Origin of the sequence: Hafnia alvei, from assembly GCF_900095695.1 — a bacterium.
GTDB classification, from domain to species: Bacteria; Pseudomonadota; Gammaproteobacteria; order Enterobacterales; family Enterobacteriaceae; genus Hafnia; species Hafnia alvei_B.
Genome location: NZ_FMIQ01000059.1, coordinates 1 through 57671, shown reverse-complemented (window position 1 = coordinate 57671; position 57671 = coordinate 1). Strand labels below are relative to the sequence as shown.

Sequence of the window (57671 nt, the reverse complement as noted above, 5' to 3'; positions counted from 1 at the left end):
GCAAACGGCATCAGTAGCAAAATTGCAATAGACAGCGCGGTTAAGCGCGTCATGGACCAATCACGTCCAGAGCAAATTTTGGCACAGCAACGCGGGCAGTATGCAGTATGATTTTTATCCAGCTCTGGGAGTTGGAAAACATAGTCGCATTCGTGGCAACGTTTGATGTGCTGTTCTGGTAGCGAGGTAATTCGAGTGATATTCATTCAGAAACGCAGGATGGCTGGCGCAAAGGGTGAAAGTATCGCATTGATGGCCTTAAAACAGAATGGTTGTTATAAAAATGTAGGTCTAACTGATGTAAAGATACAATGTGTAACGAGTTAAAGTGTAGTGATGTTGGATAGGCCTTGTGTGATAACGCATTTAATGCTTATTTTATGTGACGTATTCGGGCCTTATGGCTGTCGTCCAGTAACAAGATAACGAGATTTACATGAGTAAAAAAGAGTTTTATGCCGACCTAGCGCGTGATTTAGCTGCTCTAAGCAGCGGCGAATATAACTTTATCGCAACATTATCCAATGCAAGTGCGCTAATTTACGAGCGATTAGAGGATGTTAACTGGGTCGGATTCTATTTGATTGATGGTAATACGCTGGTACTTGCGCCTTTCCAAGGGAAATTAGCCTGTGTGCGAATTCCTGTAGGTAAAGGTGTATGTGGTACTGCGTTTGCCAAAAATGAGATCCAACGCGTTGCCGATGTGCACGCTTTTGCCGGTCATATTGCCTGTGATGCAGCCAGCAATGCTGAAATTGTGCTGCCTATTGAGGTAAATGGACAAGTTATTGGGGTTTTAGATATCGATAGCACAGTTTATGACCGATTCGATAAAGAAGATGAAAATGGTTTAAAATCAGTGGCTTCTGCTCTTTCTGAACACTTAAAAGAGTGCGGCAGCACAAAATTTGTGACATTTGCATAAGGTTGTCGTGCGTATGGCGTGGCTTTTGGCGGTAGCGCCATTATAATGTCGCCTGTTCATGCCATCGCTGGTTGGCAAACCCGTTGTAATCAGGAAATTTCATGGAAAATCAACCCAAGTTGAATAGTAGTAAAGAAGTCATTGCATTTTTAGCCCAGCGTTTCCCGCAGTGCTTTAGCGCAGAGGGCGAAGCACGTCCGTTGAAAATCGGTATCTTTCAGGATCTGGTTGAGCGGATGCAGGGAGATGAAAACGGACTGAGCAAGACTCAGCTACGTTCAGCGCTCCGTCTGTACACCTCAAGCTGGCGTTATCTGCACGGCGTGAAAGTGGGTGCGGAACGAGTCGATCTTGACGGTAATTCGTGTGGTGTGCTGGAAGAGCAGCATGTGGAACACGCTCGTCAACAGTTAGAAGAAGCCAAAGCGCGAGTTCAAGCACAACGTGCAGAACAGCAGGCGAAAAAACGTGAGGCTGGGGAAACGACTGAGAATCGTCGCCCACGTCCAGCGGGTAAAAAACCTGCTGCACGTCGTACCGATGCTGCTAACGGTGATAAAGAAGCGCGTAAACCACGCACTCCTCGCCCGCAACAGGATCGCACGCCTCGCGCGAACACAGAATCAGCTAAACCGCGTGCTGTACCGGTGACTGACATTACTAAACTGACCGTAGGTCAGGGCGTAAAAGTCAGCGCAGGTAAAAGTGCGATGGACGCTTCCGTATTGGAAATCACCAAAGATGGTGTACGCGTTCAGCTTTCTAACGGTCTGGCGATGATTGTGCGCGCAGAACACTTGCAGTTCTGATACGGAGGCCAGCCAAGGCATGAACAAATTTTTCAGGGTATCAGCGATAGCCCTGGCGTTATTCGCTGGTGCCAGCTTTGCGGCTGATAATGTTGCTTACAACATTAATCAGTTACCGCAGTTGCGCCAAGAGCCGCAGCACGCGACCGTCAGTGAACGGGTGACGTCACGTTTTACGCGCTCTCATTATCGTCAGTTCGATTTGAACGATGATTTTTCTAAAAAGATCTTTGCGCGTTACCTCAATATGTTGGACTACAACCATAACGTGTTGTTGGCCTCTGACGTTGCGCAGTTCAAAGACCGTGAGACGGCGCTGGATGATGAGTTAAAATCCGGCCAATTAGATACCGCCTATGCGCTGTTTAATTTGGCACAAAAACGTCGCTTCGAACGCTACGAATATGCACTGTCCTTGCTGAAATCTCCGATGACTTTCGACGGTAACGACACCATTGATGTCGACCGTAGCAAATCACCGTGGCCAACCAGCACGGAAGAGTTGAATAAGCTTTGGGAAGCCAAAGTTAAATACGATGAATTGAACCTGAAACTGGCCGGTAAAGATTGGCCAGAGATTCAAAAAATCCTGACCAAACGCTACCAGTTTGCGATTAAACGTCTCACTCAAAGCAAAAGCGAAGACGTTTTCCAACTGTTCATGAACGCGTTTGCGCATGAGATTGATCCCCATACCAACTATCTGTCCCCGCGTAATACTGAGCAGTTTAATACCGAAATGAGCCTGTCTCTGGAAGGTATCGGTGCAGTGCTTCAGCAGACCGAAGACGACTATACCCAGATTAACTCGATGGTTGCCGGTGGACCTGCAGCGAAGAGTAAATCTCTCAAAGTTGGCGATCGCATCGTTGGCGTTGGCCAGCCGGGCAAACCGATGGTAGATGTGATTGGCTGGCGTCTTGATGACGTGGTTGAGTTGATCAAAGGGCCAAAAGGCAGCAAAGTTCGTTTGGAAATTCTGCCAGCAGGTAAGGGTACCAAAACACGCACTATCACGTTAACGCGTGAACGGATCCGCTTGGAAGATCGCGCGGTGAAAATGAGCGTGAAAACCGTTGATGGCAAGAAAGTCGGGGTTCTGGATATTCCTGGCTTCTACGTCGGCCTGACCGACGACGTCAAAGTACAGCTGCAGAAGCTGGAAAAACAGAACGTGAGCAGCGTGATTATCGATCTGCGCAGCAACGGCGGCGGTGCGTTAACCGAAGCGGTATCGCTTTCTGGCCTGTTTATTCCTAACGGTCCTGTTGTTCAGGTGCGCGATAATAACGGTAAAATTCGTGAAGATGCGGATACCGACGGCGTTGTTTACTATAAAGGCCCGCTGGTAGTTCTGGTTGATCGCTTCAGTGCGTCAGCGTCAGAAATCTTCGCTGCGGCTATGCAGGATTACGATCGTGCGCTGATTGTTGGTGAACCAACCTTCGGTAAAGGTACCGTGCAACAATATCGTTCGGTAAACCGTATTTACGATCAGATGCTGCGTCCAGAGTGGCCGGAGCTGGGTTCAGTTCAATACACAATCCAGAAGTTCTACCGTATTAACGGCGGTAGTACTCAGCGTAAAGGCGTGACACCAGATATTATTATGCCGACGGGGCTGGAATCGATTGATACTGGCGAAAGCTTTGAAGACAACGCCTTGCCTTGGGATAGCATTAAAGCGGCTACCTACGATAAAGCCGGGGATGTGCAGAAGTTTGATCCGGTTCTGTTAGCCGATCACAATCAGCGTATCGCGTCGAATCCTGAGTTCCAATATATTGAGCAGGACATCGCTCACTATAAAGCGCTCAAAGATCGCAAAAATATCGTCTCTCTTAACTATGCACAGCGTGAGAAAGAGAACAAAGATGATGATGCAACCCGCCTGAAACGCATTAATGAACGCCTGAAAGTTGCGGGCAAAAAGCCAATTAAATCACTTGATGATTTGCCAAAAGATTATCAAGAGCCCGATCCTTACTTGGATGAAACGGTAAAAATTGCGCTTGATCTTGCTCAGCAAATGCAGGGCAGCTCAAAATAAGCGAGCACGGTAACAGTAAAAAGAGCGAGAAATCGCTCTTTTTTTATGCCTGCCGTTCTGGCTGAATGGTTGGGAAATAGTCAATTATGTGATTTTTAGTACGTCAAATTGTAAAGTTATGTTTCTTTAGTGTGTTATTGCTTAACACCACTTGAATCCCGCGCAGATGGCCTTACGATCTATACACTAAATCATTCGAGTTGCATGAAAGTAGCAAACAAGAGTTGCTAATGTTTCTGCCACTTGAAGTAAAACGAGTATATGCATCGCATAATGCGTGCTCCATAAATGAGGATTAATAAATAACATGATGCGTATCGCTTTGTTCCTGCTAACCAACCTTGCTGTCATGCTGGTGTTTGGTGTGGTGTTAAGCCTGACAGGGATCCAGTCCAGCAGCGTGCAAGGGCTGATGGTGATGGCACTGCTGTTCGGTTTTGGTGGTTCTATTGTTTCGCTGTTGATGTCTAAGTGGATGGCTTTGCGTTCGGTTGGGGGAGAAGTTATCGAGCAACCACGCAATGAGACTGAGCGTTGGTTGGTTGAAACCGTCCGCCGTCAGTCTCAGCAGGCAGGTATTGATATGCCGCAGGTTGCGATTTACCACGCACCGGATATGAACGCATTCGCAACAGGTGCGCGTCGCAATGCATCACTGGTGGCGGTGAGCACCGGTTTATTGCAAAACATGAGTCGTGATGAGGCCGAAGCCGTGCTCGCGCACGAAATCAGCCACGTTGCCAATGGTGATATGGTGACGATGACGCTGGTTCAGGGCGTGGTGAACACCTTCGTTATCTTCATCTCGCGCCTGATCGCTCAGGTAGCTGCTGGATTCTTGTCGGGCAACCGCGATGAGGGTGAAAGCAGCAGCGGCAACCCAATGATTTATTTCGCGGTATCCATGGTATTGGAGATTGTATTCGGGATCTTAGCGAGCATTATTACTATGTGGTTCTCGCGTTATCGTGAATTCCGCGCTGATGCGGGGTCGGCTAATTTAGTAGGGCGTGAAAAAATGATCGCTGCACTACAACGCTTGAAAACAAGCTATGAGCCGCAGGAAGAAGGGAGCATGATGGCATTTTGCATCAATGGTCGTAATAAATCATTTAGCGAACTGTTCCTGTCACATCCGCCGTTGGATAAGCGTATTGAAGCCTTACGTACCGGCCAATATCTGAAGTAATTCAGGTTTGCCATCGGTGGCCAAATAGCTAGCGACAAACAAAAAGGAGCCTTTGGGCTCCTTTTTACTATCCGATAACCATCAGATATTATCGCGCTACGCGCAGGCCGCCTTCAGTTCCGCGAGGAGAAAACACCACTTGCCATAGCTGGATATCTCGAGCGCGGAAAGCCCCCGCGCAGGCATTGAGATAATAGCTAAACATGCGGAAGAAGCGTTGAGAATAGTTATGCTCGATCTTCGGCCAATTCTGGACGAAACGTTCATACCAAGCCATCAACGTGCGGTCGTAATCAGCCCCAATATTGTGCCAGTCTTCCATCACGAATTTACCTTCACTGGTGGTTGCGATGTGCTTAACCGAGGGGAGGCAGCCATTAGGGAAGATATATTTATTGATCCACGGATCCACATGCATATTGGTTTCGTTTGCGCCAATAGTATGCAGTAAGAAAAGCCCATCAGGCTTCAAATTACGCGCCACCACGTTGAAGTAGGTTTGGTAGTTTTTTGGCCCGACATGCTCGAACATCCCCACTGATACAATGCGATCGTACTGTGCGTTCAAGTCACGGTAGTCTTGTAGCAAAATCTGCACGTCTAAATCTTTACAGCGTTCCTGAGCCATTTTCTGTTGCTCTGCTGAAATGGTGACGCCGTGAACGGATACGCCGTAGTTCTTCGCGGCATAAGCTGCCAGACCGCCCCAGCCACAGCCGATATCCAGCAGGGTCATTCCTGGCCGCAGTTGAAGCTTTTCACAGATCAGTTTTAGCTTAGCTTCCTGAGCCTGCTTTAGCGTCGTCGCATCTTTCCAGTAGGCGCAGGAATATTGCATATAGGGATCGAGCATTAGGCTGAAGAGATCATTTCCTAAGTCGTAGTGTTCCTTGCCGACGATCCATGCACGTTTTTTCGATTGAAGATTGGTAAGACGCGCCGCTGCGACACGCAAGGTGTCTTTGATGTGGTGTGGCAGCTGATTCTCAAGCCCAGCGCGCAGCACCTTCTGAAAGAAAATATCTAAACGGTCGCACTCCCACCAGCCATCCATATAGCTCTCACCCAGACCGAGTGAGCCTTCTTGCAAGACGCGTTTGAAAAAGTGTGGATTTTTAACGCGAATATCAAAAGGGCGCGAGCCATTAACCTCGATGTCTGCCGACTGCAACATTTCACTGGCAATTCGATACCATTGACTGTTTTGCACGCTTAGATCTTCTATACACGATGAACTCATAGTTTCTCCATGAACCAAATTCTTCATAAAACTGACCTGCTAGAGAGCGTTGGCAATCTAAAGGCGCACGAGTACCAACGGATAATCCGCGGTGTTTAACCCGACTTAGAAAAATGGAAAACTGAGGAAACCCATGCGGTTAGCAGGGACTCATCCTTAAGAAAAAATGTGATGTGCTCCGCACATCGGAAAGCAAAAGTTACTTACTAGCAGAATAATTGTAAAAGCAACCTTCGCAGTATAGGACGCAGCGGTGAGAGACTCAAGTATGAATCCGCACCGCTGCTCAATGGTTTAGCGTAAAGGAGACAAAAATAAATTAATGCTGTGACTGATGTTTTTTACCTGATTCACTCGCCGCTAGCGATTCATCGGATAATTTTCTTGTGACGTTGTCACTTTTGAGCCAGTAACCGAAAGCAACCAATACTACGGTGCCCGCCATGATGGCGGTTGTGGCCAATAACGCTGACTCGACAAAAACGGATACCAGCAGGCTTGCCAAGAAACAGACGCCCAACTGTAGAGTGTTCTGCAATGCCGCTGCTTTGCCACTGCTTTCTGGGAATGGCGTTAATGCATTGGCAACCACGATAGGGTAAATCGCGCCGTTTGCCATGGCCATAATGCAGAAAGGGACTAACAGCGCAAAGAGTCCCGGTGAACTCAGCAACGCCATCGCAAACATTCCTACCATGCTCAGGCTGTATACCACTAACAGCCAAGGCAGCATTAAGTTTCCGCCGATACGGCTCAGCAGCGCGCGGCAGCCATAGCCGCCAATCAAAAATGCGATGGTCTGTGGAACATAGCTTAGACCAATGTCATTCGGGCCATAGCCCATATCGCCTAAAATGAACGGTGAACCGGTGAGCCACGCGAAGAAACCGGCGGAGCACGCCGCGAAAATCATCACGTTGCCGGAGAAAATATTCGAGCGCATCAGTTGGAAAAAGCTGATGTTCTCTTTAGGCTGGTTTTCTGCGGGTTTCCGACGCTCATCTTTAAGCATGAGGGTTGGGATTAACAGCAGCAAAGAGATGCCAAACAGCACGGCAAAGATAGCCTGCCATTCTAAATGGTTAAGCAACCACGCGCCCAATAGCGGCGCAAGAGCTGGGGACAATGCCACCAACGGCATGATGGTAGCGAACACGCGATTGGCAACGCCTTTGCTGTAGCGGTCGATAACCAGCGCCTGCCACGTCACGGCGGCAGAGCACACCCCAATCGCCTGCACAAAGCGCAGCACCAGAAGCTCTGTGGTGGTATCCACCCACAGCATGCCCAAGCAGCCAAGACTAAACAGGGTTAAGCCCATGGCTAAAACCGGCTTACGTCCGATGCGATCGGACAGAGGCCCCCATACCAGCTGCGCGAAGGCAAAACCGGCGAGGAAAATACTGAGACTCGCACTGATGGCACCAGCGGAAGCATTAAGATCCTGCTGCATCGCACCAAAAGCAGGAAGATACATATCAGTGGCCAGATATCCCAGCATGCTCAATCCGGCCAGATAGAACATGAAAAATGATGAAGTTCGCATTATTTTGACTCGTTATATATTTGTTGCAGAATGAATGTGTGACGCGGGGAGTGTAGCGATCTCTCAAATTACTTGTGAAACGCTAATATTTGCTATCATGGATGAAAATTTTTGAAAGCAAGAAAAGTGAGGTAGCGCACATGTGGTCGGAATACTCATTAGAGGTTGTTGATGCGGTTGCTAGGACGGGAAGTTTTAGTGCCGCAGCCCAAGAACTGCACCGTGTGCCGTCTGCCGTGAGTTATACGGTCCGCCAACTAGAAACTTGGCTAGCGGTATCACTGTTTGAGCGGCGTCATCGAGATGTTGAGCTCACCGAGGCAGGCGCATTTTTTGTTGATGAAGCTCGAACTATTATCAAAAAAATGAATTCCACCCGCCGTCAATGTCAACAGGTAGCAAATGGCTGGCGTGGACAGCTAAATGTTGCAGTAGATCGCATCGTTAATCCTCGCCGAAGTCGCCAACTGGTGGTCGATTTTTACCGCCATTTTCCTGATATGGAATTAATGATCCACCCAGAAGTGTTCAACGGCGTATGGGATGCACTGGTCGCCGGACGCGTAGAGGTGGCGATAGGAGCGACGCGCGCGGTTCCCGCCGGAGGGCGTTTTTCTTTTCGCGATATGGGGTTTCTACGCTGGCATTGTCTGGTTAGCCCCGATCATCCGCTGGCAACGCTGGAGGGTGAGTTAAGTGACGACAAAATTCGTCCCTTTCCTGCTTTATGCATTGAAGACACATCTCGAGATCTGCCTAAGCGCGATACGTGGCTATTAGATAACCAGCGCCGCTTGGTGGTGCCTGATTGGCAGTCGGCCTGCGATTGCCTGGAGAATGGGCTTTGCGTTGGCTTGATGCCTGCACACATGGCAGAACCGTTGGTTCATGCGGGTAAGCTGAAGATCTTAGAATTGGCTCAACCGTTTCCTGATAGCGCTTGCTGCGTAACTTGGGAAGATCATACCCGTTCGCCGGCGATTGACTGGTTGCTTGATTATTTAGGTGATACTGAAACGATGAATCAAGAGTGGCTGAGCCCTGAATAGGATTAGAGCATGATGATTTGGCCATTTGGCGGAACATCGTCTTCGTCGTGTGTCACTAGCAGGGTGGCAATATTCGCCTGACGTAATTCGCTAAAGACCCACTGGCGAAACTGTTGTCGCAGCGCTTTATCAAGCTTGGAAAAAGGCTCATCCAAAGCCACCACGCGAGGGCGAGAAAGCAGGGTGCGTAACAAACTGATTCTGGCGCGCTGGCCGCCAGATAATTCATCAGGATAGCGAGATGAAAATTCGTTCATGCCAATTTTCCCCAATGCCTGTGCGACCTGCTGATGCTGTTCTTCTCTGCTGGTGTTATCTGGTAATGCGAAGAGCAAGTTTTGCTCAACGTTAAGGTGGGGAAACAGCAAATCATCTTGGAATAACAGCCCTATCTTTCGCTGATAGGTAGGAAGCTCAGTCACCTCGCGATTATCAATCAGCACTTTTCCCTGCGCTGACAGCGGGGCGTGAGCATGTCCCGCCATAGCCAGCAATAAGCTCGATTTCCCGCAGCCGCTTGGCCCCATCAGCGTGAGTATTTGGCCGCCTTCTACGCGGGTATTCAACGCTGAAGTTAGCGGTGTGCCATGTAGGAAAAGCTGAAATTGCTCGAGCGCTAAAACCGTCACAGTTTTTTATTCCTTGTTAATATGAATGGCAGAAATAGCGCGATACCGTAAACCAAAAGCGGAATGAACGTTTGCCACAGGGCCGCAACGGCAGCCATTCGACGATCGATACCGGATGCATAGGCAACGGTTTCAGTTGCCAATGTGGGGAAGCGCCCAGCGCCTAAGCCCAGCGTGGGTAAATATAATCCCATGCTAACCGCGAAACCTAGCGCAACGGAAAGCGTTAGTGGTTTGCTCAATAAACGCATCTTGATGCGCCAGAAACAGGTCCAAGGCGCTTTGCCAAGAGATTGTGCGGTGTAGAGCAGTCGTGAATCGAAAGCCTGCCACGCGCCGCTGAGGCTAAGAAAATAGTACGGAACGATAAACACCATATGGGCAAAGACAACGCTGGGCAGCAGGCCAATAACATCCAGCCAAGCGGCCATGTGTTGTAAGCCGAAGATTAGGCTGATTTGTGGTATCAACAGTGGGGCGAGCAGAAGCCAAAAGTTCGTTTTGCTACGCGTATAAAATTGCCACTCCAAAAAACCAACGCACAGCACCAAGCTTAACAGGTTCGCCATCCCCGCAATGAGCAGGCTATTCATAATCGGCGCACTGAGCTGATGAATGCTGGTAAGCCAATAATCATCGGTCCACTGTAGCGGGAAAGAAGAAGAGAAAGGCCAACGCCACGCAATAGACCAAACGAAGAGTACCGCGTAAGCACCTAGCGTTAACAGCACGCCAATTGTCCAGAGCGGAGCAAGCGGCATACGCCATGTGTTGCGTCTTTGCCCATAAGCGTTGCGACAATATTTCAACCAGAGTTTTTCACCGCATCCCCATGCGCCAAAGCTGGCTAATGTCATCGCAATAAGCAACAGCGTGCCAGCGGCGGCCAAAGACTGGTGCCCCATCGAGGGTTCGCTTATCCATTGCCAAACTAACAACGCCAAGGTGGTTGGCTGCTGTGGCCCCAATAGAATCGCAATATCCACGGCGGATAGCCCAAAGGCGAGCACGCAAAACAGCGGCAGGCGCAGGGCCACCAGTATTTGCGGCACTAATAGCAACCACCAGACTTTTTCACTGTGGTAACCCAATGCGTTACCAGCCTGCATTTGACGGACCACATCAATTCGCCCCGCGATGTTAAACGCCAGCAAAAATAAAAAGGGTGTCTCTTTGATCACCAGTAAAAGAATTAAGGACAGGGCATAAGGGTCATTGACGATAGGCCAATCTGGCGGACGCACAAAACCCGTAAATGTTGGGGATATAAGCCTGAGTAGCCAACCTGAAGGAGATAACAGCAGTATGAGTCCGGTCGCCAGTGCAATATGCGGCATGGCTAAAATCGCGCTCGAAACAGCGCGAGCGGTCCCGCTGGCGCGCTGTATAACTTGCCCGCAAAGCGCTAATGCCAACCAAAGTGATATTAAGGTAGCGGCGATTGCGCTCCATAAACTCAGGCCAACCGAGCGCATCAAACCTGGCCATTGGAGTAAAAGCGTCCACGGCTGGATGAAGTTATTGAAAGAGGAAATGTCAGACAGCGGCTGAGTCAGTGCCAGCAGCGCTGCCAATATTGGCAACGCTCCGGCAAAGAACAGCACAACGGGGAACAGCGCTAAAAGAAAAGGGCTGCTTTTCATCACTTAGCGGCGATAGTCCAGGTATGGGCCATCGGCAACGGAGCGACGCTCCACGAGTTTTGGATGAACTTCGATCGTTTGAGAATCTTCACGTTTGCTCACGATACGGTCGAGCAGCATATCAAAGGCCATAGAGCCCAAACGCTCTTTCGGCTGGTGGATGGTAGTCAACGCTGGTGAGAAGTAGCGGGCGTTGCGCACGTTATCATAACCGATCACAGATATATCCTGCGGTACACGTAAGCCCATCTCATCGGCGGCGCAGATTGCGCCCATCGCCATGATATCTCCGCCCACGAAGACCGCCGTTGGGCGATTTTTTTGCGATAGGATCTGGTGCATGGCTTTGTAACCGGATTCTGGCTCGAAGTCGCCTTCTACCATCCACTCATCGCGTGCGGAAATATTGGCTTCCTGCAGGGCTTTCAAGAAGCCGCGCAGACGACCTCCGCCGGTGTTACGGGAAAGCTGACCAGTAATCGCCCCAATATCGCGGTGACCGCGTTCAATTAAATAGCGACCGGCTAAATAGCCACCTTCGAACGCATTATCTTGAATGGCGTCGGTAAAATCACTGCGCTGTGTGCCCCAGTCCATCACCACCATTGGAATATTGCGGTAGTCCTCGAGGGTTTGCAGCAGGTTTTCTGGATATTCAGAGCACATCACTAACAGCCCATCGACGCGCTTTTGCGCCAGCATTGCCAAATAAGCTTTTTGCTTTTCAGGGTTATTGTGAGAGTTACATAAAATAAGCGTATAGCCTTGGCTGTAACAGGCGTTTTCAACGGCCTCAATCACCTCAGCAAAATAGGGCGCTTCGCTGGAGGTTGCCAGCAAACCGATCGATTTAGTGTGGTTCACTTTCAGGCTACGGGCGACGGCGCTGGGGGAGTAGTGCAATTCTTTAATGGCTTCCCAAACCGCGGTCTTGGTCTCTTCTGCGACAAAACGCGTCTTATTAATAACGTGAGACACTGTCGTGGTTGAAACGCCCGCGCGTTTTGCCACATCTTTAATCGTTGCCATGAAACAGATGACTCCTAAGCTAATGTCACAATGACATAGCTATTGCGTTAATCGTTTGCTTACGTACATCAAAATACACTGATTACAATCGCATCAAAGAGAGGAATATGCGGATTTATCAAGCGCCAGCCTATTCTTTTACGTTATGAAAGCTGATACGTAGCAGTAAACCGTAAATTTTGGCCTATAAAATGCAAAAGGGGAAGTCAAAATTGTGGGTTAACAGAAAGAATAATCGAAAGTTTTACTGCGTGCGATCCCATTTAAGGTATGTGAAAATGATTTCACACACTTTCTGCAAGTGTTTATGTATAATCAAAATTGATCTGATAACGAAATGCGGGAGAAGAAGAAATGGAAACCGACCTGAAATATTCTCTAATGACAACGGTCGCGGCGCTGGCTGTGATTGTTATCTTTAGTTTTGTTGCCGCGCTACATTGATTTATCGCTAAGTTTTCTATCGATAGCTATTAACATGGCTAAAACAAAAGGCGGTCAATTGACCGCCTTTTTCATGTGCGTAACTTAGCAAACTTATGCCAGATTTTTCGCCACGAATTCCCAGTTTACCAGAGCCCAGAAGTTCTCCAGATATTTAGGACGCGCATTGCGATAGTCGATGTAGTAGGCGTGTTCCCAAACGTCCACGGTCAGCAGAGGCTTATCACCGCTGGTCAGTGGTGTTGCTGCGTTTGAGGTGTTCACAATTGCCAAAGAACCATCGGCTTTTTTAACCAGCCAAGTCCAACCAGAACCGAAGTTGCCGATCGCGGATTTAGTCAGTTCTTCTTTGAAAGCGTCGAATGAACCAAATGCTTTGTTAATGGCTTCGGCTACTGCGCCAGTTGGTGTGTTGCCACCTTTTGGTGACAGGCAATGCCAGTAGAAGGTGTGGTTCCAAACCTGAGCGGCGTTGTTGAAGATCCCGCCGGTAGAGGTCTTGATGATCTCTTCCAGTGATTTACCTTCAAATTCAGTGCCTTTAACCAGATTGTTCAGGTTAACCACGTAGGTGTTGTGATGCTTACCGTAATGGTATTCCAAGGTTTCTGCGGAGATGTGCGGTTCGAGTGCGTTTTTTTCGTATGGTAATGCAGGTAATTCAAAAGACATTGCTCTCTCCTATTATTGCTCTATTTTGCAATGAAACAGTTACACGGAAGTGTTTTATGTTTCATGCATCACACCAACGTTAATGTCAGTGAGCGGGTTTTTAAAATTGAAACGATCTTGTTGTGCTCTTGTTATGGGGATAGATTTTAGCAAGTTTTGAATCTAATAACAGGCAAAATTTTTGTTTTTGGTTATCAATTGATGATTTGTACACCATTCGTTCAAAACGGCGACGGTACGAAAATGAGGGGAAGGGGATAATACAAAGACAGGGTAAATCTAAATGATAGGGATTATCACAAAATACGATTAATCCCTACCATAAATCTGTTTAACAATGACCTTCTGCTATTAACGAATCGTTTTTGGCGTCATTACGCGGCGGGCGCCAACGTAGTGTCCTTGCCAATAATCATTATCTAAATAGCTGATCCGAATTTGTTCGCCGGTGCGAGGTGACTGTATAAATTTACCTTCGCCCATATAAACACCTACATGATCGGCGGCGCCACGATTATTAATACGGAAGAAGACCAAGTCGCCTTTTTGTAGCTCTGTTTTTTTCACCGGAGCCGCATCGCGCAGATGATACATTTCATTGGCGGTACGCGGGATCTTGATGCTCAGTAAATCCTGATAGGCGTAATAGACTAAACCGCTGCAGTCGAAGCCCGTGCTTGGTGAAGCTCCACCCCAGCGATACGGTTTGCCTACCTGATTCATCAGCTTATTCATAGCCGTCTGCTTGGCATGCTGGTAGCGTTTTTTATGCTGAGGGCTCAAACGGATTGGTTTACCATCAACGATTTCAATATTGTTTTGATTCAGCTTGGCTAATTCGCCTTTGCTGTTTCTGCCATGGCTATTCAATTCACCGCGCTGGCGACCATAGGTTTTTTTATTACTAACGCGAGCTAGCCTAGCCGTGGAATGAGTGTCGCTTTTCTTGACGCTGGATTTTGCCTTCGGTTTAGAAATAGAGGCTAATACTGCTTTATCTATTTTTTTGCTATTGGCTTTATTGCGCGCAACGGCTCTATTTTTGGCGAACTTGGTGGCGAGAGCGGTAGGCTGAACGTCTGCTGTTTTTTTACTCGCCTTGCTTTTTTGCTCTACCGATTTTTTATTTTTTGCCGTTGTTGTAGGTGCCGCAGTTTTTTCTTTTTTGCTGGTGGCCGGCTTTCGTTTTTTACGATCGGCAGTTTCGCTACTTGTCGCATGCGACTTTCGCTGATCGGCAACGACTTTATGCCCCGGAGAGGCATTCGCTGCATTAGCAAATAGCTGTGTAAACAGCAGAACAAAGAGCGCGATATATAGACGCATCGATAGGTTCCAGACTTTGTCCCAAGCAAAAAACATGGCAAACAGTATTAAATAAACCGCCGCAACAAAACAGCATTCATTTCTGCTATTTATATTCTCTTTGTGACCAAATGTTACGGTGATTGAATCAGATACTGTTTTGTTCAAAAAACGCGGTAATTCTGATCGTGTACAAAACGGATATAGCATAGCACGTTTTTAGATTAAACTGAGCTTACGCTGTGACGGGATGTTGAAATTCAGATAATAGCCACATAAAAGATGGCGTTTTTTTCTCAGAGCGACACTCGGTACAATCCAGTACAATAATTCGATATGCACTTGCATGCCATAGGCATAACACTGGCTAGAGGAAGTAAACTAAAATGACAATGACCACCATTGAAAAAATTCAGCGTCAACTGGCTGAAAACCCGATTATTTTGTACATGAAAGGCTCACCAAAATTGCCAAGCTGTGGCTTCTCTGCGCAAGCCGTTCAGGCATTGTCGGCCTGTGGCGAACGTTTTGCCTATGTTGATATTCTGCAAAATCCGGATATTCGTGCTGAACTGCCAAAATATGCGAACTGGCCAACCTTCCCGCAGCTGTGGGTTGAGGGTGAACTGGTTGGCGGCTGTGACATCATTATTGAGATGTACCGTGCTGGCGAACTGCAGCAGCTGATTAAAGAGACTGCGGCGAAGCATCCTGCGCAGGAAGAACAGTAATCGTTGATGATTATTGTGAGAAAAATAAAAGGCGCCTAAGGGCGCCTTTATAATTTATTGCGTTAACTCAGAAATAAAAATTCTTACACCGCTCGATGCTGCAACAAGAAAAAGAGGCAGACTATTCGGTGGTTTCTGGCGCAGGCGTTGGCAATGGCCATCCACCCATACGTTTCCAGCGGTTTACCAACTCACAAAACAGCGTTGCGGTTTGTTCAGTATCATATAGCGCAGAGTGGGCCTGAGTGCTATCAAAGGGGATCTCTGCGGCGATACAGGCTTTCGCCAGCACGGTTTGTCCTAATACCAAACCGCTCAGGGCGGCAGTATCAAAGGTGGCGAACGGATGGAATGGATTGCGTTTTAAACCAGCACGTTCTGCGGCGGCCATCACAAATGAATGATCGAAGTGCGCGTTATGCGCAACGATTACCGCACGATTACAGTCCTGATCTTTAATGCCTTTACGAACCGCTTTGAAAATAGCATGCAGCGCTTCGTATTCGCTCACCGCGCCACGCAATGGATTTTCAGGATCGATGCCGTTGAATGCCAGAGCCTCTGGAACAAGAACGGAGCCAACAAAAGGCTCAACGTGGAAATGAAGTGTTTCATGTGGCTCTAACCATCCATCGTCAGTCATGCGTAACGTGACTGCCGCAATTTCAAGTAGCGCGTTGGTGTTGGCATCAAAACCCGCAGTTTCAACATCAATGACAACAGGATAGAACCCGCGAAAGCGCGCGCTCAGCGTATTAAGATTGGTGGTTTCAGCCATGTTCAACTTCTGGTCTATGGAATGCAGCGCGCATTATGGCAAATTTTTTTGCAGTTTGCAGTCAGCAAACGTGGGGTGACTCTCATTCAGACAAAACATAAAAAAGCGAACGGCCATGCGTTCGCTGTATTTTTAAGCAAAGCAGTCAGGTTTTATCCTAGGGAGGCGAGGTTAGTTCCCTAAGCCTGCATCTGCCTGTTTGTTTTCGATCAGTTCGATTTTGTAGCCATCGGGATCTTCAACAAAAGCAATAATAGTACTCCCCCCTTTAACCGGGCCTGCTTCACGCGTGACTTTTCCACCAGCCTTGCGGATGTTTTCACAGGTCGCTGCAACATCATCAACGCCTAATGCCAAATGGCCAAACGCGGTGCCCATGTCGTAGCTTTCTACGCCCCAGTTGTAGGTCAGTTCGATAACGGAACCCACGCTCTCATCACTGTAGCCGACGAACGCAAGGGAGTATTTATACTCTTCGTTCTCGCTGGTACGCAGCAGACGCATGCCTAAAACGTTGGTGTAGAAGTCGATTGAGCGTTGCAGATGACCAACACGCAGCATGGTATGAAGTAACCGCATAATTTCCCTCTGAAATTAGAATGACCTTGATGACAAGGCTTCGCTATCAGCAATAGCGACAGGATGTAGACACATTGTAACAGCCTACTTTCAGCGATCAATAAAAGCCCCTGATTAATCGCCAGAGCCGTAAATAAAAAACCCTCTGACAGAGTGGAGGCGGTCAGAGGGTTGGCAGCTATGCCAAGGTATTAATATTGCAGCTATAGCGTTGGATAATCTGTGTAGCCTTTAGCATCACCACCATAGAAGGTTTCAGGATGTGGCGTATTCAGTGGGGCTTTTTTCTCTAAGCGCTCGACCAAATCAGGGTTAGCGATAAAGTTACGACCAAAAGCCACCGCGTCAATGAGACCTTGGTTCAACAACGTTTCGGCCTTTTCTGCGGTATATCCGCCTGAACCAATAATGACGCCGCTAAACTGTTTGCGAACTGCCTGACGGAATGCCTCTGAATAAGGCTTGCCGCCTGCCCAATCTGGCTCAGAAAGATGCAGGTAGGCAATTTTACGTTGGTTAAGCTGACCGATCAGGTAAAGCGCCGCTTCTTCTTGATCTTCACCATTGTCCAGACCATTGAACGGGCCTAATGGAGAAATACGGATCCCAACGCGGCCCGCGCCAGATTCGGCAATCGCAGCGTCAACGACTTCTAGAGTTAAACGTGCGCGATTTTCAATGTTGCCACCGTATTGATCGGTGCGGTGGTTTGAGGCCGGTGACATGAATTGATGCAATAAATAGCCATGGGCAGCGTGAAGCTCAACCAGATCAAAACCGGCTTGGCTAGCAAGGCTCACCGCATGACGGAAATCGTTAACGATGCCCGGAATTTCACTGGTTTCTAAAGCGCGAGGTTGTGAACAAGGCACGCGTACCCAGTGACCATTTTCATCACGTACGGTGGTGCGGGTATCGGCGGCAATCGCAGAAGGTGCAACGGGAGCCTGTTGGTTAGGTTGCAGGCTATTATGAGAAATACGGCCAACGTGCCACAGCTGTACGGCGATATGTCCGCCTTGCTTATGGACGCCTGACACAATTTTTTTCCATGCGGCTAGCTGCTCTGGCGTATGCAGGCCTGGAGCACCGGCATATCCTTTGGCTTGGAATGAAACCTGAGTGGCCTCAGTAATGATCAAACCTGCGCCCGCGCGCTGGTTGTAGTATTCACCCATCAGCGGGGTTGGAATATCACCCGGTTCTATGCTGCGCAAGCGTGTCAGCGGAGCCATGAAAATGCGATTAGGTAAAGTAACGTCACCAACGGTGACCGGAGTGAATAACTTTTCGATTTTCATAGTCAATCCTGTTGCAGTTGTTGCGCATTATCATGCGCCACGAAGTTTAGGTTAGCTCGTCAGACGTGGGTAAAACGTGACAGCGAGGCTTGGGCAAAGACTAATAGACCAGTTGGTCTAAGTCAATACAAGCACAGATAGTTTGTGAAGAAATAATTGTAAACGCAGGAATTATAGGCAGTTACAGAGAGTGAAACGCCCACGAACAGCACGCGACTGTTCGTGGGAAAGGGGGATTAGGAGAGGATTGTGGCTTAGTAAGCGGCGGTGAATTGCTGCTTAATAAATTGTGGTTGTTCAATTTCATTCAGGATGACAACGGCAAGATCCTCAACGGAAATACTGGCAGGCGCATCACCGTTCATCAGCAATGACGTTGTACCCAAACGGAAACTGCCGGTACGTTGACCCGGCTTTAGCATGGCCGCGGGGGATAATAACGTCCAATCCAGTTGGCTACCGGCACGTAATGTGTCACGCAGTTCACGAGCACCTTGCGCGCCAGGACGGATCTCTGCGGGGAACTGTGGTGTATCGAGCAGTTCAACACCTGGTGCCACTTCAAGGCTACCCGCGCCGCCGACCACCAAGAAACGTTTCACGCCTGATTTTTCGACCGCTTTCAAAATAGCATTGCTACCTTTGACAAAGTTGGCGTACAGGTCAGGATCGGTCCAGCCGGGGTTAAAGGCGCTGATTATCGCATCTACGCCTTTGAGCGTTTGTGCCAGCCAATCAATGTCGGTCACATCGCCAAGTGCAATATGCAAATGGCTATTAGTGGGTAAATCTTTGGTATGACGAGCGATGGCGGTAACGTCATGACCACGCGCCAGCGCCTCGTTAACCACCACACGACCGACAAAACCTGTTGCACCGATAATAGCGAGTTTCATTATTCATTCCTTTTTCAACATTGATTGCGATAGAGAAACTTTAAGCCTTAACAGCGTGGCTGATAAGTGGCATATTGCCACTAACTTCTTTAAGTAAAACTTTAAGATGAGAAGGGGGATTCGATGGATAAACTTAATCGTATGGCGGTATTTGCCGTTGTCGTCGCGGAAGGTTCACTCAGCGCGGCGGGGCGGCGTTTAGGCATGAGCGCTTCCGCGGTGAGTCAACATATGCGAACGCTAGAGCAGAGTTTGGGTGTGGCGCTGCTGCATCGTTCTACGCGAAAACTAACGCTCACGGATGCGGGCGCGGCATTTTATCCAGGCTGCAAAACCATGTTGCATGAGGCGAGTCAGGCGGAGCAAAGACTGGCCGAAATGCGCGACACGCTGGTTGGCGAATTGCGCATTGCTACAACGATAGGTCTTGGTGGAACACCGCTTGCGCAGGCTCTTGCCCCGCTATTGCAAGCTCATCCCAAGCTGAGTCTGCGGATCTTAGCTAACGATGAAATTATTAATTTAATTGATATTCGCGCTGATATTGCTTTGCGGGTTAATCGACAATTGGACGATGCTTCTTATATTGCGCATCCGCTCGCGACGTGGCCGATGGTGTTATGTGCATCGCCGCGTTATTTAAACCGCAGCGGGATACCTGAATCCCCGCATGAATTGACGCAGCATCAGTGGTTGATCAGCACCAACGATGCAATTCCTACCTCAATCACCTTACAAAAACGCAGCGGGGAAGTGTGCAAAATTCGGCTGCCCGATATTGCCACCGGCAGTAGCAGCATGAATGTATTACGCGCATTTACGCTGGAGGGATTAGGGATCTCAGTTCAGCCGCTGTATGAAATCAGCCATGAGCTTCAGAGAGGAGAGTTAGTGGTGCTGTTACCTGAATGGCGACCCACGCCGCTCAAGCTGCACGCATTAACGTTAGAGAGAGTGCATACTGAAAAAAGCCGTCAGGCTATGCTCTGCTTGCGTAATTTCTTTCAGACATATAAAGATACAGAATATTAAACGAAAATTGATTTGCTCAGTTCCTTGTTTGCGTCTTCACTTAAGATAGTAAGCAGGAGGTATATCGTGGCCCAGCAGCTTGAGTTTTTTGATATTCCTAGCCCGTGTCGAGGTATATGCCAGACGGACGAGCGGGGCTACTGTCGTGGCTGTATGCGTAGCCGAGAAGAACGGTTTGACTGGATGAAACTGAGCGATCCGCAAAAACGCGATGTGCTCCGTTTGTGCCGCCAACGATTTTTACGTCAGCGGCGCAACGATAATGCCGAACAAATCAATCCGCCGGAGCAGCCATCGTTGTTTTGATATCTCAGGGCTTGCTTGTCACAGAAGAGGCCACGCTTTGCTGTAGCTGCGATAAAGAACAATATAAGCGCCATACCAGACCGGCTAAATCACGGCCGCTTTGATCCGGATGGCGAGATAACACCTCGCTGATCCTTAACAGTTCGGCTAAGGTGCCATCGAGCGACTCATGCTGAACGCCTTTCTCCGTCATAATCCCATTCAAGCAGTGTATGCAAACGTCGCGCACCGCAGAAAGTGGATCGGAACGTGTCTGCCATTCCCGCAGTTGCCATACTATATGGCTACAGTTAAGTAACACGACGCCCCAACGCAGCACCCAAATACGCGATAGTTCATCCTTGCTTTGATTAAGCTGGCTGATGCGATGATAAATCCGAGACTCGAACTGGCTTTCATCCTGTTGAGGATGACGGCTTATCTGATCCATAAAATCTAGCCGCAGAGCGCGAACGATTCGGCGACTTTTACGTTTATCAGAGCTTGGCCGCAGGATTTGAAATGCCACGGCTGCCAGCAATACACCGCAAATTTTAGCGATGTTACCGTTCACGAAACTGCTGTAATCGTATTCTGGTGGGTTGGTGACCAACAAAAATGAACCCATGAAGACAATCAGCTGTCCCCATAGCGCCGCGGTTTTAGGATTTTGTAGTTTGAGCAACTGCATAGTGAGTAAAACCGGCAGCAGGAATGCACAGAACACCCAGAAGTCATCGATTTGAATCATCAACCCAAATTTTGCCAGATAGCAGCCAATGGACAGCAACACCATCGCTTTGAATAACGTGCTTAGGCTGGTCATAGGGGAGGCTGACGTGGAATAGAGCACGCAGGTAATTGCGGTAATAGTTAATGCCGCAGAGCCCGCATCCCATTGGGTATTAATCCAGAATCCACAGCCGACGATGAGCACAATAAACGTACGCAAAGCATTGTAGCCCGACTCCATACTATCCGTATGCCGCGCGATACTGTGAACTTTTGGCGGCGAAAAGCTATCTTCTGGGGTTGAGTTTTCGATGTGGCGAATCCACCGGCTGCCTTGTAAATAGAGCCAGCAGAAATAACGTAGGCGCAGATAAAACGTGCGTAGCCGATAATCGCTTGGATCCTGCGGATAAATGCGGCTGAGAATTTTGGCTAAACGATATTTGTTGGTGTTAGGATCCTGCAACTCTTTTAGGGTGTCTTGTAATACATCCTGCAAGAATTCAGGACGTTCGGGCCAATTCACCAGCATTCGACGAATGCTGGAAATCACGCTGGTTAGCCGCAGTTGTCGATGCAGTAAAAAATTGAGCACATTATTGCGACTTCGCATCCGGTGGTTGCTCCAGAATGCCTGAATACGCAAGATATTCATGGTCAGGATTTGGCCGATCAGACCTTCATGGGATGTCCGCATCTCTGGTGTTGTCTCTGGATGCCACACCATGGTGGCATGTTCCAGTAAACGCTGATGCATTCTGCGTAGCGAGGTCACGAGATTGTTGCCATCGGACGTGCTCGGCAGAATCATCATCATAAAGGCACCGCACAGAATTCCTGTGATCACTTCGCAGACGCGAGCCTGTGCAATATCAAAAATTTGCATGGTATCGGTGGATTCTGCCGTTGAGAAGGCGATGATCGCAGCGGTATAACCTGCTAAAGCAAAAGCGTAGGCGACGTTATTTTGGTAATGATTCGAGACATAGGTGCAAAGCGAAATCCACGCCGCAATATAAAAAGTAAATAACCAAGGGTCGTTTAGTGTTTGTCCTGCGATCAATACGGAAGCTGCGGCGCCGATTAGGCTGCCCGCGATGCGGCCGATACTCTTGCTGATAACCCCGCCAACGGTAGGAAAACTCACCACCGCGGCAGACGTAAACGCCCAATAGGGGTCATCCAGATCTAATAAAAAAGCGACCCAGAGCGCCAAACACATGGCAATAGCGTTGCGAAGTGCATAACGCCATTGTGCTGCGTTGGCTTTTGCCCACGGAGTATTGCGCCAATCTAGCCAAGAGAAATTCACCATGCTGTCCTGTTAACGGCTGCGAACAGAAATTGTGCAGGTGGTTCCCGCAACCAGCAAAACATCTTTAGGCACATTTTCAAGCTTAATTCGGATCGGCACCCGTTGAGCCAGTCGTACCCAAGGTACGTTCGGTTTTACATTAAGCAGCATATTATCGCTGCTATCGACGCTTTGGTCATAAATTGCGCGGCCAATACTTTCTACGCGTCCCTGTAATGGAATATTTCCGTTATACAGAGTTATATCCACGTTATTTCCGATGTTTATATGTCTGAGTTTGGTTTCTTCGAAATAACCCATCACATAAAACGAATTAATATCAATAAGAGCCACGAGCGGTGAGCCAATAGAGGCATAATTTCCCACTCGGGTTTGTAAATTAGTTATAAATCCACTGACCGGAGCATAAATATTTGTGTGGTGTAAATTCCACTCAGCCTGTTCCAAATTAGATTGCGCGGATTTATAATTCGCTTTCATTGCTTGCGCATTCAGTTGGGCCTCGTCGAGGTCTTCTGCGGAGATAACGTTACGCGGTAGGTTTCCACGGCGAGCGGCTTCATGGTTAGCTTTGGCTAAATCTGACTCGGCCTTAGCCATCGCGGCATTGGCATTACTTAGCGCAATTTCGAACGGCGTAGGGTCTAAAGAAAATAACAGTTCACCTTGTTTTACCTGTTGGTTATCACTGATATTTACTTTAATTATTTTTCCCGATACTTCTGGTGTAATATTGACGAGCTCGGCACGGACTTTACCATCTCGCGTCCAAGGCGATTGCATATAATAATTCCAAGCCCACCAGCCGGCGGTGATTGCAATTGCACAAACTATAACCGTTGAGAAGTAGCGTAATGTGTTCTGTTTCATATTATTTTACCAACTGGTTAATAGCCAAAGACTGGTGCTTACACAGATGACGAAAATTGACAAATCCATTAGCGTTGGATGCCAAATATCGCCAGAGTAAATCACATCGCGGAATAAACGATGAATAAGCAACCAGAAAACAATACCGAGTAAAACAGCTTTAAAAATAGGCGGAAAATAGAGCGATGCGCCTAATATCAGATCTGGCAACGGTGAGCCTTGGGATGAAGAAAGGATGTCCATGTTTACCACTCCAGATCCATTAAGAGATTTATAGGTAACATAGATGTTAATTGTCCATAAGCATAGATTATTTTCTGGAGGATATAGATATACATTTGAAATTTTTACGATTGAGAACCAAACTAGTAGCTACTCTGGGTGAATATCTTAGCACGCTAATTATAAGGAGAGTAAATTGGAATCGACACTAGGCTCGGATTTAGCACGATTAGTTCGTGTATGGAGAGCGTTAATTGATCAGCGTTTGAAACCGCTTGAATTGACACAAACGCATTGGGTTACTCTATACAATATTAATCGTCTACCGCCGGAGCAGTCTCAGATCCAACTGGCTAAAGCTATCGGCATTGAGCAGCCTTCATTAGTTCGCACGTTGGACCAGCTTGAAGAGAAGGGCTTAATTACACGCCATACCTGCGCAAACGATCGCCGCGCTAAACGCATTAAGTTGACGGAAGAAGCTGCACCTATTATCAAGGAAGTTAATGACGTTATCACGATGACGCGTGGTGAGATCTTATCTGGCGTTTCACCAGAAGAAGTGACACTGCTGACTAGCTTAATTGAGCGTCTGGAACAAAATATAATTCACTTACAAAACAAATAATTATAATTATTTTTTATTACTAACAGCAAACCAAAAAAAACCGGAGGCATTGCCTCCGGTTTCGTGTTCTCGTTTAACTAAGCCAATCAGGCTTAGTTAGTCGCTGAGACGCTGACGCTGCTGCCGCTAGCAGCAGCATGACACGCTGACCAACCGCGAAAGGTTTGCTGCCGTTTTTCTGCACTACGGCAATCGTTTTGCCATCGTCTTTACGTACCACTAACTGCACGCCATCGGTACGGTTAACAGCACCTTCAATGCTGTTACCGGCTAAGCCGCCCGCAACTGCGCCAGCCGCCGTTGCTAAGCTACGACCAGTACCGCCGCCCACGGTGTTACCTAAGAAACCACCTAACACCGCGCCACCGATAGAGCCAATGACGTTGCTATCGTTGCCAGCCTGAATACGAACCGGCTGAATTGACACGATGCTACCGTAAGTAACCTGCTGAACTTCTTTAGCCTGACCCGCAGTATAAACGTCACCAGATAATGTGCTGGTGTTTGCACAACCAGCCAACGAAGCGCCGGCAAGAGCGATAACAATAAGACGCTTAATCATAACAATATTCCTTCCATTCTAGCCTTCTACGCGCGGGCTTGTTTTTTGGCCTGTCGTTACGGCTGTGTGTTTACTCTAAAAGGTTGGCTATAAACAAACTATTGCCTATACCAATGCCTGTATCGCTGTAGCATACAGATGATTGACTCAACCAACAATAAACGACCGTTTAAGTTTTGTCGGTTTAAATAATCACCAACTCTTTTACTATTTTACTGCATTTTGTCAGTCTACGAATCGTTCGTAAGGAAAATATTACGTCAAGAAAGGTCAGCAATGTTTATGATATTGGCACGGAAATTAGATAAATCCGGTTCCGTTTAGTGGCTGAAGAGGCTAATTTCAACTAACGAAAATAAATAAGGACGATGAAATGAGATCGGGACGGTACATTGGCGTGATGTCAGGAACCAGCCTTGACGGGATCGACGTTGTCATTGCCGCTATTGATGAGCGGATGGTCGCACAGCAAAGCAGATATTCACATCCCATTCCTATGGACGTAAAACAATCAATTTTAGGCATGTGCCAAGGGCAAGCGGTGACGCTAGCGCAGGTCGGTGAGTTAGACCGACAGATGGGAAGTCTCTATGCCGAAGCGATTAACCATTTATTAAAGCAAGCCTCGCTGACACCGCAAGACATTACGGCCATTGGCTGTCACGGCCAAACCGTTTGGCATCAGCCCGAGGGTGATAATCCGTTTACCATGCAGTTGGGTGACAATAACCGTGTTGCCGCACTCACTGCGATTACGACCGTGGGTGATTTTCGCCGCCGCGATATGGCCTATGGCGGGCAAGGCGCGCCGTTAGTGCCTGCTTTCCATCATGCGCTACTCACGCATCCGGTAGAACGGCGCATGGTGCTTAATATTGGCGGCATCGCCAATCTTTCCCTGCTTTTACCGGGGTTATCGGTCAGAGGATTCGATACCGGTCCCGGTAATATGCTGCTGGATGCTTGGATCTGGCGTAATCATGGCAAGGCCTATGACGAAGATGCGGCGTGGGCAAAACAGGGCTCGGTGAATCAGCCTTTATTGCAACACCTTTTGGCGGCACCTTATTTTGCGCGTCCGGCGCCGAAAAGCACGGGGCGAGAACTGTTTAATTTGGGCTGGTTGGAACAACAACTGGCCCAATTCCCGGCGATTGCCGCCGTAGACGTTCAGGCTACGCTGGTGGAGCTTACCGCAATTAGCATTTGCGATCAGGTTCAATTGGCGGGCGGCTGTGAACGTTTACTGGTATGCGGCGGAGGGGCGAGAAATCCGCTCATTATGAGTCGTATGGCGGCGTTGCTGGCGGGAACGGAAGTCTGTAGTACTGACGCCTATGGCGTGAGTGGCGATGATATGGAAGCGTTGGCCTTCGCCTGGCTGGCTTACCGTACGTTATCGGGTATGCCCGGTAACTTACCTTCGGTCACTGGTGCTTCACAGGAAACCGTTCTTGGCGCGATTTATCCAGCCAACCACGCAATTTGATTTTCTGATTCAATTTAAAAATACAATGGGAGAACGCTCATGTTTAAATATATCGCTGCCGCAGGTGCGATTTTATTATTGGCAGGTTGTCAGACCGCGCACAAAGAGGCTGCGCCTGAGCCGCTGAGTTACCAATGTGGTACGACTCCGTTGACCGTAACCGTGGATAATCAGAAGGATCAGGTCAGTTTCATCATGGATGGCAATCAGTTAACGCTACCACAGGTGATTTCTGCGTCCGGCGCGCGTTACAGCGACGGCAAGTACACCTTCTGGTCTAAAGGCAATACCGCGTTTATCGAACGTAACGACCAAATCATCATTAACGACTGCGTGCTGAAATCTTAATCATTTCTGGGGCTGCACCCGCGGCCCCAACCGTTTTTCCCTTTCGTATAATGACTGTCCCTATAATACGCGGTGTACTGTCACTGCTCGTCGACGCATTTCGTAATGCTATGAAAAATTACTTTCAATTCAGTGTTATAGATATCTGCTGCCGTCTTTGAATGGCACGGGGATTTGCTCACAGGCATATTTTTTCCTCAATAATGGCTAATGCAGCAACAACGATAGTTGTGAGTGAATTGAGATTATCCCGCCACGGGAGCAGAATAGCGTTCTGGACTTGTGATGGACTGCTGAATATGAGTGAAAACAACGAGTTTGATGTTGCCGATCTGCGTCGTGAGTATGTACGCGGTGGACTGCGCCGAAGCGATCTGACGGACGATCCGCTAGAGATGTTTGAGCGTTGGTTAAAACAAGCCTGTGAGGCGCGTTTAGCCGACCCAACGGCCATGTGTGTGGCGACGGTAGACAAAAGTGGCCAACCGTATCAGCGCATTGTGTTACTCAAGCATTTTGACCAGCAAGGAATGGTGTTCTACACCAACCTAGGCAGCCGCAAAGCGCAACAGCTGGAAGAGAACCCTCATATTAGCCTGCATTTCCCGTGGCATATGCTCGATCGCCAAGTCAGCATATTAGGCACGGCAGAAAAGCTATCGACGCTAGAAGTGATGAAATATTTCCATAGCCGGCCGAAAGATAGCCAAATCGCGGCTTGGGTATCTCATCAATCGTCACGCATTTCGACGCGCGGCATCTTGGAAGGTAAGTTCCTCGAGCTGAAACAGAAATTCTTACAGGGTGAAATCCCCTTGCCAAGCTTCTGGGGCGGATACCGCGTAAAAATTAACTCGATGGAATTCTGGCAGGGGCGAGAAAACCGCTTACACGACCGTTTTATTTATCAACGCCAAGGCGATGCGTGGGAAATTGACCGGTTGGCGCCTTAATCAGCGAAAAACACCAGTTAAATCTAGCGCGATGGGCGTGACCCCTTTATTCTATAGGGCTTATCACCCGCACGAACTATCACTCGTATGGAACGCGCGGTAGTAAATTAAAATTTAATGGAGTCTTTAATGGCGAGCAGCAACCTGATTAAACAACTGCAAGAGCGGGGCCTCATTGCCCAGGTAACGGATGAAGAAGCGTTGGCAGAGCGACTGGCGCAAGGGCCACTAGCACTGTATTGCGGTTTCGATCCGACCGCTGACAGCTTGCACTTGGGCCATCTGGTTCCGTTGCTGTGCTTGAAACGTTTCCAGTTAGAAGGCCATAAGCCTGTTGCCTTGGTTGGCGGCGCGACAGGGCTTATCGGTGACCCAAGCTTTAAAGCTACCGAGCGTAAACTGAATACGCAGGATACCGTGCACGAGTGGGTAGATAAAATCCGCCATCAGGTTGCACCGTTCCTCGATTTCGACTGTGGTGAAAACAGCGCTATTGCGGCCAACAACTATGATTGGTTCGGCAATATGAACGTGCTGACCTTCCTACGTGATATCGGTAAACACTTCTCTGTTAATCAGATGATCAACAAAGAAGCGGTAAAACAGCGTTTGAACCGTGACGACGTGGGTATCTCGTTCACAGAGTTCTCCTACAACCTGCTGCAGGGTTATGACTTTGCTAGCCTGAACGAGCTGCACGGCGTTGAGTTGCAAATCGGTGGTTCTGACCAGTGGGGCAACATTACTTCAGGTATTGATTTAACCCGTCGTCTGCACCAGAAGCAGGTTTGGGGCTTGACCGTTCCGTTGATCACCAAAGCAGATGGCACCAAATTCGGCAAAACCGAAGGTGGCGCAGTGTGGCTGGATCCGAAGAAAACCAGCCCATACAAATTCTACCAATTCTGGATCAACACCGCCGATGCGGACGTGTATCGTTTCCTTAAGTTCTTCACCTTTATGGACCTGAAGGATATCGACGCGCTGGAAGAAGAAGACAAAAACAGCGGCAAAGCGCCGCGTGCACAATACGTGCTGGCTGAGCTGGTGACCCGCATGGTTCACGGCGAAGAAGGATTAGCCGCTGCAAAACGTATTACCCAGAGCCTGTTCTCTGGCGCGCTGAGCGAAATGACCGAAGCTGACTTTGCTCAACTGGCGCAGGACGGTATGCCAATGGTTGAACTGGCACGTGATGCAGACTTGCAACAGGCGCTGGTGGATTCCGAGCTACAGCCGTCTCGTGGTCAGGCGCGTAAAACGATCGCGTCGAATGCAATTACCATCAATGGTGAAAAACAGTCTGATCCGGAATATACCTTCAGCGATGCTGACCGTCTGTTCGGACGCTTTACTTTATTGCGTCGCGGTAAAAAGAATTACTGCCTGATTTGCTGGAAATAAGCCACGGATGCAATAAAAGGGGGACTCAGGTCCCCCTTATTTTCCCCTTAATATGAATAAACCGCTGTCGAGAGCGACAGTGAAGTAGGTCGCATCCATGAAAAATATCCTATCTATTCAATCTCATGTGGTTTTTGGTCATGCAGGAAACAGCGCAGCTGAGTTTCCTATGCGTCGTATGGGCGTAAATGTCTGGCCACTGAACACCGTTCAGTTTTCAAATCATACCCAGTACGGTCACTGGACTGGCTGTGTGATGCCAGCCAATCATTTGACGGAAATTGTGCAGGGAATTGCAGACATCGATCAGCTTAAAAACTGCGATGCCGTATTGAGTGGGTATATCGGTTCGCCAGAACAGGGCGGACATATTTTGGATATTGTACGCAAAGTCAAAGCTGCCAACCCAAATGCTTGGTATTTCTGCGACCCAGTGATGGGGCATCCGGAAAAAGGGTGTATCGTTGCGCCGGGCGTAGCCGAGTTTTTTGCGCGCGATGCGGTTGCCTGTAGCGATATCATGGCGCCTAATCTGTTGGAGTTGGAACAGCTGACGGGACATACCATTAATAGCGTAGAAGAAGCGCTGGTTTCCGCTCGCAGCGTTATTGCTCGCGGACCGAAAGTGGTTCTGGTTAAACATTTGTCCTACGCCGGCTATCACAAAGATCGCTTTGAAATGATCTTGGTTACCGCCGATGAAGCATGGCACATCAGCCGTCCGTTGGTCGATTTTGGTGCCCGCCAGCCGGTTGGCGTGGGGGATTTAACCAGTGGTTTACTGTTGGTGAACATGCTGAAAGGTGAGCCGCTGAAGAAAGCCTTAGAACATGTGACCGCAGCTGTTTATGAAGTGATGCTGTCCACCAAAGAAATGGGTGAATATGAGCTGCAGGTTGTAGCAGCTCAGGATCTGATCGCTCAGCCAGTGCATCAGTTTGCGGCTGTGGCGCTGTAAAACGGCTTAATATTGCATTGATAAAAAAATCCTCCTGCGGTCTACATGAGTGCAGGGGGATTTTTTATTTGCCTAAGGTCAGAATGGTTTGGTCGGCAAATATTTCCCATCAAAGGTGATCACCGCGCGTGAACCACCGTCTGGATCTTCCACTTTCTTAATATCCAGCTTGAAGTTGATGGCGCTGATGATGCCATCTCCAAACTGTTCGTGCACCAGCGCTTTGAGCGTTGTGCCATATACCTGCAGCATTTCGTAGAAACGATAGATGGTTGGGTCGGTTGGGATACCCTGAGGAATCGAGCCGCGCAGTGGTATCGCCTGCAATAGCAGCGCCGCATCTTCTGGCAACTCGAGTTGTTTAACGATTTTTTGCGCGGCATGTTCCGGTAATGGATGCTGGCCTAACAATGCGGCGGTGACGAAGGCAATACTCATATCCGTGCCGTCGGCCAGATCCTGCCAAGTCAGGTTTTTCACCATTTTGGCCATAATAATGGTTTCTGTAAGGGCGATGCGGGCGTTTTGAGTCGTCAGTGTTTGAGTCATAATATTCTCCAAAATAGTCAATGAATTAGGCGGCGTTAGCTGCGCGGTGTGATGCCAAGGCGCAGGTGTAAGGATTTTCACTCAGTGAAACGAATTTTTTACTTTCCCCCTCAAGGGTCAGCATTTCTCCGCTTTCAATGTCATAGACCCAACCGTGCAGGTTGAGTCGTTCTTGCTCGATCGCGACCGCCACTGAAGGGTGCGTTTTTAGATTGGAAAGTTGAGCAACGACGTTAGCCTGAACCATGCCATTGAGGCTTTCGGCTTCGGACGCATAGAAACGGGTCGCATTAACCAGTTTTGCAGCATCCGCGTGTTTCAGCCATTGAGATACCATCGGCATATGGTCTAGGCAAACGCCTTGGTTAATCGCCGTCATGGCTCCGCAATCCGAGTGTCCACAAATTACGATATCGGTTACGCCTAAAGCGGCGACAGCGTACTCAACGCTGGCTGAAACGCCGCCGACTTCAGGGCCGTAGGACGGAACCAGATTACCCGCATTGCGAATAACGAAAAGATTGCCGGGCTCCTGCTGAGTTAAGAACTCCGGTACAACACGGCTGTCGGAACAGGTGATAAAGAGAACGCTTGGGCTCTGGTTATTCGCCAGATCTTTGAACAGCTTGGTGCGCTGCGGAAAGCATTCCTGTTGGAATTTTAAAAAGCCTTTAATGATGTTCTGCATGATATTTTCCTGCGTGCTAAAACGTGCAGCAAGAATGCGGTTATTTCTCTATAATGTCTAAGTGCCATTTTTTATACTTTGTATAAGTTTTTTGAATAGTAGGTGCTATGTTCCTTCGCAATCTTCGTGCTCTTCTTTCCGTGGTCAAACATCGAAATTTCACCCGCGCTTCAGAGGAAGTCTGCCTTTCTCAGCCCGCGCTATCGCAAAAAATTAAGCAGTTAGAGGAGCAATTGGGCGTCGCTTTGCTCGATCGAACACACCGGATTGTGCGTCCAACCGACGTGGGAGAGGTGTACCTTGAACATGCGCGTCGTGCGTTGAATGAGCTAGAAATGGGCTATCGAGCGATCCATGATGTGCAGGATTTAAGCCGAGGAAGTTTACGGGTTGGCTTTACGCCGACTTTTAGTGCCTATTTGATCGGTCCGTTGTTTAAGCGCTTTTATCAGCTATATCCCAACATTAAGCTGCATCTGCGTGAACTTTCGCAGGAGCAATTAGAAAAAGACTTGCAGGAAAATGAGTTGGATCTTGGCTTGGCGTTTGTTTCTCATCACGTTGAATATATCGATTATCACCCGCTATTTTCTGAAGTGCTCGCCGTGGCTGTGGGGGATAACAGCCCGCTATACAGCAAAGAAAAGATGACGCTGGATGAGATTTCAGCGGTGCCAATGGCGTTGTTAAGTCAGGACTTCGCCACGCGTGCCTATATCGACCACTATTTTGACCAGCATCAGCTAAAACCTCATTTAGCCATTGAGGCCAATTCCATTAACACCATTCTGGATCTGGTTAAAAGCAGTGATTTGGTGTCAGTGCTTCCTCAGGCCATCATTGAGAAACAGCGTGAAATGCACGCCATCAGCTTAGTGCCTTCGTTACCCCAACGTACCGCTGCATTGCTGATTCATAAAACACATTATACAAGCGCGGCAAGCCAAGCTTTTAAGTCACTTATGTTTGAAGAGTTTATGCAGGATCATATTGATTCGAAATGAAAAAGGCCCACTAAGGGCCTTTTAGATAGAGCAGAAAGAGATTACTTGAGGCCTTCAGCCGTCAGTGCTGCGTCAACGGCAGGGCGAGCAGCAACGCGTGCCATATAGCTGACAATGTTTGGATAGGCTGGCAGATCGAAATGCAGAGCTTTAGCCCAGCCCAACACGGTGAACAGATAGGCATCAGCTACGCTAAAACGCGCGCCCAGCAGATAGCTCTGATTGCTCAGTACACCATTGAGATAGGTGAACTGCTGTTCCAGTTTCTGACGTGTGATGGCTTTATATTCATCAGGCGTTTTCGGGTTAAACAGAGGGCTAAAGCCCTTGTGCAACTCGGTCGCAATATAGTTCAGCCACTCAATGGCATGATAACGAGCCAGTGAGCCAGCCGGTGCGATCAAATTACGGTCTGGCACCTTGTCTGCGAGATATTGCACAATGGCAACGCCCTCAGTTAACAAGCTTCCATCATCTAATTGTAGGGCAGGTACTTGACCTTTCGGGTTGATCTTCAGGAAGTCTTCACCGTGCTCGGTCTTCTTAGTGGCAAGATCGACGCGCTCAATCGTAAAGTCTAGCCCAGCCTCACGCAGAACAATGTGCGGAGAGAGAGAACAAGCTCCGGCTTTGTAAAACAGTTTCATCAAACACTCCTTAGACGATCCTGAGACATTGATATACCCGTCATACTATTTGGGGTATCGATATACCTAGCGAAGAACCATATTACGGCGACAATGAATAATTGTCAGTGACTGGTTTGAGTATTTTTGCAGGCGCTCGCAGATAAAAAAAAGCGCCCCAGAGGGCGCTTTTCACAATGATAACCGGAAGTGATTAAACGGTCGCAGCTTCGCGAGCGTTTTCTTCATCGCTGCTCTGAGTCATACGATTCAGTTTAGGCGCGGTCAACATCATCAGCACGGCAATAACCGCTGTTACGATACCAATTTGCATAAATACGTGGCTGTAGATAGCCAGTGATGCGTGAGCATCTGGTACGTCAGAAGGTACAGCGGTCAGCGCAGCCACTTTACCCGCAATCAGCGCAGCCGCTGCGGTAGTCAGGAACCATGAGCCCATGATGAAGCCCATCAGACGCTGTGGAACCAACTGTGCAACCATTGCCAGACCCAGACCAGAAATCATCAGCTCGCCGATACTCTGCAGAGCGTAGCTTAGGATCAGCCAGTTTACAGACATGATGCCTTGCTCGTTGGCGAAGGTTGCGCCCCATGGCAGCACTAAGAATGCACCGGAACACAGAACCATACCGATAGCGAACTTGTGTGGCATTGGCAGACGGTCGCCCATCTTGTTATAAACCGCAGCCAAAATTGGGCTAGCTACCATGATCCAGAATGGGTTCAGTGCCTGATACTGTTCTGGCTCAAACGCGATACCCAGAATAGAGTGCTCAACGTTGTGAATCGCAAAGAAGTTCAGAGACGTTGGCATCTGGCTGTACAGAACGAAGAAGACAACGGCTTCCAGCATCAGCAAGAAAGCAACGATCATCTTACGACGAGCAGGGCCGTGCAGAGCGAAAGTCTCTTTAGCGAATACCAGAACGATACCCAGAGAAATCAACGCCAGCGCCCAACGAGCAACGATCTGGTTGTGCAGAAGCCAGTAAGAAACACCGATCAGCACTACGATACCCACTAAGGTCATCAGCAGCTTATTAAATTTCAGAGGCTCAAAGTCAGGTTTAGAACCGTGGTTCTTAACCCAGCGACGGCACATCATGAAGTTAACCAGCGTGATCAGCATACCCACAACGCTCAGTGAGAATGCGATGTTCCAGCCATACTGTGCGGCCAACCATGGGGTTGCCAGCATAGAGAAGAAGGAACCGATGTTGATGGACATATAGTACATAGTAAATGCACCGTCCAAACGCGGATCGTTTTTCTCATAGCAGGTTGAAAGCAGGGAAGATGGGTTGGCTTTGAACAAGCCGTTACCTACGGCAATAGTCGCCATACCTGCATAGACCCACGTGATATCGTGGCCTGAGAAGGCAACCAAGGCATAACCCACGGCGAGGACTAATGCGCCAAGCACGATAACGCGTTTAGCACCGAGAACTTTATCGCCTAACCAGCCACCGATAGCAACAAAGCCATATACCAGTGCGCTGAAGGAAGAGAACAGGGTGATCGAGTCGGCCTCGGTCATTCCAAGCATTTTGACCAGATAAACGGCCATGATGCCCTGAAGGCCGTAGTAACCAAAACGTTCCCATAGTTCGATGGAGAAAATCAGGTAGAAAGCTCTAGGCTGCTTAAAGGCGTTTAGGCTAACGCTCTCATCTGCCTTATTACTGTTGTTGTTTGCGGTTGACACAAATACCTCGAATTTTTTCATACCCTATCAGTGACAGGGAAACAAAGAGTGATGCGGGGAAGCATCCTTTTGCATTGTTATAAGTTGGAAGATCGGGGGTTAATGTTCACTATATGATGCAGTCTGACAATACCTATGAAATATTCTGTTACATAAACTTTATGCAGAACATCCGCGAGTTGTTACAAATGTTATGCAGAGTGAAGCATTGTGTTTTCGCTCTTTCCCGAATTAATGTTTTGATTAAATCCTAATCAGACCGTTTTTCGTTATATATTCTTCTATTGTAAAGATATGCAGTGTGATCGACTGCTTTCTATAAAAATGCCATTGCAATAATAATGCATAACCGTTTATGTGCATAATTATCCAAATAATTCACATTTTGTATGAAAATAGTTATTTTTCGTGACCTGATAAATGTGATCTATTTCAAAAAAATGACAACGAAAACCCTTGATCTCGGCGCTATGGCATCTTTTCACACATTTTATGAAAAAAGCGGACGGGATCACAGTTGAAGGAGGCGGCGCTAGGGCGAGATTTGGGGGCTAGTGAGGAAGCTGCATTCAATAATGCGCAAGAGAATACCTGCGCATTATGTATCGGTATGCTTAGGATTCGGGATAAACCTTCTCTTTGAACTCACACAGATCTTCGATGATGCATGAGCCACAGCGCGGTTTGCGCGCGATGCAGGTATAGCGGCCATGCAATATTAACCAGTGATGACAATCAAGCTTGAACTCTTTGGGTACCACTTTTAGTAGCTTAGCTTCGACTTCATCAACGTTTTTTCCTGGTGCAAAACCGGTGCGGTTGCATACGCGGAATATGTGGGTATCTACAGCGATCGTTGGCCAACCAAAGGCTGTATTGAGCACCACGTTAGCGGTTTTTCTGCCAACGCCCGGCAGAGCTTCCAGCGCGGCGCGATTTTCTGGCACTTCGCCATTGTGCTCATCAAGCAGGATCCGGCAGGTCTTAACAATATTCTCTGCCTTGCTGTTATATAAACCGATGGTTTTGATGTACTGCTTGATGCCATCAACGCCCAGTTTGAGCAGCGCCGCTGGGGTATTTGCCACCGGATATAGCAGCGCCGTTGCTTTATTTACGCTCACATCGGTAGCTTGCGCCGATAGCAGCACTGAAATCAGCAACTCAAAATTTGAGCTGTAGGCCAGTTCCGTGGTGGGGTGAGGATTATTCTCTTGTAGCCGCTTAAGGATCAGCGTGCGCTTTTCCTGATTCATAATGCTCGTTCGCTTTCATTATTGATAGTCGGAGCAACGGTTTGACGCGCTGCCTGACGGGCTTTCATTTTCTGATCAATAACATACTTCAGCGCCAACAAAAATCCTAGACCCAAGAATGCACCGGGTGGCAGCATTGCCAGTAGGAATGGCGTATCAGTGTGGAAGATTTCAATGCGCAACGATTTAGCCCAAGAACCTAACAATAAATCGGCACCGTCGAACAATGTACCGTTACCGCAGATTTCACGTAGCGAACCCAATACGAACAGCGCACAGGTTGCACCCAGTCCCATCGCTAAACCATCAATGGCAGAAAGACCGACCGGATTTTTAGCTGCATAAGCCTCGGCGCGACCAATCACGATACAGTTGGTCACGATAAGCGGGATGAAAATCCCCAACGACTGATACAGCCCAAACGCGTAGGCGTTGATCAACATCTGCACGGTGCTCACCACCGAGGCGATGATCATCACATAAATCGGAATACGGATCTCGTGCGGAACCCAGCGGCGCAGGGCAGAAACGGCGCTGTTGGTGAAAACCAGCACTAACGTGGTTGCCAAACCCAGCCCAAGAGCGTTGGTTGCGGTAGATGATACCGCCAACAAAGGACACAATCCGAGCAACTGAACCAGCGCAGAGTTATTTTTCCACAGGCCATTTGCCAGCAGCGTTTTGGCTTCACTCATCAGTTACTTTCTCCTGCGGTTATTTGGCAGCGCGGCATGGATTCAATACGTTCACGATTCTCTTGTAAGAAAACGGCCGTGTGGCGAACTTCATTGACCACCGCGCGTGGCGTAATGGTAGCTCCGGTAAACTGATCAAACACGCCGCCGTCTTTTTTCACAAACCAGCGTGGGTCATTATCCCCGTGAACGGTTTGATTGCGAAAGCTGTTAATCCAGTCAGAAATTCGGGCATCAATTTTATCCCCTAGACCGGGCGTTTCATGATGCTCTAAAACGCGTACGCCCAACACCTTACCGGAAAAATCAGCGGCAACCAGCAGTTGAATCGCACCGGAATAGCCATCGGGCGCGGTAGACTCCACCGCGGCGGCCACCGGTACGCCATCTTTCCGTGCCAGATATAAATGGTGCGGTGCAGCAGATCCAAGACGCTTATCCGTGACAACGTAACATTCATGCTGTAATTCGTTGTTATACATCTCGGTGGGTAGAACCTGGTCAAAGAGTTGTTTTTGCTGCAGTTCAGCCTGATGAGCGATGGTATCTTTGGTTAATTCATTCACCACCGCCGTCAAACCCGTGGCTAATACGGCAAACAACGCAAGCGTGGTGCCATGGCGGCGCATAGTAGAAAGCATAGCGATTCCTTAGCGATGTCCGTAAGCGCGTGGCTTGGTGTAGTGGTCAATCAACGGAACGGTAATATTCGCCAGTAGTACGGCAAAGGCTACACCGTCTGGATAGCCACCGTAGGTACGGATAATCCACACTAATGCGCCAATCAAACCACCAAAAATCAAACGCCCGCGCGGCGTTGTAGACGCCGTCACCGGATCGGTTGCGATAAAGAAAGCGCCCAGCATGGTTGCGCCGGAGAACAGTTCTAACATCGGCGGCACTGCGCTTTCGGGAGAGAAATAACCGCCGAGAGCCGAACATACCGCTAAGGCCGCAATAAAGCTCACGGGGATCTGCCAGTGAATCACGCCGCGCAGCAGTAACACGATGCCACCGAGCAAGAAACCGGCGTTAACCCACTGCCAGCCTAAACCAGCAAACTCGCCTTGATAAATTGGCTGACGCAGAATCTCAGCCACGTCATGGCCGGAGCGAAGACTGGTTTTAAAGCTGTCTAACGGCGTGGCTTGACTGATGCCATCGGCGGTTTGAATCAGCTGATGGATAACCGTGCCGTCGGCGGTATGCCCGCTAAAAATAAGCAACAGCGTATCATTCACATTCAGCGGCGCGTTCATTAGGCTCTCTGGCGGCAGCCACGTGGTCATCTGCACGGGGAAAGAAATCAGCAGAACGACATAGCCAATCATCGCTGGGTTAAACGGGTTTTGCCCCAAACCACCGTACAGCTGTTTGGCAATCACGATGGCAAACACCGTGCCTAATACCACCATCCACCAAGGCGCCAGCGGAGGCAGACTGATCCCCAACAGCAACGCCGTCAGCAGAGCGGAATTATCGCCCAAGGTTTTAGCTACGTTTCGATGACGCAAGCGCAAGACCAGAGCTTCTGTCAGCAGCGCCGTCACAATGGCCAACGCGCATTGGATAAGATTGCCATAGCCAAAGAAATAGGCTTGAGCAGCGATGCCAGGAATACAGGCAAAAATCACCCACAGCATGATGCGCTGGGTTGATTGCTGATTATGAGTAAAGGGTGAGCTGGCGATTCTAAAAGCCATTTAATCCTCGTTAACCGCGGCTGACTTCTGCGCCGCCTGTTTCGCTTTTACACGGGCAATAGCAGCTGCAACAGCGGCCTTGCGTGGGTCTTGTGAGTTATCAGCGCCTTCATCAGAGGACGCTGAAACCGTATCATTTTCTTGCGCCTGAGCCGCTTTTTTGGCTTTAGCGCGTGCAATCGCAGCGGCAACCGCAGCTTTACGCGGATCTTCACCGGCTTCCTCAGCAGGAACGACGATATTTTCATTGCCCGTTGCGCCACCTTCAGCGGTATTTGCCTGAGCGGCTTTTTTGGCTTTAACGCGAGCGAGCGCGGCGGCAACGGCTGCCTTACGCGGATCGGCTTCGGCTTCAGGTTGGGAAACATTTTCCTGCTTACGCTCGCGAGCCAAGGCCTTGCGCGCCTCACGAGCCGCGCGAATGCTGTTATCTTCCTGATCGTTGTTAAACGGGTGAATTGAGCTGATACCGTTCTGCTGCTCTTGACGCTGTTTAACGCGTGCCACCGCGGCCTGTACCGCAGTTTGGTCGCTTTCGGTCACTTTCACCGCGGCCTGTTTATGGCGCAATTCTCGAGCGGCTTTTTCACGTTCTAAACGCGCCTGACGGGCTTCGAAACGCTCTTTTGCCTGAGCGGCTCGCGCCGCTTCTTGATCGGCGGCTTTAATTTCCGCCTTCTCTTGGCGGTAGTATTGCACCAGAGGAATACTGCTTGGGCAAACGTAGGCGCAGGCGCCGCATTCAATGCAGTCGAATAGATGATGCTGGCGCGCTTTCTCATGCTCTTGACCACGGCTAAACCAATAAAGCTGCTGCGGCAAAAGACCGGCAGGACAGGCATCGGCGCATTGGCTGCAGCGAATGCAGGCCTGCTCTTCGTTGGCTTCATCAAACTCATTTTTTGACGGCGCTAAAATGCAGTTGCTGATTTTAACAATCGGCACATTGAGATAGGCGAGGGTAAAGCCCATCAATGGACCGCCCATAATCACCATCGGTGAGCGGTTCTGAGCTTCAAACTCACCGGCCTGTAAAAGGTGCTTAACCGGTGTGCCTAAGCGTGCCCACACGTTGCCCGGCTTTTTCATCAGTTCGCCGGTGAGCGTTACAACGCGTTCAATCAATGGCTCACCGTCGATAATGGCGCGTTTGATCGCATAAACCGTACCGACGTTTTGCATTAAAACGCCGATAGACGCGGAGTGTTTGCCAAAAGGCACTTCCATCCCTGTGAGGATTTTGGTGAGCTGTTTGGCACCGCCGGACGGGTATTTGGTCGGGATCACCCGTAGTTTGATATCGTCGTGGCCCTGTAGTGCGAGCTTCAACGCCGCGATGGCTTCTGGCTTGTTATCTTCAATGCCAATCAGGGTGCGCTGAGGTGACAAAATATGGCGCAGAATTTCACAGCCGGCGATGATTTCAGCGGCATGTTCACGCATCAGACGATCGTCGGCGGTGATATAAGGTTCGCACTCAGCGGCATTGATAATCAGCGTTTCAACTTTGCCATAGCCGCCTTCCAATTTGTTACCGGTCGGGAAGCCCGCACCGCCTAAGCCCGCAATACCCGCCTGATGGATAAGCTCAGTGAGGGCTAACGGTGACTCTGCGCGGTAATCCGCGACCGGATGCAACTCTCCCCAGCGATCTTGATTATCGGGAATCAGGGTAATACAGGTTTCGCGCAGACCCGAAGGATGCGCGGTTATCTGAGGCGAAATGGCGCTAATCACCCCGGACGTAGAGGCGTGAACCGGCAGCATACGGCCCGTACCGCGCGTGAGCGGCTGACCTTTCATGACGTGCTGACCGACTTTCACTAACAGTTCACCTTCCGAGCCGATATGCTGCTGAACGGGAATAATCAACATTGGCGGCAGCGAAACGTGGCGCAGCGGAACATGGCTGGACGGATGCTTCATTTCAGGCGGATGAATACCGCCTTTGAAGTCCCACAACTTGTCTTTTTTCAGCGCTGCAAACAGATTAAACATGGTGTTCCACTTCGCGTTCATTTACGGAAATTGTTCTGACCGGAATGGTGTTTAGGTCCCATTTCCAGTTTGCCGTGGTGGTCGGTACCGGCACTAACGTGATGCAGTCGGTTGGGCAAGGCGCGACGCACAGATTACAACCGGTGCACAGATCGCTCACTACTGTATGCATGGCGCGTGTTGCGCCAACGATGGCATCAACGGGGCAGGCTTGAATGCATTTGGTACAGCCGATGCAGTTCTCTTCATCAATCAGTGCCACCTGACGCACCGGCTCAGACTGGGCGGCTTCGCCGTCTAAAGGCTGAGGGTCTACCGCGAGCAGTTCGGCGATCTTCAACATCACCTGCTCGCCGCCTGGGGCGCAACGATTAATTTTTTCGCCACCGCTTGAAACAGCTTCGGCGTACGGGCGACAGCCAGGGTGCCCGCATTGACCACATTGGCTTTGCGGCAGGATAGCGTCGATCTGTTCAACGATAGGGTCAGCATCAACTTTAAAACGGCGCGCGGCAAAGCCGAGCACGATACCGGAAACCAGCGCGATAGCGCCGACGGCACAAATAGCAATCCACAACGACGACATTAGAATTTCACCAACCCGGTAAAGCCCATAAACGCAAGGGACATCAGTCCGGCGGTAATCAGTGCAATAGATGAGCCACGAAACGGCGCGGGTACGTCAGCCACGGCTAAACGTTCACGGATCGCGGCAAACAGAACCATCACCAGTGAGAAGCCGGCAGCGGCGCTAAAGCCATAAACAGCAGACTGCATAAAGTTATGCGACTGGTTGACGTTAAGCAGCGCCACGCCAAGCACGGCGCAGTTAGTTGTAATCAGCGGCAGGAAGATACCGAGCAGTCGATACAGCGCAGGGCTTGTTTTACGTACCACCAGCTCGGTGAACTGCACCACAACGGCAATCACCAAGATAAAGGTTAAGGTACGCAAATATCCTAGCGCCAGCGGCACCAGAATGAATTCATTAACCGCCCACGCGCAAACAGAGGCGAGGGTGAGTACAAAGGTGGTTGCCAGCCCCATACCAATGGCCGTTTCCAGCTTTTTAGACACGCCCATAAATGGACATAAGCCGAGAAACTTAACTAAAACAAAGTTATTGACCAGAACGGTACCGACCAGTAACAGCAAATAATCGGTCATCAACTAAACCTAGCAAGAAAAACAGTAGACGAAGAAAAACCGCCGTATTATCGGGATTTAGCCGCCGGACGACAACAGATCAAGTACAAGGTTATTCGATTTATTGCGAATTAACTCGAATGAGGGAGTACTGAACGCCGATAAAACAGCCTAATTACGGCTCAATAAACGTATCGCGTACGCGGCTTGAGCGCTTGATATAAGGAACAAAAATAGCGGCAGCCAATAGCGGCATCACCATATTACGTACCGCCGAGGCGTCGGTAACGGGAGAAAACGCAAAGGATTTCAACGCTAAAAGCACCATCACCAGCAGCCATAAAATGAAAAATTTAGGGAAGCGGCGTGAGCGTTTGCCAAAAAGATACAGATTAAACAGCGTGAAGGCCCAGACGATCACGGTGATAGCAAACGACAGCATCCACTGGCTGGAAAACGTGGGGCTATGCGAAAGCAACTGACTGCGACTGGCCGGCTGTATGATCGTCATCAAAAAGATAATCAGCATCAGACTGGACGACAGCAAAGAGACAATCATGTAAGCCAGCGGCGCAACCAGCCAGCCACCAATCCGTTTTGTTTTCATATTGCTACCTTCATTTGACATAGCCTGTTTTCAACATAGCTCGTCACGTTAAATCCCAAATTCAGCGTTACGCATCATACAGGCTAATTGAAGCGCTATCATCGATATCGTGCTGCCGAGCCGTCAACGGGTCACGGCATGCACGAAATGACGATAATTTCTTCAATGTTACGGCGTAACTTAATTATTTCATCAACTCAGTCCGACGATATTTCCCGCGCTATCGATATCAATATGACGGTAGGCGGGTAAGGTGCTAAGCCCCGGCATGGTCATAATGTTTCCGGCATAAACACGAGTAAAACCGGCGCCAGCTGATACTTTCAGATCGGTGACAGGCAGAATGAAATCACGCGGCACATTTTTTAGGGCCGGATCGGCACTGATTGAGAGCGGTGTTTTTGCCATGCACAGTGGCAGGTGACCAAATCCAGCCAGCTCAAGCTGCTGCAATGTGGCCTGTGCCGCTGGGGTTAATTCAGCTCGTAATGCGCCGTAGCCATTTTTTGCCAGCGTCTGCAATTTATCCGCCAGAGACATGTCATCAGGATAAAGTAATGACACTTCGCCGCCGGTACGGCAGGCCGCAGTAACACATTCGGCTAGCTGGGCCGTGCCTTTGCCGCCCGCAGAGAATGCATCGCTGATTTCAACCCCGAAAGCACCATGTTCCATCGCGAATTGGCGAATGAAATCCAGCTCTTCCGCGCTGTCTTCTGGGAAGTGATTGATAGCCACGACGACCGGTAATCCATAACGGGACGCGTTGCCGATATGCCAGGCTAAATTGCTCGCGCCTTCGACCAGCAAAGGTAGGTTGGCATGCTTAACTTCTTCCGGCAAAGACTGTCCCGGTTTCATATTAAACTTGCCGCTGTTGGCTTTTAAACTGCGCAGCGTAGCAACCAATACAACGCAAGAGGGTTTGATACCCGACTGGCGAGATTTGATATTAAAGAACTTCTCCATGCCCATATCGGAACCAAAGCCGGCTTCGGTCACCACATAATCTGCCAGCTGTAGGGCAAGACGATCGGCTAGAACCGAAGAGTTACCGTGGGCAATATTCGCAAATGGCCCTGCGTGGATGAGCACCGGCGTGTTTTCACTGGTTTGCATTAACGTTGGATGAATGGCTTCTTTCATTAATACAGTCATTGCGCCAGCCACTTCCAGATCCTCGGTGGTAATGGCGTGACCCTGTAACGTATAGGCCAAAATAATGCGCCCAATGCGCTGACGCATATCGGCCAAACTTTCTGAAAGCGCCAAGATGGCCATCAGCTCCGACGCGGCGGTGATATCAAACCCGTCATGACGCGGAACGCCATTGTTACCGCCGCCCACGCCGATATCTATGCTGCGAAGCGCACGATCGTTATGGTCAATCACGCGTTTCCACACAACGTGTTCAGGGTCGATATCCAGACGTTTTAATCCGGTATGTTCAGTAAACTTTTCGCCCAAGCGCTGTTCATGGAACAGACGGGCATCCAGCGCGGCGGCAGCCAGATTATGTGCCGCAGTGATAGCATGAATATCGCCGGTGAGATGCAGATTGAGCTGCTCCATGGGCAGGACCTGTGCCACGCCGCCGCCGGCTGCACCACCTTTCACCCCGAACACGGGGCCAAGGCTCGGTTGACGAATACACGCCAGTGCTTTTTTGCCAATAAAGTTCAGCCCTTGGCTTAAGCCGATAGTGGTGACGGTTTTACCTTCACCTAATGGCGTTGGCGTAATACTGGAAACCAACACTAACTGGCCAGTACCTTGCTCGGGTCTAATTGCCTTGATGTCTATTTTGGCCGCGTAGTGGCCATAGGGGATCAAATGTGTCGATGGGATCCCCAGTCGTTCAGCGATCTGGGCGATAGGTTTTAACTGAGGAGCATGCATCTGTTCGGGGAGGGACGTCATGGGGTCGTGATCCTTGCAAAAACAGGTAAAGGCAAACAGGTTAATGGCGACGATTATAGGCTATCGGGCAGTACACTCAATGAAGAATACCGTCCGACACGCATTTTTCGCGCGTAATATTTCACACTACGCAAACGTTTACTCTGCGAGAAATCAATGTTGTGGCAGGAGATATTTGCCCAGTGTCACCAGAAGAACTGCGACGATAATGACACACAGCGCAAGCCATTCGGTTGACGACAGCGTTTCACCGCCCAAACCAGTACCTAACAACACGGCGACTACCGGGTTAACGTAGGCATAGCTGGTGGCAACGGCGGGGCGAACGTTACGAATCAAAAACATATACGCGCTAATCGCGATCAGAGAGCCGAAAACCGCCAGATAACTTACCGCCAAAATACCCTGTAGGCTTGGCATTTGCGTCATACGTTCACCGGCTATGGCGCTGGCGATAAGTAAGACTATCCCAGCGGTGAGCATTTCAATGGCTCCAGCCATCAGGCCTGCCGGTAACTCAACGCGAGAACCCCACACTGAGCCGAACGCCCACGTCATTGAACCCGCTAAAATAAGCAGCGCCATCCACGGATTGCCGCTTAAATGCCCGCCGCTGTTGAGCAAAATAATGCCACACAGGCCAATTGCAATCCCCAGCCACTCTAACCAACGCGTTGGCATTCCGTACATTCGACTAAAGCACAGGGTGAAAAGGGGAACGGTGGCCACCATGACCGCCGCAATCCCGGAGGGAACATCTTGATGCTCAGCCACGGTCACAGCGCCGTTGCCGGCTGCCAGCAGCAAAATACCGATGATGGCGGCGTTTAATAGAGGACGACCGCTTGGCATTTTGTGGCCGCGTAGACGGAGAAACGTAAGCATTACTAGGCCAGCACAGAGAAACCGCACGCCGGCCATCATTAATGGTGGCCAACTTTCCACGCCAAGACGAATGACAAAGTAAGTAGAACCCCAAATAATATACAGGGCAAATAATGAGCCAATGAGTGGGAGAAAGGTGGCAGCACGAGAGAGCATAGTAAGCATTATCCTTGGCAAAAATAAGCAGCCAGTAAACGCTAAAATGGGCTGAGTAAGTACTCTTTTCTCATGCTTTTTGCTTATTAATGAAATGAATTTAAAGGGAATTAGCTATAAGGCCACGACAATAAAGTTTATTGTCTGATGATAACAAAAAATACGTTCACTTTAGCACCAAACGTTAAAGTGAAACCGCATTCAAACGAATAGCCAACGGCAATATAATGCGGTTAATAATTTTTATTGAACGTAGCGCCAGATCTCTTTAGGCACACAGCCCACATCATATAAGCGGCCGCCGCTGGCTAATTCTGCGCGGCGATGATCGGCAGCACGATACATATTAATAATTTCCTCATCCTCAATGAGAGAGTAATTAAGATGATCAAAGAGTTTTTCTAAGCTTTCCAGTGTGCTAACTCTGCGGAACTTTAGCAGATAATCATTTACGTTCATTTTATATGTTCATCAACAGGAAGGATAACAGAAGAGTTTCCAGTATATGTAGTGAAAACCATCTGTCTAGTACAATATTAGTGATACGTGTTACATAATTAAAAAAAGGTTATAATTTAACAAGTAACACGCTGATCGCCTGTCTAATATATCGACGGCGGGCAGGTTCAAGATAATTTTCGGCTAATTAAATAGTGTAAAATACTTTCAAACAAAATGAAGTACTCAATTTCGCGTGGCGTGTTTTTATATTCACGATTGCTGTTTGCACGTGGTTTCGTTGTGCGAGACCATAAAAAATGGCAATCACAGTTATAACCACTGTGCTGCCATTTTATATTGCGTGATGAGTTATTTACGGTTCAACATGTAATACATTTCATTCCAGCGGATCTCATTTTTAAAGGCGGGAAGCGTGGTGGAATTATCAATGAGTAAGAACTCGATATTGTGCATTTCTGCATATAAGCGCAAATACTCAACGTCTAGCGCTTGGGTAAATACCGTATGATGCGCGCCTCCGGCCAAAATCCATGCTTCAGCCGCGGTGGCTAACGACGGCTGGGCTTTCCAGATGGCGCGTGCAACAGGCAGTTTTGGTAAATCACGTGGCTGTTCAACGGTATCTACGCAGTTAACCAAGAGGCGGAAACGATCGCCCAAATCAATCAGGCTGGCATTCAGCGCTGCGCCCGCAGGGGTTGAAAACAGCAGGCGAGCAGGGTCGGCTTTACCGCCAATGCCGAGATGCTGAACATCCAGCAGCGGCTTTTCTTCTTTGGCTATTGACGGACAGACTTCCAGCATATGCGATCCCACCACCAGATCGTTTCCAGGCTGGAAATTGTAGGTGTAATCCTCCATGAAAGACGTACCGCCTGGTAGGCCCGCCGCCATCACTTTCATGATGCGCAACAGGGCGGCGGTTTTCCAATCGCCCTCGGCACCAAAGCCATAGCCTTTTTGCATCAATCGTTGGCAGGCTAAGCCAGGCAGTTGTTTTAGCCCATAGAGGTTTTCAAATGTGGTGGTAAAGGCATGAAAACCGCCTTGCTGAAGGAAGCGTTCTATACCTAATTCAAGGCGTGCGGCATCCAGCAGATTTTCGCGTTTTGCACCGCCGTTTTTCACGGCGTCGGTCAGGATATAGCTGGCTTCATACTCTTCCACCAGCGCGCTGATGTCGCCATGGCTAACTTCGTTGACCACCTGTTCCAAATCACCCAGCGCATAGCCATTCACGCTATAGCCAAATTGAATTTGAGCGCTGACTTTATTTCCTTCCGTCACCGCCACCTCACGCATATTATCGCCAAAACGTGCCACTTTCAGATGCTGACTTTCGTGTTTTGCAGCGCACGTGCGCATCCAACGTGCGATGCCTTCTTGTGCCTGTCGATCTTCCCAATGCCCGGCAACAACGCTGTGCTGCTGACGCATACGCGCGCCGATAAAGCCGAACTCTCGGCCCCCGTGTGCGGTTTGATTGAGGTTCATAAAGTCCATATCCATGCTATCCCACGGAATTTGGGCATTAAACTGGGTATGGAATTGCAGCAGTGGTTTCTCTAGGCGGCGGAGGCCGTTGATCCACATTTTCGCTGGCGAAAATGTATGTAGCCAAACCAGTAGGCCAAGACAATTATCTTGATAGTTTGCATCGCGGCATAGCGCCGTGATTTCATCCGGCGTCGTCGCCAACGGTTTTTGCACCAGTTTGACCGGCAACCCGCTCTGATTCAGATGGGCGACCACTTTTTCAGCCTGCTCTTTGACCTGCTGTAATGTACGTTGGCCGTATAAATGCTGGCTGCCGATGACGAACCAGACTTCGCTTTGTTGGAACTGTTGCATGATGACTCCGTAAATTCTGAATGAGATTAAAGTTTGACGGCGGCGTAGCAGGGCTCAGCGCTCTGACACCACTGCTGATAACGTTCGTAAAGCTGCTGGAAACGCGCCACTCGCTCTGGATTTGGTTGTAACGTACGTTCAACTTGGCTGGCCATGTTCTGCTGGGCGGTGGCGATGTCGGGGTAGGTGCCTGCGGCAACGGCGGCAAAAATCGCGGCTCCCAATGCGCAGCACTGATCGGAGGCAACAATTTGCACCGGGCGATTCATCACATCGCAGCATACCTGCATGATCACCGGTGATTTACGCGCGATCCCTCCGAGCGTCAGGACGTTTTCCACCGGCACGCCCTGATGTTCAAAGCACTCCATGATGGCGCGTGCGCCAAAAGCCGTTGCGGCAATAAACCCGCCGAATAGGGCTGGCGCATCGGTTCCTAAATTAAGATCGGCGATCACGCCTTTCAGACGCTGATTAGCAAAAGGCGTGCGGCGGCCGTTGAACCAGTCCAAAACCACAGGAAGGTGATTAAGATGGGGGGCTTTGGCCCACTCTTCGGTGAGAGCCGGTAATAAGTTTTTGATGGTGCTTTCTAACTGTGGGGCCAGCTCGGGGTGTTGTTTGGCGACTTGATGCAGCGGCCACGTTAATAAACGGCTGAACCAAGCGTACATATCGCCAAACGCCGACTGGCCGGCCTCTAGCCCGACATAGCCTGGGATCACGCTGCCATCGACCTGCCCGCAAATTCCGGCAATGGTGCGATCGCCGATTAACTGTTGATCGGCAATCAAAATGTCGCAGGTTGATGTACCAATCACTTTCACCAGCGTATACGGCTGCGCACCCGCGCCAACGGCACCCATATGGCAGTCAAATGCGCCGCCGGAAAGGACTACATCGGTTGAGAGGCCTAAGCGCTGTGCCCATTCATCGCTTAATTTCCCCACCGGAAGATCTGCGGTGTAGGTTTCACTAAACAGAGGCTGTTGAAGTTTTTCGCCAAGACAGGGATCGAGCGCTTCAAGAAATTCGCGTGGAGCAACGCCTCCCCATGAGGGATGCCAAAGGGCTTTGTGTCCGGTGCTGCAACGTCCACGTTTTAACTGATGCGGCTGCTGTTTACCGCACAACAGCGCAGGTACCCAGTCACATAACTCAATCCAAGATGCTGCTGATTGACATACCGCGCGATCTTGACGGCTGATATGTAGGATTTTCGCCCAAAACCACTCCGACGAGTACACGCCGCCGATATAGCGCGTGTAGTCAGGGAACGTGCCGCTGCGGCATAGCTGGTTGATCTCCTCGGCTTCTTCGATAGCGGTATGGTCTTTCCACAATACAAACATCGCGTTGGGGTTATTGGCAAACTCCGGCAGTAACGCGAGCACATCGCCGTCATCATTAATCGGTGCTGGCGTCGAGCCGGTAGAATCGACGCCGATCCCGACCACCGCAGCGTGTTGTTCCGCACTCATCCTTGCTACCACGGCTTTTATCGCCTGTTCGAGCGATTCAATGTAGTCGAGCGGATGGTGGCGAAATTGGTTGGCGGGCGCATCGCAAAATAGTCCTTCTTTCCAGCGTGGATAGTAGACGACCTCGGTATCTAACTCTTGCCCGGTCACACAATCTACGGCGAGCGAACGCACTGAGTCACTACCAAAATCCAGCCCGATTGCAATGGGGTTCACGCGCATTCCCTATCTCCTGTTATATAGATTTCACTGCTAACTAACATAGGAAATAGAGCCCCTTTAGTGTGAGGAAGGCTTAGCTGCAAGTATGTATTTTTCAGCTATGGCATGCATTTGTGTGAGCAGTATCAAAAGTTTGGATTGTTATTGAATTGCTAAATATATGCACATAATGGCTGTATTTTTCTGGTGTGATTTTGCTCTCTATTTGTTCTTTAATTAGCCGCTAAAACTTAGCCCGTCTTATACAACGACCTTACATTGCAGTGTGATATCCCATCATTTGGCATCTACTGCGCTAAACCCCCTAAATTCGTACACCTAGCTTTGTGTTGTTAAACAGCATGGTCTGTATGACAAATCTGCTACATAAGAATGACGAAATTGGAGAGTTAGAAATATGCATAAATTCACTAAGGCTTTGGCTGCCATTGGACTGGCTGCTGTTATGTCACAATCGGCTATGGCCGAGAACATGAAACTCGGTTTTTTGGTTAAGCAACCGGAAGAACCTTGGTTCCAAACTGAATGGGCATTTGCCGATAAAGCTGGAAAAGATTTGGGATTCGACGTGATTAAAATTGCCGTTCCTGACGGCGAGAAAACGTTAAATGCCATTGATAGCCTTGCCGCAAGCGGCGCCAAAGGTTTTGTTATTTGTACGCCGGACCCAAAACTTGGCCCTGCGATTATCGCCAAGGCGCGTAGCTACGATTTAAAAGTCATCGCGGTCGACGATCAGTTTGTCAATGCCAAAGGTAAACCGATGGAAAATGTGCCATTGGTGATGATGGCGGCCAGTGAAATTGGCGCGCGCCAAGGGCAAGAGCTGTGGAAAGAGATGAACAAGCGCGGCTGGAAAGTGGACGAAACTGGGGTGATGGCGATTACCGCGGATGAACTGGATACCGCGCGCCGCCGTACCACTGGCTCAATGGATGCCTTAAAAGCAGCCGGTTTCCCAGAAAAGCAAATCTACAAAGTACCGACCAAGTCGAATGATATTCCCGGCGCGTTTGACGCGGCTAACTCCATGTTAGTGCAGTATCCGAAAGTTAAAAACTGGCTGATCGTGGGCATGAATGACAACACCGTGCTTGGCGGCGTGCGCGCAACGGAAGGCCAAGGGTTTAAAGCCGATAACGTGATTGGTATTGGTATCAACGGCGTGGATGCGGTTAGCGAACTTTCAAAAGCTAACCCAACGGGCTTCTACGGTTCTCTATTACCAAGCCCCGATATCCACGGCTACAAAAGCATCCAGATGCTGAATGATTGGGTGACGAAAGACGTTGAGCCCGCCAAGTTCACGGCGGTGACAGATGTGGTGCTGATTACGCGTGACAATTTTAAAGAAGAGTTGAAAAAGAAAGGGTTATAGCCGCCTTCGTTTAAATGAGAAACGGATCTCGCATTGAGTGGCGAGATCCTATCAATTCACGACTTTAGCCGCAGGCTGGTAAGGAGAGAGTTTATGACCTCCAACGTACCCTATTTGGAATTCCGCCATATCGGGAAAACATTTCCCGGGGTGAAGGCGCTGGATGACATCAGTTTTCGCTGCCAAGCGGGTCAAATCCATGCCCTGATGGGCGAAAACGGCGCGGGCAAATCGACGTTGCTGAAAATTCTCAGCGGCAGCTATACGCCGACGCAGGGTGAAATTTTGCTTAAAGGTGAGCCGGTTCAATTCAATAAAACGACCGATGCGCTGGATGCTGGTGTGGCCATTATTTATCAAGAGCTGCATTTGGTGCCTGAGATGACGGTGGCTGAAAACATTTATCTGGGCCAGTTACCGGCCAAAAAAGGCTTTGTGAATAATTCTCTGCTCAATTATGAGAGTCGATTACAGCTTGAACACTTAGGTTTGGATATTGATCCACAAACGCCGCTGAAATATCTCTCCATCGGCCAGTGGCAGATGGTTGAAATCGCTAAGGCGCTGGCACGAAATGCCAAGGTGATTGCTTTTGATGAGCCGACCAGTTCGCTGTCGTCGCGGGAAATCGAGCAGCTGTTTCGAGTAATCCGCGAACTTCGCGCGGAAGGGCGCGTCATTATCTATGTGTCGCATCGTATGGAAGAGATCTTCGCATTGAGCGATGCCATTACGGTGTTTAAAGACGGCAAGTACGTAAAAACGTTTGACGATATGCAGCAGGTCAATCACGAGACCCTAGTTCAGGCCATGGTGGGGCGCGACTTGGGTGATGTCTATGGCTATCAGCCGCGTGAACATGGGCCGGTTCGTCTGGCGGTTGAACAGGTATTGGCTCCGGGCGTGAAGCAGCCTGTTTCGTTACAGGTGAAACAAGGCGAAATTGTTGGGCTCTTTGGGTTAGTGGGTGCCGGTCGCAGCGAACTGATGAAAGCGCTGTTTGGTGGCACCAAAATTACACAGGGAAAAGTGCTGTTGGACGGGCGTGATATGCAGGTGCGCAGCCCGATAGATTCGATACGCCAAGGCATGATGCTATGCCCCGAGGATCGCAAAGCAGACGGCATTATTCCCGTTCACTCGGTGCGAGAGAATATTAACATCAGCGCACGCCGCAATACGTTAACCGCCGGTTGCCTGATAAATCATCAGTGGGAAGTCAAGAATGCGGATCGGCGTATCAGTGCGCTAAACATCAAAACCCCAAGCCCAGAACAACTGATTATGAATCTCTCCGGTGGCAACCAGCAGAAAGCCATTTTGGGACGTTGGCTGTCTGAAGATATGAAGGTCATTTTACTGGACGAGCCAACGCGCGGCATTGATGTCGGTGCTAAACACGAAATCTATCATGTGATCTACCAACTGGCTGAGCAGGGTATTGCCGTGTTGTTTGCTTCGAGTGATTTGCCTGAAGTGCTCGGCCTTGCTGATCGCATTGTTGTTATGCGTGAGGGCGCGGTTTCTGGCGAGCTGCTGCGTGAAAACGCCAGCGAGGCCAAAGCGTTGGCCCTCGCCATGCCCGGTATCTCCACTTCCTCTCATGCGGCCTGAAAAGTCTAGGAGCAGAATTATGTCGAGTGTCACGTCAACGCCGGCGACGGTTAAATCAGGAAAAAGAGGGCTTAACCTCAGCCGCATTTGGGATAGTTACGGCATGCTAGTGGTGTTTGCCGCGCTGTTTATCGCCTGTTTGATTTTTGTGCCTAATTTTGGCTCGTTTATCAATATGAAGGGGCTTGGGCTAGCCATCTCAATGTCGGGCATGGTGGCCTGCGGGATGCTGTTTTGCTTAGCATCAGGTGACTTTGACCTGTCAGTTGCTTCGGTTATTGCCTGTGCGGGAGTTACTGCTGCTGTTGTCATTAACATGACTGAAAGCCTGTGGATCGGCATCTTTGCTGGTTTATTGCTGGGCGCCGTGTGTGGCTTGGTTAACGGTTTTGTGATTGCTCGTTTAAAGATCAACGCGCTGATTACCACGTTAGCCACGATGCAGATTGTACGCGGTTTGGCCTACATTATTTCTGATGGCAAAGCGGTCGGTATCGAAGACGAACGTTTTTTTGCATTGGGCTATGCCAACTGGCTAGGGCTTCCGGCACCGATTTGGATCACCGTTATCTGCTTTATTTTGTTTGGTTTCTTGCTAAATAAAACCACTTTTGGGCGAAATACCTTAGCGATTGGCGGTAACGAAGAAGCCGCGCGTTTGGCTGGGGTTCCGGTGGTACGCACCAAAATTATTATCTTTGTGTTGTCGGGGTTGGTATCGGCGGCGGCAGGGATCATTTTAGCGTCACGTATGACCAGCGGCCAGCCAATGACCTCAATAGGCTACGAGCTGATCGTGATCTCGGCCTGCGTGCTGGGTGGCGTATCGCTTAAAGGCGGAATTGGCAAGATATCTTATGTCATCGCGGGTGTGCTGATTCTAGGAACGGTGGAAAACGCGATGAATTTGCTGAATATTTCACCATTCTCTCAGTACGTGGTGCGGGGGGTTATCTTGTTGGCAGCGGTCATTTTTGACCGCTACAAACAGCTCGCCAAGAAAACGCTCGCCTAATCCCGTGAGGGAACAAAATTATGGCTAAAACGTGAGCTGAAATAGGATGAGTCCTGATTGTTAAGTATAAATTATAGATAATTATTTATCTGCTTCACATTTTTACAGCAATTATGAGCAGCGTTTTCGCTGCTCTGTAAACTGGTTAGGTGGTTTACTAATGGATGGGAGGGACGATGTATCAACGTTTAATGCAGGACCCACAACCAAATCCTTTATTACCGGGATACAGTTTTAACGCTTATTTGGTCGCAGGATTAACGCCGATTATTGCCGAGGGCCCATTAGACTTCTTTATTGATCGCCCTGAGGGCATGAAAGGCTATATCCTCAATTTGACGATCAAAGGTGAAGGCCGCATTTTTAGCGGCAAAGAGGGAGAAGAAACTTTATACAGCAAACCGGGAGAGTTGCTGTTATTTCCACCGAAAGCCAGCCACTTTTATGGGCGCTCATCGGAAAGCGATTGTTGGTATCACCGGTGGGTCTATTTTCGTCCACGCGCCTACTGGGCTGATTGGTTAGAGTGGCATAGTCAGGTTAATGGCGTGGGGCACATGGTATTGCCTGAAAATACGCTACTGGAGTTTGATCGCCTATTTGCCAATATTGAACAAACACACAAATCCGGGCGCCGCTTTGCGGAAGAGCTGGCAATGAACCTGCTTGAGCGTTTGTTGCTGCGCGCGATGGAAGAAGACCCACAGGCACCACAGCGTATTATGGATGCACGCATTATTGAAGCCTGCCAGTTTATTACCGGTAATTTGGCCGATGAGCTGCGTATCGAAGATGTGGCGAAACACGTTTGCTTATCACCGTCGCGCCTCGCTCATCTTTTCCGTGAACAGGTGGGGGTGAATATTCTGCGTTGGCGTGAAGATCAGCGGGTTATTCGCGCTAAACTGCTGCTGCAAACGACTCAAGAACCTATTGCGACAATTGGCCGCGTGGTGGGCTACGACGATCAGCTCTATTTTTCACGCGTTTTCCGCAAGCGTGTTGGCGTTAGCCCGAGCGATTACCGTCGTCGTAATCATGAAGTCAATGATTCCTCATCGATGAGCGCAGGAGAGCGCCGCCAGAGCGAAAGACAGAGTACTTTGCTGAGAGTGTAGATTGGTGACGGTGTCACTTTTTTATCAAGGGTTTTTTATCATAGGAGATGAGATATCAAATGGAATTGGCTAAGAAACTTCTGGCAGTTGTTCTCGCTGGCGCACTGCTACCAAGCACGGCATTTGCAGTGAAAACCTTAAAATACAGCGATCACGAAGCGTTGGGTGGAACGCGAACCGAATTTATTAATGATGTATTTTTCTCTGCCATTGAAAAAGAATCTCATGGTCGTTTGAAAATAGAGCCTCATTGGGGCGGTGAACTTGCTGCTGGTTATGGGGCTCTGGCGTTGGTTGGTCAGGGAAAGCGTGCGGATATGGCCATCGTCGTGCCTGAATACACCGCGAAGCAGCTACCTTTACATCAGATTTTCAAAAGTTTCCCCGTTGGGCCTTCGGCCGATCGGCAAGTTAGTTTTTTCCGTCATATCTACGCTGAAGTCCCCGCTTTCCCTGCAGAACTCGAGCAAAAAAACGTGGTAAATCTGTATTTCGCCACGGGTTATCCGGTTGCTTTCTTTAGCACTCATCCATTGACATCGTTGACGGAAGTAAAAGGAGAAACGTGGCGCTCAGCCAGTTTTTGGCATCAGGCTTTTTTAACACATGCAGGTGCTAAGGCTGTGACAATGCCGTGGGGAGATGAGACGCGTAACGCGCTGCGATCCGGAGCGCTGGATGGCATCATGGTTAACGTTGACAGTGGCTATGAGATTGATGCACACATAACAGCGCCCAATATACTGATAGCGAAAAACCTATGGTTAGGGCATATCTATCTGTTAGTCATAAATAAAGACACATGGAATGAGCTTGAGAAGCAAGATCAGGATGCGATCCAACGCGCAGCAGAGATAGCCTATAAAAAGCAAGGTTCAGTTATGAATAAGGCTTTTGACACACAGATTGCTGAGATGCGCAAAACCGGGGCTAACGTGAGCATTCTTCAGGCCAAAGAACTGCAGCAGTGGAAAACGCTCTCTCGGTATCAGGACGTGCAGGAGAGTTGGGTGAAGGAGCAGGAAAAATCGGGGGTTCAAAACGCCGGAGCTACGCTGCAGAAAGTGACTCAAATGGTTAATCAAGCCCTACGTTAGCCTCTGTCTGACTTTCACACATCAAACTACAATCTCCAAAGATTGAACCAATGATTTTGCTCTCGATGCGAGTGCTGCCAAGGCGGCGCTTGCAGCGTTGAGATCTTGTCTAATAATTACCCGTCTAATCGAGATCGCACGGAGTCCCCTTGCTCCTCGTCCTAAAACAGGCTATCAAATAGCACTATCTTAATATTTCGATAACAATGTATAAGTTGAAAAGATGATCTAAGGTCATCTCTTACTTTTTTGATTGCTAGGGCAGCGAGGTTTTGTATGGCGGATTCAATTCGTGTTGGGCTTATCGGTTATGGCTTTGCGGGTAAAACGTTCCATGCACCGTTGATTGCTGGTACGCCGGGTCTAACATTAGCGGCGGTTTCAAGCAGCGATGCTGAGAAAGTACGCGCTGATTGGCCAGGAATGACGGTGGTTGGCGAACCGGGGCAGCTTTTCACCGATCCTAATATTGATATGGTGGTTATCCCAACGCCTAACATTACGCATTACCCTTTAGCGAAACAGGCGTTGCTGGCGGGTAAACATGTGGTGGTGGATAAGCCTTTCACGGTAAATCTACAGGAAGCACGCGAGTTAGATATGCTGGCTAAGCAGCAAAAGCGGCTGCTGTCGGTGTTTCATAACCGCCGCTGGGACAGTGATTTTCTTACGGTGAAAAACCTACTGGCGGAAGGCGCACTGGGTGATGTGGTGCAGTTTGAATCACACTACGATCGTTTTCGTCTGGAGGTCCGTGACCGCTGGCGCGAAAAAGTAGGCGCGGGCAGTGGGATCTGGTTTGATCTGGGCTCACATTTGCTCGATCAAGCCTTGCAGCTGTTTGGCAAACCTCAAAGACTGTTGGCGGATCTGGCAGCGATGCGGCCAAACTCGCAAACCACAGACTATTTTCACGCCATTTTGTATTACTCCGATAAGCGCGTCATTTTGCACGGCAGCATGGTTACGGCCGCTGAAACGCCGCGTTATGTGGTTCATGGCACGAAAGGCAGCTACATCAAACATGGATTAGATCCACAAGAGGATCGCTTGAAGGCCGGTGAGCGCCCACCGCAGACGGATTGGGGTTATGACATGCGTGATGGCGTGTTAACGCTGGTGCAAGACGACATTATGGCAGAGCAGTCGTTGCTGACTATTCCGGGCAACTATCCGGCGTATTATGCCGGTATTCGTGATGCGATTAACGGTGACGGTGATAATCCCGTACCAGCTTGCGAGGCGATAACCGTAATGGAGCTGCTGGAATTGGGGCAAGAGTCTTCGTTACAGCAAAGAGCGTTGCCGATACCTGCTTAGTGTGGTGCTGTTATCTCTACGTTGATACAGCTTGCTGATACCTTTTGTTGATGTAATAGCGAGTAGTCTCAGATTAGCCTTCTTTCGTATATTCATTGAATCATAGAAAGAAGGCTTTGTTTTTTCATTAAACCTTATGTACATGCACATTTTTGGTAAGGGATGTTGAGTTATGTCTTGGCTGCAACGTTTGCGTATTGATAAGTTTTTACTGGTTCTGATTTGCGTGGTGATTCTGGCGTCGTTATTCCCTTGTGAAGGGATTTACAAAACGATCTTTGAACATCTCACCACTGCGGCGATTGCGTTGCTGTTTTTTATGCACGGCGCCAAACTTTCACGTGAAGCCATTGTTTCTGGCATGGGTCATTGGAAGCTGCATTTAGTCGTCTTTCTCAGCACCTTTGCGCTTTTCCCTCTACTAGGGTTAGCGCTCAACGTGGTGGTGCCTAATCTTTTGAGCCCTGCGCTCTACCTTGGTTTCCTTTATTTATGCGCATTGCCTGCAACCGTTCAGTCGGCGATTGCTTATACCTCAATGGCGGGGGGAAACGTCGCCGCCGCAATTTGTAGCGCATCGGCGTCTAGCATTCTTGGCGTGTTCCTTTCGCCACTGCTGGTGGGACTGTTGATGCATACGCAGGGTGGTGAAACCGATACGCTGCACGCAATTGGCGCAATTATCCTACAGCTGATGGTTCCGTTTGTGGTGGGGCATTTATCTCGTCCTCTCATTGCCAAATGGGTCGAACGTCACCGTAAGCTGATTAATATCACTGACCGATCTTCGATTTTGTTAGTGGTCTATACCGCATTCAGCGCAGCCGTTATTGAAGGAATTTGGCACCAGATTGACGTCTGGTCGCTGCTGTCTATCGTTGTCTTCTCCACCGTGCTGCTAGCGATTGTGCTGGTCATTAACACCTTTGCTGCTCGTTGGCTAGGGTTTAACACCGCAGATGAAATCACTATTGTATTTTGTGGCTCTAAAAAGAGCTTGGCGAACGGGATCCCGATGGCAAACGTACTTTTCCCAGCCTCCGCGGTGGGTATGATGGTTTTGCCATTGATGATTTTCCACCAAATCCAGCTGATGGTATGTGCGGTTTTGGCGCAAAGATATGTGAATCGAGGGAAGAAGGTGGCTGAGGGGCGGGTGGAGGAATAGGGGGCGTGAGCATGTATGGATTGTATGAGGTTACGTCCGCCTATTGGGAGTATGTCGGGGTTGTGTGAGATTACGTCCGCCTAAAACACTGAACTCCACATTTAAACCGTGCGGGCGTCCGTGTTAGGGGGCCAATCGCCGCCCCCTAACAACCCGGCTTGGCACCGTTCTTCAGCCTGCTTCGCAGGTTCCCTCATATCGTCATTCCGGCTTTAACGGAACGAACGGCAATCTCCATCCTGGCTCCTCCGTTCTTTCGCCGACGTCCCTGTCGGCGAATCCTAGCCTGCATTCCTCTATTCGGCTGAAAAACAACGTGCCGGAGAAGGTCAAAATCAAATTCAAAAGATTTTATTTGTTTATGTCTTCG

55 protein-coding genes and 1 pseudogene (1 of these 56 running past the window's edge) are annotated in these 57671 nt (G+C 49.2%); 23 read left to right on the top strand and 33 right to left on the bottom strand.

Annotated elements, in window-relative coordinates; translation table 11 throughout:
* A protein-coding gene (yebS, locus tag BN1044_RS16035) for a membrane integrity lipid transport subunit YebS (protein ID WP_072309533.1) crosses the window boundary here: on the bottom strand, positions 1–206 show its 5' end (the start). It extends 1039 nt beyond the left edge of the window; only the first 206 of its 1245 coding nucleotides appear in the window; it begins with the start codon at positions 204–206; the stop codon falls past the left edge of the window.
* A gap of 230 nt (positions 207–436) precedes the next feature.
* On the opposite strand from yebS, the gene BN1044_RS16030 reads away from it, so the two are divergent.
* The 4 genes from BN1044_RS16030 to htpX all read left to right on the top strand — a co-directional run bounded on the left by BN1044_RS16030 (position 437) and on the right by htpX (position 4976).
* A complete protein-coding gene (locus BN1044_RS16030; RefSeq protein ID WP_072309532.1) occupies positions 437–928 on the top strand; it encodes a GAF domain-containing protein in 492 nt (163 codons plus the stop codon).
* 101 nt (positions 929–1029) lie between these two features.
* A complete protein-coding gene (gene proQ, locus BN1044_RS16025; RefSeq protein ID WP_025801078.1) occupies positions 1030–1737 on the top strand; it encodes an RNA chaperone ProQ in 708 nt (235 codons plus the stop codon).
* A 19-nt stretch (positions 1738–1756) separates the two neighbouring features.
* On the top strand, positions 1757–3787 hold the full coding sequence (gene prc, locus BN1044_RS16020; RefSeq protein ID WP_072309531.1) for a carboxy terminal-processing peptidase: 2031 nt from the start codon (positions 1757–1759) through the stop codon (positions 3785–3787).
* A 307-nt stretch (positions 3788–4094) separates the two neighbouring features.
* Entirely contained in the window at positions 4095–4976 is an 882-nt protein-coding gene (gene htpX / locus BN1044_RS16015) for a protease HtpX (protein WP_008813588.1), read from the top strand.
* An 88-nt stretch (positions 4977–5064) separates the two neighbouring features.
* On the opposite strand, the gene cfa is transcribed toward htpX, so the two are convergent.
* Both cfa and punC read right to left on the bottom strand, forming a co-directional pair.
* Entirely contained in the window at positions 5065–6216 is a 1152-nt protein-coding gene (gene cfa / locus BN1044_RS16010; RefSeq protein WP_072309530.1) for a cyclopropane fatty acyl phospholipid synthase, read from the bottom strand.
* A gap of 319 nt (positions 6217–6535) precedes the next feature.
* Positions 6536–7762 (bottom strand): purine nucleoside transporter PunC, encoded by a 1227-nt coding sequence (punC, locus tag BN1044_RS16005; RefSeq protein WP_072309529.1) that lies wholly within the window; start codon positions 7760–7762, stop codon positions 6536–6538.
* A 140-nt stretch (positions 7763–7902) separates the two neighbouring features.
* Between punC and punR the strand changes: the two genes are divergently transcribed.
* The gene (punR, locus tag BN1044_RS16000; protein ID WP_072309621.1) at positions 7903–8811 is read left to right on the top strand and encodes a DNA-binding transcriptional activator PunR; all 909 of its coding nucleotides are present in this window, start codon (positions 7903–7905) and stop codon (positions 8809–8811) included.
* Positions 8812–8813: 2 nt separating this feature from the next.
* On the opposite strand, the gene BN1044_RS15995 is transcribed toward punR, so the two are convergent.
* Genes BN1044_RS15995 through purR form a run of 3 tightly spaced genes read right to left on the bottom strand, consistent with a single transcriptional unit; the run spans position 8814 to position 12112 of the window.
* Positions 8814–9440: an ATP-binding cassette domain-containing protein gene (locus tag BN1044_RS15995; RefSeq protein WP_072309528.1), complete on the bottom strand. Its 627-nt coding sequence runs from the start codon at positions 9438–9440 to the stop codon at positions 8814–8816.
* Complete coding sequence (locus tag BN1044_RS15990) at positions 9437–11083, bottom strand: ABC transporter permease (RefSeq protein ID WP_072309527.1); 1647 nt, start codon at positions 11081–11083, stop codon at positions 9437–9439. Before BN1044_RS15990 ends, BN1044_RS15995 begins: the two co-directional genes overlap by 4 nt.
* 3 nt (positions 11084–11086) lie before the next feature.
* Positions 11087–12112, bottom strand: coding sequence for an HTH-type transcriptional repressor PurR (gene purR / locus BN1044_RS15985; RefSeq protein WP_072309526.1), 1026 nt, complete (start codon positions 12110–12112; stop codon positions 11087–11089).
* Between the two features lie 354 nt (positions 12113–12466).
* Between purR and BN1044_RS23405 the strand changes: the two genes are divergently transcribed.
* Positions 12467–12556 carry a cytochrome bd-I oxidase subunit CydH gene (locus tag BN1044_RS23405; RefSeq protein WP_020303734.1) on the top strand — a complete coding sequence of 30 codons (90 nt, stop codon included), beginning with the start codon at positions 12467–12469 and terminating at the stop codon, positions 12554–12556.
* Positions 12557–12649: 93 nt separating this feature from the next.
* On the opposite strand, the gene sodB is transcribed toward BN1044_RS23405, so the two are convergent.
* Together sodB and BN1044_RS15975 are read right to left on the bottom strand one after the other, a co-directional pair.
* Positions 12650–13228, bottom strand: a complete 579-nt coding sequence (gene sodB, locus BN1044_RS15980) for a superoxide dismutase [Fe] (protein WP_072309525.1) — start codon at positions 13226–13228, stop codon at positions 12650–12652.
* 351 nt (positions 13229–13579) lie between these two features.
* Positions 13580–14554, bottom strand: a complete 975-nt coding sequence (locus tag BN1044_RS15975; protein ID WP_072309524.1) for a C40 family peptidase — start codon at positions 14552–14554, stop codon at positions 13580–13582.
* A 365-nt stretch (positions 14555–14919) separates the two neighbouring features.
* Between BN1044_RS15975 and BN1044_RS15970 the strand changes: the two genes are divergently transcribed.
* A complete protein-coding gene (locus BN1044_RS15970; RefSeq protein ID WP_025801068.1) occupies positions 14920–15264 on the top strand; it encodes a Grx4 family monothiol glutaredoxin in 345 nt (114 codons plus the stop codon).
* A 121-nt stretch (positions 15265–15385) separates the two neighbouring features.
* Here BN1044_RS15970 and rnt read toward each other — a convergent pair whose 3' ends face one another.
* The 4 genes from rnt to BN1044_RS15950 form a co-directional block, all read right to left on the bottom strand.
* Entirely contained in the window at positions 15386–16042 is a 657-nt protein-coding gene (rnt, locus tag BN1044_RS15965; RefSeq protein ID WP_072309523.1) for a ribonuclease T, read from the bottom strand.
* Positions 16043–16213: 171 nt separating this feature from the next.
* On the bottom strand, positions 16214–16621 hold the full coding sequence (gene gloA / locus BN1044_RS15960) for a lactoylglutathione lyase (RefSeq protein ID WP_046457053.1): 408 nt from the start codon (positions 16619–16621) through the stop codon (positions 16214–16216).
* 203 nt (positions 16622–16824) lie between these two features.
* On the bottom strand, positions 16825–17922 hold the full coding sequence (locus BN1044_RS15955) for an alkene reductase (RefSeq protein ID WP_072309522.1): 1098 nt from the start codon (positions 17920–17922) through the stop codon (positions 16825–16827).
* A 254-nt stretch (positions 17923–18176) separates the two neighbouring features.
* Positions 18177–18818 (bottom strand): NAD(P)-dependent oxidoreductase, encoded by a 642-nt coding sequence (locus tag BN1044_RS15950; RefSeq protein ID WP_072309521.1) that lies wholly within the window; start codon positions 18816–18818, stop codon positions 18177–18179.
* 123 nt (positions 18819–18941) lie between these two features.
* Between BN1044_RS15950 and BN1044_RS15945 the strand changes: the two genes are divergently transcribed.
* Both BN1044_RS15945 and BN1044_RS15940 read left to right on the top strand, forming a co-directional pair.
* Positions 18942–19850, top strand: a complete 909-nt coding sequence (locus BN1044_RS15945; protein ID WP_072309520.1) for a LysR family transcriptional regulator — start codon at positions 18942–18944, stop codon at positions 19848–19850.
* A 66-nt stretch (positions 19851–19916) separates the two neighbouring features.
* The gene (locus BN1044_RS15940) at positions 19917–20156 is read left to right on the top strand and encodes a DUF1289 domain-containing protein (protein ID WP_072309519.1); all 240 of its coding nucleotides are present in this window, start codon (positions 19917–19919) and stop codon (positions 20154–20156) included.
* 4 nt (positions 20157–20160) lie between these two features.
* On the opposite strand, the gene BN1044_RS15935 is transcribed toward BN1044_RS15940, so the two are convergent.
* From BN1044_RS15935 to BN1044_RS15925, 3 genes are read right to left on the bottom strand one after another with little or no spacing between them, the layout of a single operon-like run.
* Complete coding sequence (locus BN1044_RS15935) at positions 20161–22182, bottom strand: FUSC family protein (protein WP_175421618.1); 2022 nt, start codon at positions 22180–22182, stop codon at positions 20161–20163.
* A 9-nt stretch (positions 22183–22191) separates the two neighbouring features.
* Positions 22192–23052 carry an efflux RND transporter periplasmic adaptor subunit gene (locus tag BN1044_RS15930; RefSeq protein WP_072309518.1) on the bottom strand — a complete coding sequence of 287 codons (861 nt, stop codon included), beginning with the start codon at positions 23050–23052 and terminating at the stop codon, positions 22192–22194.
* Between the two features lie 6 nt (positions 23053–23058).
* A complete protein-coding gene (locus tag BN1044_RS15925) occupies positions 23059–23295 on the bottom strand; it encodes a DUF1656 domain-containing protein (protein ID WP_046457060.1) in 237 nt (78 codons plus the stop codon).
* A 175-nt stretch (positions 23296–23470) separates the two neighbouring features.
* Between BN1044_RS15925 and slyA the strand changes: the two genes are divergently transcribed.
* Positions 23471–23902, top strand: coding sequence for a transcriptional regulator SlyA (gene slyA / locus BN1044_RS15920; protein WP_072309517.1), 432 nt, complete (start codon positions 23471–23473; stop codon positions 23900–23902).
* A 92-nt stretch (positions 23903–23994) separates the two neighbouring features.
* Here slyA and BN1044_RS15915 read toward each other — a convergent pair.
* Positions 23995–24464: pseudogene (locus BN1044_RS15915) on the bottom strand (glycine zipper 2TM domain-containing protein).
* 373 nt (positions 24465–24837) lie between these two features.
* On the opposite strand from BN1044_RS15915, the gene anmK reads away from it, so the two are divergent.
* The 5 genes from anmK (at position 24838) to pdxY (ending at position 29616) form a co-directional block, all read left to right on the top strand.
* Positions 24838–25953, top strand: a complete 1116-nt coding sequence (gene anmK, locus BN1044_RS15910; protein ID WP_072309515.1) for an anhydro-N-acetylmuramic acid kinase — start codon at positions 24838–24840, stop codon at positions 25951–25953.
* A gap of 39 nt (positions 25954–25992) precedes the next feature.
* A complete protein-coding gene (locus BN1044_RS15905; RefSeq protein WP_072309514.1) occupies positions 25993–26301 on the top strand; it encodes an MliC family protein in 309 nt (102 codons plus the stop codon).
* A 299-nt stretch (positions 26302–26600) separates the two neighbouring features.
* Positions 26601–27254 (top strand): pyridoxamine 5'-phosphate oxidase, encoded by a 654-nt coding sequence (gene pdxH, locus BN1044_RS15900; protein ID WP_072309513.1) that lies wholly within the window; start codon positions 26601–26603, stop codon positions 27252–27254.
* A gap of 129 nt (positions 27255–27383) precedes the next feature.
* The gene (gene tyrS / locus BN1044_RS15895; protein WP_025801054.1) at positions 27384–28658 is read left to right on the top strand and encodes a tyrosine--tRNA ligase; all 1275 of its coding nucleotides are present in this window, start codon (positions 27384–27386) and stop codon (positions 28656–28658) included.
* Positions 28659–28755: 97 nt separating this feature from the next.
* Positions 28756–29616 (top strand): pyridoxal kinase PdxY, encoded by an 861-nt coding sequence (pdxY, locus tag BN1044_RS15890; protein ID WP_072309512.1) that lies wholly within the window; start codon positions 28756–28758, stop codon positions 29614–29616.
* Between the two features lie 78 nt (positions 29617–29694).
* Here pdxY and cynS read toward each other — a convergent pair whose 3' ends face one another.
* A complete protein-coding gene (cynS, locus tag BN1044_RS15885; RefSeq protein ID WP_072309511.1) occupies positions 29695–30165 on the bottom strand; it encodes a cyanase in 471 nt (156 codons plus the stop codon).
* Between the two features lie 25 nt (positions 30166–30190).
* Positions 30191–30853: a carbonic anhydrase gene (locus BN1044_RS15880; RefSeq protein ID WP_072309510.1), complete on the bottom strand. Its 663-nt coding sequence runs from the start codon at positions 30851–30853 to the stop codon at positions 30191–30193.
* A gap of 107 nt (positions 30854–30960) precedes the next feature.
* Here BN1044_RS15880 and cynR point away from each other — a divergent pair, with 107 nt between their 5' ends.
* A complete protein-coding gene (gene cynR, locus BN1044_RS15875; RefSeq protein WP_072309509.1) occupies positions 30961–31857 on the top strand; it encodes a transcriptional regulator CynR in 897 nt (298 codons plus the stop codon).
* A gap of 41 nt (positions 31858–31898) precedes the next feature.
* Here cynR and gstA read toward each other — a convergent pair whose 3' ends face one another.
* The 15 genes from gstA to BN1044_RS15800 form a co-directional block, all read right to left on the bottom strand.
* Positions 31899–32504 (bottom strand): glutathione transferase GstA, encoded by a 606-nt coding sequence (gene gstA, locus BN1044_RS15870; RefSeq protein ID WP_072309508.1) that lies wholly within the window; start codon positions 32502–32504, stop codon positions 31899–31901.
* Between the two features lie 193 nt (positions 32505–32697).
* Positions 32698–34209, bottom strand: coding sequence for a dipeptide/tripeptide permease DtpA (gene dtpA / locus BN1044_RS15865; RefSeq protein ID WP_072309619.1), 1512 nt, complete (start codon positions 34207–34209; stop codon positions 32698–32700).
* 614 nt (positions 34210–34823) lie between these two features.
* Complete coding sequence (gene nth, locus BN1044_RS15860) at positions 34824–35465, bottom strand: endonuclease III (protein WP_072309507.1); 642 nt, start codon at positions 35463–35465, stop codon at positions 34824–34826.
* On the bottom strand, positions 35462–36160 hold the full coding sequence (locus BN1044_RS15855) for an electron transport complex subunit E (protein WP_072309506.1): 699 nt from the start codon (positions 36158–36160) through the stop codon (positions 35462–35464). The genes nth and BN1044_RS15855 overlap by 4 nt, the downstream gene beginning before the upstream one ends.
* Positions 36160–36801 (bottom strand): electron transport complex subunit RsxG, encoded by a 642-nt coding sequence (gene rsxG, locus BN1044_RS15850; RefSeq protein ID WP_072309505.1) that lies wholly within the window; start codon positions 36799–36801, stop codon positions 36160–36162. Before rsxG ends, BN1044_RS15855 begins: the two co-directional genes overlap by 1 nt.
* 9 nt (positions 36802–36810) lie before the next feature.
* The gene (rsxD, locus tag BN1044_RS15845) at positions 36811–37863 is read right to left on the bottom strand and encodes an electron transport complex subunit RsxD (RefSeq protein WP_072309504.1); all 1053 of its coding nucleotides are present in this window, start codon (positions 37861–37863) and stop codon (positions 36811–36813) included.
* Positions 37864–39861 carry an electron transport complex subunit RsxC gene (gene rsxC, locus BN1044_RS15840; RefSeq protein WP_072309503.1) on the bottom strand — a complete coding sequence of 666 codons (1998 nt, stop codon included), beginning with the start codon at positions 39859–39861 and terminating at the stop codon, positions 37864–37866. It abuts the gene before it with no gap.
* Positions 39854–40447, bottom strand: a complete 594-nt coding sequence (gene rsxB, locus BN1044_RS15835; protein WP_072309502.1) for an electron transport complex subunit RsxB — start codon at positions 40445–40447, stop codon at positions 39854–39856. Before rsxB ends, rsxC begins: the two co-directional genes overlap by 8 nt.
* Positions 40447–41028, bottom strand: coding sequence for an electron transport complex subunit RsxA (gene rsxA / locus BN1044_RS15830; RefSeq protein WP_025801041.1), 582 nt, complete (start codon positions 41026–41028; stop codon positions 40447–40449). The genes rsxB and rsxA overlap by 1 nt, the downstream gene beginning before the upstream one ends.
* Positions 41029–41182: 154 nt before the next feature.
* Positions 41183–41614 carry a DUF2569 domain-containing protein gene (locus BN1044_RS15825; RefSeq protein WP_072309618.1) on the bottom strand — a complete coding sequence of 144 codons (432 nt, stop codon included), beginning with the start codon at positions 41612–41614 and terminating at the stop codon, positions 41183–41185.
* 192 nt (positions 41615–41806) lie between these two features.
* The gene (locus tag BN1044_RS15820; RefSeq protein ID WP_072309501.1) at positions 41807–43534 is read right to left on the bottom strand and encodes a formate--tetrahydrofolate ligase; all 1728 of its coding nucleotides are present in this window, start codon (positions 43532–43534) and stop codon (positions 41807–41809) included.
* A gap of 153 nt (positions 43535–43687) precedes the next feature.
* Complete coding sequence (yedA, locus tag BN1044_RS15815; protein WP_072309500.1) at positions 43688–44575, bottom strand: drug/metabolite exporter YedA; 888 nt, start codon at positions 44573–44575, stop codon at positions 43688–43690.
* Between the two features lie 243 nt (positions 44576–44818).
* Positions 44819–45034 (bottom strand): transcription modulator YdgT, encoded by a 216-nt coding sequence (ydgT, locus tag BN1044_RS15810; RefSeq protein ID WP_072309499.1) that lies wholly within the window; start codon positions 45032–45034, stop codon positions 44819–44821.
* Positions 45035–45385: 351 nt separating this feature from the next.
* Complete coding sequence (gene araA / locus BN1044_RS15805; protein WP_072309498.1) at positions 45386–46888, bottom strand: L-arabinose isomerase; 1503 nt, start codon at positions 46886–46888, stop codon at positions 45386–45388.
* Between the two features lie 26 nt (positions 46889–46914).
* Positions 46915–48591 carry a ribulokinase gene (locus BN1044_RS15800; RefSeq protein WP_072309497.1) on the bottom strand — a complete coding sequence of 559 codons (1677 nt, stop codon included), beginning with the start codon at positions 48589–48591 and terminating at the stop codon, positions 46915–46917.
* A gap of 397 nt (positions 48592–48988) precedes the next feature.
* Between BN1044_RS15800 and BN1044_RS15795 the strand changes: the two genes are divergently transcribed.
* The 7 genes from BN1044_RS15795 (at position 48989) to BN1044_RS15765 (ending at position 57301) form a co-directional block, all read left to right on the top strand.
* Positions 48989–49969, top strand: a complete 981-nt coding sequence (locus tag BN1044_RS15795; RefSeq protein WP_025801034.1) for an arabinose ABC transporter substrate-binding protein — start codon at positions 48989–48991, stop codon at positions 49967–49969.
* Between the two features lie 93 nt (positions 49970–50062).
* Positions 50063–51583 carry an L-arabinose ABC transporter ATP-binding protein AraG gene (gene araG, locus BN1044_RS15790; protein ID WP_072309496.1) on the top strand — a complete coding sequence of 507 codons (1521 nt, stop codon included), beginning with the start codon at positions 50063–50065 and terminating at the stop codon, positions 51581–51583.
* A gap of 19 nt (positions 51584–51602) precedes the next feature.
* Positions 51603–52598 (top strand): L-arabinose ABC transporter permease AraH, encoded by a 996-nt coding sequence (araH, locus tag BN1044_RS15785; protein WP_072309495.1) that lies wholly within the window; start codon positions 51603–51605, stop codon positions 52596–52598.
* A 176-nt stretch (positions 52599–52774) separates the two neighbouring features.
* Positions 52775–53716 carry an arabinose operon transcriptional regulator AraC gene (gene araC / locus BN1044_RS15780; RefSeq protein WP_072309494.1) on the top strand — a complete coding sequence of 314 codons (942 nt, stop codon included), beginning with the start codon at positions 52775–52777 and terminating at the stop codon, positions 53714–53716.
* Positions 53717–53775: 59 nt separating this feature from the next.
* A complete protein-coding gene (dctP, locus tag BN1044_RS15775) occupies positions 53776–54813 on the top strand; it encodes a TRAP transporter substrate-binding protein DctP (RefSeq protein ID WP_072309493.1) in 1038 nt (345 codons plus the stop codon).
* Between the two features lie 276 nt (positions 54814–55089).
* Positions 55090–56133, top strand: a complete 1044-nt coding sequence (locus tag BN1044_RS15770) for an oxidoreductase (RefSeq protein ID WP_072309492.1) — start codon at positions 55090–55092, stop codon at positions 56131–56133.
* 172 nt (positions 56134–56305) lie between these two features.
* Positions 56306–57301, top strand: a complete 996-nt coding sequence (locus tag BN1044_RS15765) for a bile acid:sodium symporter family protein (RefSeq protein WP_072309491.1) — start codon at positions 56306–56308, stop codon at positions 57299–57301.
* The last annotated feature ends 370 nt before the right edge of the window (positions 57302–57671 follow it).

Excerpts from the sequence above, each read along its gene's own strand:
- BN1044_RS16030 (WP_072309532.1), top strand. The coding sequence starts at position 437 with ATGAGTAAAAAAGAGTTTTATGCCGACCTAGCGCGTGATTTAGCTGCT.
- proQ (WP_025801078.1), top strand. The coding sequence starts at position 1,030 with ATGGAAAATCAACCCAAGTTGAATAGTAGTAAAGAAGTCATTGCATTT.
- prc (WP_072309531.1), top strand. The coding sequence starts at position 1,757 with ATGAACAAATTTTTCAGGGTATCAGCGATAGCCCTGGCGTTATTCGCT.
- htpX (WP_008813588.1), top strand. The coding sequence starts at position 4,095 with ATGATGCGTATCGCTTTGTTCCTGCTAACCAACCTTGCTGTCATGCTG.
- cfa (WP_072309530.1), bottom strand. The coding sequence starts at position 6,216 with ATGAGTTCATCGTGTATAGAAGATCTAAGCGTGCAAAACAGTCAATGG.
- punC (WP_072309529.1), bottom strand. The coding sequence starts at position 7,762 with ATGCGAACTTCATCATTTTTCATGTTCTATCTGGCCGGATTGAGCATG.
- punR (WP_072309621.1), top strand. The coding sequence starts at position 7,903 with ATGTGGTCGGAATACTCATTAGAGGTTGTTGATGCGGTTGCTAGGACG.
- BN1044_RS15990 (WP_072309527.1), bottom strand. The coding sequence starts at position 11,083 with ATGAAAAGCAGCCCTTTTCTTTTAGCGCTGTTCCCCGTTGTGCTGTTC.
- purR (WP_072309526.1), bottom strand. The coding sequence starts at position 12,112 with ATGGCAACGATTAAAGATGTGGCAAAACGCGCGGGCGTTTCAACCACG.
- BN1044_RS23405 (WP_020303734.1), top strand. The coding sequence starts at position 12,467 with ATGGAAACCGACCTGAAATATTCTCTAATGACAACGGTCGCGGCGCTG.
- sodB (WP_072309525.1), bottom strand. The coding sequence starts at position 13,228 with ATGTCTTTTGAATTACCTGCATTACCATACGAAAAAAACGCACTCGAA.
- BN1044_RS15975 (WP_072309524.1), bottom strand. The coding sequence starts at position 14,554 with ATGCGTCTATATATCGCGCTCTTTGTTCTGCTGTTTACACAGCTATTT.
- BN1044_RS15970 (WP_025801068.1), top strand. The coding sequence starts at position 14,920 with ATGACAATGACCACCATTGAAAAAATTCAGCGTCAACTGGCTGAAAAC.
- rnt (WP_072309523.1), bottom strand. The coding sequence starts at position 16,042 with ATGGCTGAAACCACCAATCTTAATACGCTGAGCGCGCGCTTTCGCGGG.
- gloA (WP_046457053.1), bottom strand. The coding sequence starts at position 16,621 with ATGCGGTTACTTCATACCATGCTGCGTGTTGGTCATCTGCAACGCTCA.
- BN1044_RS15955 (WP_072309522.1), bottom strand. The coding sequence starts at position 17,922 with ATGAAAATCGAAAAGTTATTCACTCCGGTCACCGTTGGTGACGTTACT.
- BN1044_RS15950 (WP_072309521.1), bottom strand. The coding sequence starts at position 18,818 with ATGAAACTCGCTATTATCGGTGCAACAGGTTTTGTCGGTCGTGTGGTG.
- BN1044_RS15945 (WP_072309520.1), top strand. The coding sequence starts at position 18,942 with ATGGATAAACTTAATCGTATGGCGGTATTTGCCGTTGTCGTCGCGGAA.
- BN1044_RS15935 (WP_175421618.1), bottom strand. The coding sequence starts at position 22,182 with ATGGTGAATTTCTCTTGGCTAGATTGGCGCAATACTCCGTGGGCAAAA.
- BN1044_RS15930 (WP_072309518.1), bottom strand. The coding sequence starts at position 23,052 with ATGAAACAGAACACATTACGCTACTTCTCAACGGTTATAGTTTGTGCA.
- BN1044_RS15925 (WP_046457060.1), bottom strand. The coding sequence starts at position 23,295 with ATGGACATCCTTTCTTCATCCCAAGGCTCACCGTTGCCAGATCTGATA.
- anmK (WP_072309515.1), top strand. The coding sequence starts at position 24,838 with ATGAGATCGGGACGGTACATTGGCGTGATGTCAGGAACCAGCCTTGAC.
- BN1044_RS15905 (WP_072309514.1), top strand. The coding sequence starts at position 25,993 with ATGTTTAAATATATCGCTGCCGCAGGTGCGATTTTATTATTGGCAGGT.
- pdxH (WP_072309513.1), top strand. The coding sequence starts at position 26,601 with ATGAGTGAAAACAACGAGTTTGATGTTGCCGATCTGCGTCGTGAGTAT.
- tyrS (WP_025801054.1), top strand. The coding sequence starts at position 27,384 with ATGGCGAGCAGCAACCTGATTAAACAACTGCAAGAGCGGGGCCTCATT.
- pdxY (WP_072309512.1), top strand. The coding sequence starts at position 28,756 with ATGAAAAATATCCTATCTATTCAATCTCATGTGGTTTTTGGTCATGCA.
- cynS (WP_072309511.1), bottom strand. The coding sequence starts at position 30,165 with ATGACTCAAACACTGACGACTCAAAACGCCCGCATCGCCCTTACAGAA.
- BN1044_RS15880 (WP_072309510.1), bottom strand. The coding sequence starts at position 30,853 with ATGCAGAACATCATTAAAGGCTTTTTAAAATTCCAACAGGAATGCTTT.
- cynR (WP_072309509.1), top strand. The coding sequence starts at position 30,961 with ATGTTCCTTCGCAATCTTCGTGCTCTTCTTTCCGTGGTCAAACATCGA.
- gstA (WP_072309508.1), bottom strand. The coding sequence starts at position 32,504 with ATGAAACTGTTTTACAAAGCCGGAGCTTGTTCTCTCTCTCCGCACATT.
- nth (WP_072309507.1), bottom strand. The coding sequence starts at position 35,465 with ATGAATCAGGAAAAGCGCACGCTGATCCTTAAGCGGCTACAAGAGAAT.
- BN1044_RS15855 (WP_072309506.1), bottom strand. The coding sequence starts at position 36,160 with ATGAGTGAAGCCAAAACGCTGCTGGCAAATGGCCTGTGGAAAAATAAC.
- rsxG (WP_072309505.1), bottom strand. The coding sequence starts at position 36,801 with ATGCTTTCTACTATGCGCCGCCATGGCACCACGCTTGCGTTGTTTGCC.
- rsxD (WP_072309504.1), bottom strand. The coding sequence starts at position 37,863 with ATGGCTTTTAGAATCGCCAGCTCACCCTTTACTCATAATCAGCAATCA.
- rsxC (WP_072309503.1), bottom strand. The coding sequence starts at position 39,861 with ATGTTTAATCTGTTTGCAGCGCTGAAAAAAGACAAGTTGTGGGACTTC.
- rsxB (WP_072309502.1), bottom strand. The coding sequence starts at position 40,447 with ATGTCGTCGTTGTGGATTGCTATTTGTGCCGTCGGCGCTATCGCGCTG.
- rsxA (WP_025801041.1), bottom strand. The coding sequence starts at position 41,028 with ATGACCGATTATTTGCTGTTACTGGTCGGTACCGTTCTGGTCAATAAC.
- BN1044_RS15825 (WP_072309618.1), bottom strand. The coding sequence starts at position 41,614 with ATGAAAACAAAACGGATTGGTGGCTGGCTGGTTGCGCCGCTGGCTTAC.
- BN1044_RS15820 (WP_072309501.1), bottom strand. The coding sequence starts at position 43,534 with ATGACGTCCCTCCCCGAACAGATGCATGCTCCTCAGTTAAAACCTATC.
- yedA (WP_072309500.1), bottom strand. The coding sequence starts at position 44,575 with ATGCTCTCTCGTGCTGCCACCTTTCTCCCACTCATTGGCTCATTATTT.
- ydgT (WP_072309499.1), bottom strand. The coding sequence starts at position 45,034 with ATGAACGTAAATGATTATCTGCTAAAGTTCCGCAGAGTTAGCACACTG.
- araA (WP_072309498.1), bottom strand. The coding sequence starts at position 46,888 with ATGCAACAGTTCCAACAAAGCGAAGTCTGGTTCGTCATCGGCAGCCAG.
- BN1044_RS15800 (WP_072309497.1), bottom strand. The coding sequence starts at position 48,591 with ATGCGCGTGAACCCCATTGCAATCGGGCTGGATTTTGGTAGTGACTCA.
- BN1044_RS15795 (WP_025801034.1), top strand. The coding sequence starts at position 48,989 with ATGCATAAATTCACTAAGGCTTTGGCTGCCATTGGACTGGCTGCTGTT.
- araG (WP_072309496.1), top strand. The coding sequence starts at position 50,063 with ATGACCTCCAACGTACCCTATTTGGAATTCCGCCATATCGGGAAAACA.
- araH (WP_072309495.1), top strand. The coding sequence starts at position 51,603 with ATGTCGAGTGTCACGTCAACGCCGGCGACGGTTAAATCAGGAAAAAGA.
- araC (WP_072309494.1), top strand. The coding sequence starts at position 52,775 with ATGTATCAACGTTTAATGCAGGACCCACAACCAAATCCTTTATTACCG.
- dctP (WP_072309493.1), top strand. The coding sequence starts at position 53,776 with ATGGAATTGGCTAAGAAACTTCTGGCAGTTGTTCTCGCTGGCGCACTG.
- BN1044_RS15770 (WP_072309492.1), top strand. The coding sequence starts at position 55,090 with ATGGCGGATTCAATTCGTGTTGGGCTTATCGGTTATGGCTTTGCGGGT.
- BN1044_RS15765 (WP_072309491.1), top strand. The coding sequence starts at position 56,306 with ATGTCTTGGCTGCAACGTTTGCGTATTGATAAGTTTTTACTGGTTCTG.